Source organism: Thioalkalivibrio sp. ALE20 (assembly GCF_000381405.1).
GTDB lineage: Bacteria > Pseudomonadota > Gammaproteobacteria > Ectothiorhodospirales > Ectothiorhodospiraceae > Thioalkalivibrio.
Window position 1 is genome coordinate 1 of sequence record NZ_KB906472.1, and the last position, 55,635, is coordinate 55,635.

At 67.5% G+C, this 55,635-nt stretch carries 57 protein-coding genes (1 of these 57 only partly in view); 22 read left to right on the forward strand and 35 right to left on the reverse strand.

Annotated elements, in window-relative coordinates; translation table 11 throughout:
* Positions 1–294: 294 nt before the first annotated feature.
* Positions 295–930 carry an orotate phosphoribosyltransferase gene (gene pyrE, locus F790_RS0103345; protein WP_018868959.1) on the reverse strand — a complete coding sequence of 212 codons (636 nt, stop codon included), beginning with the start codon at positions 928–930 and terminating at the stop codon, positions 295–297.
* A gap of 101 nt (positions 931–1,031) precedes the next feature.
* On the opposite strand from pyrE, the gene F790_RS0103350 reads away from it, so the two are divergent.
* From F790_RS0103350 to F790_RS0103360, 3 genes are all read left to right on the forward strand, one after another.
* The gene (locus F790_RS0103350) at positions 1,032–1,805 is read left to right on the forward strand and encodes an exodeoxyribonuclease III (protein WP_255349446.1); all 774 of its coding nucleotides are present in this window, start codon (positions 1,032–1,034) and stop codon (positions 1,803–1,805) included.
* A gap of 39 nt (positions 1,806–1,844) precedes the next feature.
* Positions 1,845–3,251, forward strand: coding sequence for an AmpG family muropeptide MFS transporter (locus tag F790_RS0103355; protein ID WP_019590833.1), 1,407 nt, complete (start codon positions 1,845–1,847; stop codon positions 3,249–3,251).
* 178 nt (positions 3,252–3,429) lie between these two features.
* Positions 3,430–5,379 carry a M48 family metalloprotease gene (locus tag F790_RS0103360; RefSeq protein WP_019590834.1) on the forward strand — a complete coding sequence of 650 codons (1,950 nt, stop codon included), beginning with the start codon at positions 3,430–3,432 and terminating at the stop codon, positions 5,377–5,379.
* Positions 5,380–5,493: 114 nt separating this feature from the next.
* Here the strand turns inward: F790_RS0103360 and F790_RS0103365 are convergent, their stop codons facing one another.
* Positions 5,494–6,531, reverse strand: coding sequence for a porin (locus tag F790_RS0103365; RefSeq protein WP_018947204.1), 1,038 nt, complete (start codon positions 6,529–6,531; stop codon positions 5,494–5,496).
* A 370-nt stretch (positions 6,532–6,901) separates the two neighbouring features.
* On the opposite strand from F790_RS0103365, the gene F790_RS0103370 reads away from it, so the two are divergent.
* The 8 genes from F790_RS0103370 to asnB all read left to right on the forward strand — a co-directional run bounded on the left by F790_RS0103370 (position 6,902) and on the right by asnB (position 14,688).
* On the forward strand, positions 6,902–7,417 hold the full coding sequence (locus F790_RS0103370) for a MarR family winged helix-turn-helix transcriptional regulator (protein WP_026332842.1): 516 nt from the start codon (positions 6,902–6,904) through the stop codon (positions 7,415–7,417).
* 5 nt (positions 7,418–7,422) lie between these two features.
* Complete coding sequence (locus F790_RS0103375) at positions 7,423–7,851, forward strand: hypothetical protein (RefSeq protein WP_019590837.1); 429 nt, start codon at positions 7,423–7,425, stop codon at positions 7,849–7,851.
* A 44-nt stretch (positions 7,852–7,895) separates the two neighbouring features.
* Complete coding sequence (locus F790_RS0103380; RefSeq protein WP_019590838.1) at positions 7,896–9,137, forward strand: Zn-dependent hydrolase; 1,242 nt, start codon at positions 7,896–7,898, stop codon at positions 9,135–9,137.
* 31 nt (positions 9,138–9,168) lie between these two features.
* On the forward strand, positions 9,169–9,909 hold the full coding sequence (locus F790_RS0103385; RefSeq protein WP_018868950.1) for a cysteine hydrolase family protein: 741 nt from the start codon (positions 9,169–9,171) through the stop codon (positions 9,907–9,909).
* A complete protein-coding gene (locus F790_RS0103390; protein WP_019590839.1) occupies positions 9,906–11,390 on the forward strand; it encodes a sodium:solute symporter family protein in 1,485 nt (494 codons plus the stop codon). The genes F790_RS0103385 and F790_RS0103390 overlap by 4 nt, the downstream gene beginning before the upstream one ends.
* Positions 11,387–11,509 carry a hypothetical protein gene (locus F790_RS14935; protein WP_018868948.1) on the forward strand — a complete coding sequence of 41 codons (123 nt, stop codon included), beginning with the start codon at positions 11,387–11,389 and terminating at the stop codon, positions 11,507–11,509. Before F790_RS0103390 ends, F790_RS14935 begins: the two co-directional genes overlap by 4 nt.
* Positions 11,497–12,576 carry an aspartate carbamoyltransferase gene (locus tag F790_RS0103400; protein ID WP_019021497.1) on the forward strand — a complete coding sequence of 360 codons (1,080 nt, stop codon included), beginning with the start codon at positions 11,497–11,499 and terminating at the stop codon, positions 12,574–12,576. Before F790_RS14935 ends, F790_RS0103400 begins: the two co-directional genes overlap by 13 nt.
* A gap of 90 nt (positions 12,577–12,666) precedes the next feature.
* A complete protein-coding gene (gene asnB / locus F790_RS0103405; protein ID WP_019590840.1) occupies positions 12,667–14,688 on the forward strand; it encodes an asparagine synthase (glutamine-hydrolyzing) in 2,022 nt (673 codons plus the stop codon).
* 95 nt (positions 14,689–14,783) lie between these two features.
* Here asnB and F790_RS0103410 read toward each other — a convergent pair whose 3' ends face one another.
* The 8 genes from F790_RS0103410 to F790_RS0103445 all read right to left on the reverse strand — a co-directional run bounded on the left by F790_RS0103410 (position 14,784) and on the right by F790_RS0103445 (position 24,421).
* Positions 14,784–15,662 carry a PfkB family carbohydrate kinase gene (locus F790_RS0103410; RefSeq protein ID WP_019590841.1) on the reverse strand — a complete coding sequence of 293 codons (879 nt, stop codon included), beginning with the start codon at positions 15,660–15,662 and terminating at the stop codon, positions 14,784–14,786.
* Positions 15,663–15,677: 15 nt separating this feature from the next.
* Positions 15,678–16,958 (reverse strand): GGDEF domain-containing protein, encoded by a 1,281-nt coding sequence (locus F790_RS0103415; RefSeq protein WP_019590842.1) that lies wholly within the window; start codon positions 16,956–16,958, stop codon positions 15,678–15,680.
* A gap of 86 nt (positions 16,959–17,044) precedes the next feature.
* Positions 17,045–17,893 (reverse strand): endonuclease/exonuclease/phosphatase family protein, encoded by an 849-nt coding sequence (locus F790_RS0103420; protein ID WP_019022514.1) that lies wholly within the window; start codon positions 17,891–17,893, stop codon positions 17,045–17,047.
* Positions 17,894–17,935: 42 nt separating this feature from the next.
* Positions 17,936–19,582 carry an acetolactate synthase large subunit gene (locus F790_RS0103425; RefSeq protein WP_019590843.1) on the reverse strand — a complete coding sequence of 549 codons (1,647 nt, stop codon included), beginning with the start codon at positions 19,580–19,582 and terminating at the stop codon, positions 17,936–17,938.
* Between the two features lie 29 nt (positions 19,583–19,611).
* Complete coding sequence (locus F790_RS0103430) at positions 19,612–20,241, reverse strand: thiol:disulfide interchange protein DsbA/DsbL (protein WP_019590844.1); 630 nt, start codon at positions 20,239–20,241, stop codon at positions 19,612–19,614.
* A complete protein-coding gene (gene ccsB, locus F790_RS0103435; protein WP_018868934.1) occupies positions 20,242–21,414 on the reverse strand; it encodes a c-type cytochrome biogenesis protein CcsB in 1,173 nt (390 codons plus the stop codon). It lies immediately after the preceding gene.
* A gap of 28 nt (positions 21,415–21,442) precedes the next feature.
* Positions 21,443–23,536, reverse strand: a complete 2,094-nt coding sequence (locus F790_RS0103440; RefSeq protein WP_019590845.1) for a cytochrome c biogenesis protein ResB — start codon at positions 23,534–23,536, stop codon at positions 21,443–21,445.
* A gap of 261 nt (positions 23,537–23,797) precedes the next feature.
* A complete protein-coding gene (locus F790_RS0103445) occupies positions 23,798–24,421 on the reverse strand; it encodes a cytochrome c (RefSeq protein ID WP_019022518.1) in 624 nt (207 codons plus the stop codon).
* Between the two features lie 160 nt (positions 24,422–24,581).
* Between F790_RS0103445 and yihA the strand changes: the two genes are divergently transcribed.
* On the forward strand, positions 24,582–25,223 hold the full coding sequence (gene yihA, locus F790_RS0103450; RefSeq protein WP_018868931.1) for a ribosome biogenesis GTP-binding protein YihA/YsxC: 642 nt from the start codon (positions 24,582–24,584) through the stop codon (positions 25,221–25,223).
* A gap of 212 nt (positions 25,224–25,435) precedes the next feature.
* Here the strand turns inward: yihA and F790_RS0103455 are convergent, their stop codons facing one another.
* From F790_RS0103455 to polA, 3 genes are read right to left on the reverse strand one after another with little or no spacing between them, the layout of a single operon-like run.
* The gene (locus tag F790_RS0103455) at positions 25,436–26,071 is read right to left on the reverse strand and encodes an SCO family protein (protein WP_018868930.1); all 636 of its coding nucleotides are present in this window, start codon (positions 26,069–26,071) and stop codon (positions 25,436–25,438) included.
* Between the two features lie 30 nt (positions 26,072–26,101).
* Complete coding sequence (locus F790_RS0103460; RefSeq protein ID WP_019022521.1) at positions 26,102–26,608, reverse strand: hypothetical protein; 507 nt, start codon at positions 26,606–26,608, stop codon at positions 26,102–26,104.
* A 27-nt stretch (positions 26,609–26,635) separates the two neighbouring features.
* Entirely contained in the window at positions 26,636–29,347 is a 2,712-nt protein-coding gene (gene polA / locus F790_RS0103465) for a DNA polymerase I (RefSeq protein WP_019590846.1), read from the reverse strand.
* Between the two features lie 138 nt (positions 29,348–29,485).
* Here polA and F790_RS0103470 point away from each other — a divergent pair, with 138 nt between their 5' ends.
* From F790_RS0103470 to ntrC, 6 genes are all read left to right on the forward strand, one after another.
* Positions 29,486–30,211, forward strand: a complete 726-nt coding sequence (locus F790_RS0103470; protein ID WP_018868927.1) for a TIGR00730 family Rossman fold protein — start codon at positions 29,486–29,488, stop codon at positions 30,209–30,211.
* Positions 30,211–30,606: a DUF2782 domain-containing protein gene (locus tag F790_RS0103475; protein ID WP_019022523.1), complete on the forward strand. Its 396-nt coding sequence runs from the start codon at positions 30,211–30,213 to the stop codon at positions 30,604–30,606. Before F790_RS0103470 ends, F790_RS0103475 begins: the two co-directional genes overlap by 1 nt.
* Positions 30,600–31,388, forward strand: a complete 789-nt coding sequence (locus tag F790_RS0103480) for a hypothetical protein (RefSeq protein ID WP_019590847.1) — start codon at positions 30,600–30,602, stop codon at positions 31,386–31,388. The genes F790_RS0103475 and F790_RS0103480 overlap by 7 nt, the downstream gene beginning before the upstream one ends.
* Positions 31,367–31,744: a DUF4124 domain-containing protein gene (locus tag F790_RS0103485; RefSeq protein ID WP_026332865.1), complete on the forward strand. Its 378-nt coding sequence runs from the start codon at positions 31,367–31,369 to the stop codon at positions 31,742–31,744. The genes F790_RS0103480 and F790_RS0103485 overlap by 22 nt, the downstream gene beginning before the upstream one ends.
* Before the next feature lie 155 nt (positions 31,745–31,899).
* A complete protein-coding gene (glnL, locus tag F790_RS0103490; RefSeq protein WP_019022526.1) occupies positions 31,900–33,006 on the forward strand; it encodes a nitrogen regulation protein NR(II) in 1,107 nt (368 codons plus the stop codon).
* Positions 33,003–34,463: a nitrogen regulation protein NR(I) gene (gene ntrC, locus F790_RS0103495; RefSeq protein ID WP_019590849.1), complete on the forward strand. Its 1,461-nt coding sequence runs from the start codon at positions 33,003–33,005 to the stop codon at positions 34,461–34,463. The genes glnL and ntrC overlap by 4 nt, the downstream gene beginning before the upstream one ends.
* 27 nt (positions 34,464–34,490) lie before the next feature.
* Here the strand turns inward: ntrC and F790_RS0103500 are convergent, their stop codons facing one another.
* Entirely contained in the window at positions 34,491–35,459 is a 969-nt protein-coding gene (locus F790_RS0103500; protein WP_019590850.1) for a dihydroorotate dehydrogenase, read from the reverse strand.
* Between F790_RS0103500 and F790_RS0103505 the strand changes: the two genes are divergently transcribed.
* The gene (locus tag F790_RS0103505; protein WP_018868920.1) at positions 35,458–35,922 is read left to right on the forward strand and encodes a tRNA (cytidine(34)-2'-O)-methyltransferase; all 465 of its coding nucleotides are present in this window, start codon (positions 35,458–35,460) and stop codon (positions 35,920–35,922) included. The two genes, F790_RS0103500 and F790_RS0103505, sit on opposite strands and share 2 nt — an antisense overlap.
* 9 nt (positions 35,923–35,931) lie before the next feature.
* On the opposite strand, the gene F790_RS0103510 is transcribed toward F790_RS0103505, so the two are convergent.
* Genes F790_RS0103510 through F790_RS0103530 form a run of 5 tightly spaced genes read right to left on the reverse strand, consistent with a single transcriptional unit; the run spans position 35,932 to position 38,519 of the window.
* Positions 35,932–36,924, reverse strand: a complete 993-nt coding sequence (locus tag F790_RS0103510; RefSeq protein WP_019022530.1) for an NAD(P)H-dependent glycerol-3-phosphate dehydrogenase — start codon at positions 36,922–36,924, stop codon at positions 35,932–35,934.
* 13 nt (positions 36,925–36,937) lie between these two features.
* Positions 36,938–37,474, reverse strand: coding sequence for a protein-export chaperone SecB (gene secB / locus F790_RS0103515; RefSeq protein WP_018868918.1), 537 nt, complete (start codon positions 37,472–37,474; stop codon positions 36,938–36,940).
* A 17-nt stretch (positions 37,475–37,491) separates the two neighbouring features.
* A complete protein-coding gene (gene grxC, locus F790_RS0103520; protein ID WP_019590851.1) occupies positions 37,492–37,782 on the reverse strand; it encodes a glutaredoxin 3 in 291 nt (96 codons plus the stop codon).
* A 1-nt stretch (position 37,783) separates the two neighbouring features.
* The gene (locus F790_RS0103525; RefSeq protein WP_018868916.1) at positions 37,784–38,212 is read right to left on the reverse strand and encodes a rhodanese-like domain-containing protein; all 429 of its coding nucleotides are present in this window, start codon (positions 38,210–38,212) and stop codon (positions 37,784–37,786) included.
* A 19-nt stretch (positions 38,213–38,231) separates the two neighbouring features.
* Entirely contained in the window at positions 38,232–38,519 is a 288-nt protein-coding gene (locus F790_RS0103530; protein WP_051073636.1) for a helix-turn-helix transcriptional regulator, read from the reverse strand.
* Between the two features lie 105 nt (positions 38,520–38,624).
* On the opposite strand from F790_RS0103530, the gene F790_RS0103535 reads away from it, so the two are divergent.
* From F790_RS0103535 to F790_RS0103545, 3 genes are read left to right on the forward strand one after another with little or no spacing between them, the layout of a single operon-like run.
* Entirely contained in the window at positions 38,625–39,815 is a 1,191-nt protein-coding gene (locus F790_RS0103535; protein ID WP_019590852.1) for a murein hydrolase activator EnvC, read from the forward strand.
* A gap of 60 nt (positions 39,816–39,875) precedes the next feature.
* Complete coding sequence (locus F790_RS0103540; protein WP_019569318.1) at positions 39,876–41,138, forward strand: S41 family peptidase; 1,263 nt, start codon at positions 39,876–39,878, stop codon at positions 41,136–41,138.
* A 13-nt stretch (positions 41,139–41,151) separates the two neighbouring features.
* Complete coding sequence (locus tag F790_RS0103545) at positions 41,152–41,694, forward strand: DJ-1 family glyoxalase III (protein ID WP_019569319.1); 543 nt, start codon at positions 41,152–41,154, stop codon at positions 41,692–41,694.
* A gap of 313 nt (positions 41,695–42,007) precedes the next feature.
* Here F790_RS0103545 and F790_RS0103550 read toward each other — a convergent pair whose 3' ends face one another.
* The 16 genes from F790_RS0103550 to mnmG form a co-directional block, all read right to left on the reverse strand.
* Entirely contained in the window at positions 42,008–42,304 is a 297-nt protein-coding gene (locus tag F790_RS0103550) for a hypothetical protein (RefSeq protein WP_018868911.1), read from the reverse strand.
* Between the two features lie 74 nt (positions 42,305–42,378).
* The gene (gene glmS, locus F790_RS0103555) at positions 42,379–44,229 is read right to left on the reverse strand and encodes a glutamine--fructose-6-phosphate transaminase (isomerizing) (RefSeq protein WP_019590853.1); all 1,851 of its coding nucleotides are present in this window, start codon (positions 44,227–44,229) and stop codon (positions 42,379–42,381) included.
* 3 nt (positions 44,230–44,232) lie between these two features.
* Entirely contained in the window at positions 44,233–45,642 is a 1,410-nt protein-coding gene (gene glmU, locus F790_RS0103560; RefSeq protein ID WP_019590854.1) for a bifunctional UDP-N-acetylglucosamine diphosphorylase/glucosamine-1-phosphate N-acetyltransferase GlmU, read from the reverse strand.
* 100 nt (positions 45,643–45,742) lie between these two features.
* Positions 45,743–46,165, reverse strand: coding sequence for a F0F1 ATP synthase subunit epsilon (locus F790_RS0103565; RefSeq protein ID WP_024328652.1), 423 nt, complete (start codon positions 46,163–46,165; stop codon positions 45,743–45,745).
* 12 nt (positions 46,166–46,177) lie between these two features.
* Positions 46,178–47,554: a F0F1 ATP synthase subunit beta gene (gene atpD / locus F790_RS0103570; protein ID WP_019022537.1), complete on the reverse strand. Its 1,377-nt coding sequence runs from the start codon at positions 47,552–47,554 to the stop codon at positions 46,178–46,180.
* Positions 47,555–47,610: 56 nt separating this feature from the next.
* Entirely contained in the window at positions 47,611–48,471 is an 861-nt protein-coding gene (atpG, locus tag F790_RS0103575; protein ID WP_018868906.1) for a F0F1 ATP synthase subunit gamma, read from the reverse strand.
* A gap of 12 nt (positions 48,472–48,483) precedes the next feature.
* Positions 48,484–50,025, reverse strand: a complete 1,542-nt coding sequence (gene atpA, locus F790_RS0103580) for a F0F1 ATP synthase subunit alpha (RefSeq protein ID WP_019590855.1) — start codon at positions 50,023–50,025, stop codon at positions 48,484–48,486.
* Between the two features lie 12 nt (positions 50,026–50,037).
* Positions 50,038–50,574, reverse strand: coding sequence for a F0F1 ATP synthase subunit delta (locus F790_RS0103585; protein ID WP_019022539.1), 537 nt, complete (start codon positions 50,572–50,574; stop codon positions 50,038–50,040).
* A 9-nt stretch (positions 50,575–50,583) separates the two neighbouring features.
* Complete coding sequence (locus tag F790_RS0103590) at positions 50,584–51,054, reverse strand: F0F1 ATP synthase subunit B (protein ID WP_019022540.1); 471 nt, start codon at positions 51,052–51,054, stop codon at positions 50,584–50,586.
* A 53-nt stretch (positions 51,055–51,107) separates the two neighbouring features.
* Complete coding sequence (atpE, locus tag F790_RS0103595; protein WP_018868902.1) at positions 51,108–51,344, reverse strand: F0F1 ATP synthase subunit C; 237 nt, start codon at positions 51,342–51,344, stop codon at positions 51,108–51,110.
* Positions 51,345–51,392: 48 nt separating this feature from the next.
* A complete protein-coding gene (gene atpB, locus F790_RS0103600) occupies positions 51,393–52,235 on the reverse strand; it encodes a F0F1 ATP synthase subunit A (protein ID WP_019590856.1) in 843 nt (280 codons plus the stop codon).
* A gap of 16 nt (positions 52,236–52,251) precedes the next feature.
* Entirely contained in the window at positions 52,252–52,653 is a 402-nt protein-coding gene (locus F790_RS0103605; RefSeq protein WP_019590857.1) for an ATP synthase subunit I, read from the reverse strand.
* A gap of 82 nt (positions 52,654–52,735) precedes the next feature.
* A complete protein-coding gene (locus F790_RS0103610) occupies positions 52,736–53,587 on the reverse strand; it encodes a ParB/RepB/Spo0J family partition protein (protein WP_019022542.1) in 852 nt (283 codons plus the stop codon).
* 26 nt (positions 53,588–53,613) lie between these two features.
* Positions 53,614–54,369 carry a ParA family protein gene (locus tag F790_RS0103615; RefSeq protein WP_019022543.1) on the reverse strand — a complete coding sequence of 252 codons (756 nt, stop codon included), beginning with the start codon at positions 54,367–54,369 and terminating at the stop codon, positions 53,614–53,616.
* Positions 54,366–55,025 (reverse strand): 16S rRNA (guanine(527)-N(7))-methyltransferase RsmG, encoded by a 660-nt coding sequence (rsmG, locus tag F790_RS0103620; RefSeq protein WP_019590858.1) that lies wholly within the window; start codon positions 55,023–55,025, stop codon positions 54,366–54,368. Before rsmG ends, F790_RS0103615 begins: the two co-directional genes overlap by 4 nt.
* Positions 55,015–55,635, reverse strand: partial view of a tRNA uridine-5-carboxymethylaminomethyl(34) synthesis enzyme MnmG gene (gene mnmG, locus F790_RS0103625; protein WP_019590859.1) — the 3' portion only. Its footprint extends 1,254 nt past the window's final position; 621 of the gene's 1,875 nt are visible here — the last part of the coding sequence; its start codon lies off the right edge, out of view; the stop codon is at positions 55,015–55,017. The genes rsmG and mnmG overlap by 11 nt, the downstream gene beginning before the upstream one ends.

A 55,635-nucleotide genomic window follows, 5' to 3' on the forward strand; every position in this document is an offset into this window, starting at 1 on the left:
CCACCCCCGCACGCGCGAGGGTGAAGAACAGTCCGTTGCGAGAAGGCATTAACCACTCCGTGGTCAGGGCTTTAATTACCTGCAGACGATCCAGAATACGGGTAACAGGATCAAGGGAAAAGGTTCACAAAACGCAATGCCGTGTCCGTCAGGCACCACCACCGACGGCAATCCACCAGCAGAAAGACCCGGGCCATGTCCGTTGGTCAATGGCTCGGTCGGCGGGTACGCCAGGGTGGCGGTCCAGATCTATCGTGTTTCCGGGAGGTCGATCTGTCGCGACATCACACCCCGTCAGACGCCGTATTCGGCGCGGTAGGCGCGCAGGGCGTCCAGGTGTTCCGGCGCGCGGCCGGTCTGCTCCAGCAGGGTGACCAGGTCGGTCAGCCGCGCCACGCGCACCACCTGCATGCCCAGGTCACTCTCCACTTCCTGGATGGCCGAGCGCTCGCCCGCACCGCGCTCCTCGCGGTCCAGGGCGATGGCCACCCCCACCGGCGAGGCGCCGGCGGCGCGGATGATGTCCACCGATTCGCGGATGGCGGTGCCGGCGGTGATCACGTCGTCCACGATCAGCACACGACCCTCCAGCGGGGCGCCCACGATGTTGCCGCCCTCGCCGTGGTCCTTGGCCTCCTTGCGGTTGAAGGCCCAGGGGCGGTCCATGTCGTGGTCGCGGTACAGGGCTTCGGCCACGGCCGCCGCCAGCGGGATGCCCTTGTAGGCCGGGCCGAAGATCAGGTCGAAGTCGATCCCGGAATCCACGATCGCCTGCGCATAGAACTCGCCCAGACGGGCCAGGTCGGAGCCGCGGTTGAACAGCCCGGCGTTGAAGAAATAGGGGCTGGTACGGCCCGATTTCAGCGTAAACTCGCCGAACCGCAGGACGTCGCGCTGCAGGGCGTATTCGAGGAAGGCGTGGGCGGTCATGACGGCTCCGTGGTCGATTGCGAGGGGAAACGGCCCCTATTCTGACACAGCGTCCGGGCGGGTCTTTTCGCCGGCCGCGCGCGCGGGTATCGTTGCGCGCCATGCGCATAATGTCCATGAACGCCAACGGCATCCGTGCCGCCGCCCGCAAGGGCTTCTTCGACTGGCTGCCCACCACCGAAGCCGACGTGGTCTGCATCCAGGAGACCAAGGCCCAGATCCACCAGATCCAGGGCGAGCCCTTCCATCCGCCCGGTTATCACAGCGCCTACGTGGACGCGGTGAAACCCGGCTACAGCGGTGTGGCCATGTACAGCCGGATGCAGCCGGACGAGGTCATCACCCGGCTGGGCTTCGAGGAGGCGGACAACGAGGGACGCTACGTGGAGATGCGCTTCGGCAACCTGTCGGTGGTGTCGCTCTACCTGCCGTCGGGCTCATCGGGCGACCACCGTCAGGACTCGAAATGGCGCTTCCTCGATTTCTTCCGCCCGTGGCTGGCGGAGCGCATGCAGGACGGGCGCGAATGGGTGATCTGCGGCGACTGGAACATCGCGCACAAGGAGATCGACCTGACCAACTACCGCTCCAACCGCAAGAACTCGGGCTTTCTGCCCGAGGAACGGGCGTGGCTGGACCACCTGTTCGACGAGATCGGCATGGTGGATGTGTTCCGCCGGCTGGACGACCGCCCCGGGCAGTACACCTGGTGGTCGAACCGCGGTCAGGCCTGGGCGAAGAACGTGGGCTGGCGCATCGACTACCAGATCGCCACTCCGGGCATCGCCGCCACCGCGCGCGACCCGTTCATCTATACCGAGCAGCGCTTCTCCGATCACGCGCCGTTCTGGATCGACTATGACTACGCGCCCTGACAGCCGCACCGGGCTCGCCGCCCGGCACATGCCCCGTCGATGAGCGCCGCCGACGACGCGCAGGCCGCACCGCGCCGTGACTGGCGCGCGGCACTGGCGGTGTACCGCCATCCGCGTGTCATCGGCATGCTGTTCCTCGGCTTTGCCGCCGGGCTGCCGCTGCTGCTCACCGGCGGCACGTTCACCGCCTGGCTGCGCGACCTCGGGGTGGAGCTGTCGTCCATCGGCTTTCTCAGCTGGGTGGGCATGGCCTACAGCATCAAGGTGCTGTGGGCGCCGATCGTGGACCGCCTTGCGCTGCCGGTGCTGACGCGGCTGTTCGGCCGGCGCCGGGCGTGGATGCTGCTGGCGCAGGCCCTGATCATCATCTCGCTCACGGGCATCGCGCTCACCGACCCCACCGAGCAGCTGTGGCTGGTCGCGGTGTGGGCGGTGATCACGGCGTTCGCGGCGGCAACCCAGGACATCGCCATCGATGCCTACCGCATCGAGGCGGTGACCAAGGAACGCCAGGGGGCGATGGCCGCGGCCTACGTGACCGGCTACCGCGTGGCCCTGCTGACCGCCGGGGCCGGGGCACTGCACATCGCCGCGGTGGGGACCTGGGGCCTGGCCTACGGCACCATGGCCGCGCTCATGCTGGTGGGCGTGATCTGCACCCTGATCGTGCGCGAGCCCGAGGTGGCCGAGCGCGACCGCAGGACCGCGCAGATCGAGCAGCGCGTGCTCGACTACATCAACAACACCTCGGACACCGGCTACTGGCGCGCCTTCAAGGCCTGGTTCATCGGCGCCTTCATCTGTCCGTTCGTGGAATTCTGGAAGCGCTTCGGCAGGATCGCCCTGCTGCTCATCGCGTTCATCGCGATCTTCCGCATCAGCGACATCTTCATGGGGGTGATGGCCAACCCGTTCTACCTGGACCTGGGCTTCAGCAAGGACCAGATCGCCAATATCGCCGCGGCCTTCGGCCTGGCGATGACCCTGGGCGGGGCCGCTGTCGGCGGGCTGCTGGTCGCACGCTTCGGCATCATGCGCATGCTGATCGCCACCGCGCTGCTGGCGCCGATCACCAACCTGACCTTCTCCTGGCTGGCCCTGCTGGGTCCGGAGCTCTACGGGCTAGTATTCGCCATCATGGCCGACAACGTGACCGGCGGCATGGCGATCTCGGTGTTCATCGCCTACCTCTCCAGTCTCACCAACAGCGCCTACACCGCCACCCAGTACGCCCTGTTCAGCTCCCTGATGACCCTGCCCGGGCAGTTCCTCGCCGGTTTCACCGGGGTGATGGCCGAGTTCATGGGCTGGTTCTGGTTCTTCGTCAGTTCGGCCGCGATCGGCATCCCCGCGGTCCTGCTGGCGCTGTGGATCGCACGCGTCGCCAACCCCGACCGCATGCCTCAGCCCGGGCGCGAAGAGGCCCCCGCCGAACGGGCCGACTGACCGTGGGAGCCTGCTTGCAGGCGAACAGGGCCGGTGCAAGCAGGCTCCCACCGTTCCGTGCGCATCCTCCCATCCATGGAAGCGTGCTGGCACGCGATGCCGGCAGCGGCCTTGCCCCCGCGCACCAAACCCGGTTGTATACGGGGGAGCGGGGAACACAACCGGGGACGGCGAAGGAATGCGCTTCTTTGAATACCAGGACCGGGCACGCCGGCGGCTGACGCTGCTGCTGGGCCTGTTCGTGCTGGTGGTGGTGCTGATGGTGGCACTGCTCAATATCCTGCTGCTGTATACCCTGGTCGAGCCCTGGCAGGAACTCCGGCAGCTCATGCCCACCGCCGAGATGCTCACGGAGCACCGTGGCTTTCTGCTGTGGACCACCGGACTGGCGATCGCGGTCATCGCCGGGGCCAGCCTGTGGCGCCTGTACCAGCTGCGGCGTGCCGGCGGCGGGCGCGGCATCGCGCGCGAGATGGGCGGCGATCCGGTGGATGCCGAGCCCGAGGACCCGAAGAACCGGCGGCTGCGCAACATCGTCGAGGAGATGGCGATCGCCGCCGGGCTGCCGGTGCCGGCGATCTTCGTGCTGGAACGCGAGCTGGGCATCAACGCCTTCGCCGACGGCTTCACCCCGCATGACGCGGCCATCGCGGTAACGCGCGGGGCGATCGAGAGCCTCAACCGCCAGGAACTGAAGGCGGTGGTCGCCCACGAGTTCGGCCATATCCGTGCCGGCGACATGCGCCTGAACACGCAGCTGGTCGGCATCCTGTTCGGCATCGAGATGATCGCGCTGCTGGGCCTGGGCATGCTGCCCGGACGGCGCGCGCGCAGCGACCCGGGAGAGATGCGGGGGCCGGTGTGGTTCAACTTCGCGCTGGTGGCTGCCGGTGGGATCGGTCTGATCGGCGGGCGCCTGATCCGCGCAGCCATCGCGCGCGAACAGGAGTACCGCGCGGATGCCCACGCGGTGCAGTTCACCCGCAACGGGGACGGCATGGCCGGCGCCCTGCGCAAGGTAGCCGCGCGCTACGCCGGTCTCAACGCCAGCCCGGCAATGGTCGGACACATGCTGTTCGCCAACGGCGCCATTGACCAGCTGCTCGATACCCATCCGCCGCTGGAGAAACGCCTGGAGCGGCTGGGCCAGCCACTGGACGAGGAGGGCCTGGAACGCCTGGGCCGCGAGGCCACCGACCGGGTACGCCGTGCGGTGACCGAACGCGAGCGCCGACGCCGCGAGCAGGAGGCTGCCGCCGAGCAGCAGCGGGAAGAGGAGGAGAACGGGCCGCTGGGCGAGGCCTTCGGGGCCGCCCCCGGCTCGCTAGCCGCCGCCCTGCTGGCCGCGCTGCCGGGCGAACTGGCCCGCTCCGCCCGCAATCCGCACTGGGTCGCGGATCTGGTGCTCTACCTGATCCTGCATCCGGATCCGGAGATCCGCGAACAGCAGCTCCATATGATCCTGGAGACCCGCGGCCCGGAGAGCGAGGAACGCGTGCGCCAGCTCCGCGCGATGGTCCCCGAACCCGCGGCCGAACACCGCCTTCCACTGACCGAGATGGCTTTCCCTGCGCTGGCTCGGCTGAGCCGCGACGAACAACGGACCCTGGCCGGACTCGTGGAACGCCTGATCCATGCCGACGGCCGCATGTTGATCGAACACCTCGACCGGCGTCACGGGCACGGGGGCGAAAGGACGCACGGGCGCAAGGATCCCGCCGGGAAGAACGCCCGGCACCGCGAAAACGCCGCACGCTACCTGCTGGCGACCCTCGCGCTGCATGGCCACCCGGATGACCCCGAGGCGGCCGAGGCCGCGCTGATCGCCGGTCTGGGCCGCTTCACCGGCAGCCTGCCATTCAGTGCCCCCATCCCCGAGGAGCTGCGTCAGGCCAGCCAGTCCGCGGCCTGGGCGCGCATCCTCGACCGCGCGCTGGAGCGCCTGGCGCGCCTGGCGCGCATGCCGCGCAACGACCGCCAGCGGCTGCTGCAGGCCATGGACGACACCGTGCAGCAGCGCGGCGACCCCACCGCGGAACTGCGCGAGCTGGTACGCATGATGGCCGCCTCGCTGCACCTGAACGTACCGCTGCCGGATGCCGGCGAACTGTTCGACGCCGGCCACTGAAGGGGCTTCGGAGCGCACTGCGCCCCCGGCCCTGCCCGCAACGAAAGAAGGCCCGCATCTCGCGATGCGGGCCTTCCCGTTACAGCCGCTTGCTGAAACTCGCGCGGTGCGCGATCAGAAGCTGTAGTGCATGCCGACCATGAAGACCTTGTTGGAGCCGTCTTCGGGGAACGGGATCGGATCCGTGCCGGTATCACGCGCACGCTCGGCCGGAATCGCACCGGTCGGCTCTTCCTCGTAATAGTACTCGGCGAAGAACTTCAGGGCATCGTTGACGTTGAAGTCGTAACCCAGATGGACGACGTCCTCGCCGTAGTTATCGACGTTGGCAAGCATGCCCTTGAAGGTATGCTGACCCCAGTCGTAGGCGGCGTACACATTGGCGGCGATGTCTCCGTCATCACCGAACACGTCCTCATCCTGATCGCTGTCGATGTATTCGACCTTGGCGGACAGGGACAGGTCACCCATGCTGTGCATCGCGGAAAAGCCCCAGATACGGGTGTTCTGGGCGCCATCCACGTCGTCAACGCCCAGCGAGAGCGTGGTGTCCTGGAACGAGTAGGAACCGGTCAGCTGGTAACGGTCGTCCGGAGAACCGGAGCTGTCGGCATATCCCGAGTTGGCACTGTACGCCGCACCGAAGGAGAAGCCGTTGAAGTCGGGGGAGTAGTACATCACGCTGTCGCTTTCGCGGAACGTGGTATAGGTCGCGAAGCCCGACTGGAAGGAACTGAACATGTCGACCGGGAACGCGATCGCGTTGTAGTACGGCATCCAGTCACGGCCGTAGGCAAACGTGCCGGCCACATCGGACTCGAGGCCGATCTTGCCGATGCGGATGTCTTCATCGGCCGTGTTGAACGGGTCCTGCACCTTGCCATTGGCCAGATCCAGCGGCATCTCCAGCTGGGCGAAGGCGTTCAGGCCTTCGTTGAGCGGCAGGCTGCCGGTGAAGCCCACACGCGAGTAGGCATCGCGGAAACCGTCGTAGCTATCCTCTTCAGCCGGATCGGCGGCTTCGTACTGGAGCCGCAGGGAGCCGTAGAAATCCCAGTCGATCGGGCCGGCGCCTTCTTCCTGAGCCATGGCCATGCCGGGGGCGGCCAGGGTCGCGGCCACCGCCGCGGCAAGCATCTTCCTGTTCATCATCTTCCTGTCCTCGCGCTCAATTGAATTTTTTCGGGATGTCCGGAACCGGCTCCGCCGTCCGGTCAGTGTGCGGCTTTTGCAACAGCTGCGCGCGGAACATCGCGGACGATCCATTCCACTGCACACCAGCACGGGTATATAAACGAAGTCTAATTCGTTGTAAAGGGCCGACACGCATGTATCCGGTGTGTCTGTTGTGCGCCACAAGCGGAAGGACCGCCTGCGGGTCCCGAAGTTCCGCCGAACGCACGGCGGCATGGCGCGGTCGCACGGGGTGAAGGCCACCGGGCCGTGTTTTCGTGACACGGTTTGCGCCGGAGGTATTTTTGCGCAAAAATAATGTTCGTTGACCATCACTGCCGAGAACCGCATGTCATCCGCCAGCGCCGCCACGCAAACGTCCGCCGCCCCGTCCGGGGGCGAGGACCCCGCACGCTCGGTCATCCGCCAGCTGCGGGTGATCATCCGGGCGCTGCAGGGGCATTCGCGCGCGGTGGAGCGGGCCTGCGGGATCAGTGCCTCGCAGCTGTGGGCGCTGTGGGAACTCCAGCGCACGCCGGGCCTGAACGTGAGCGACCTGTCGCGGCGGCTGTCGGTGCATGCCTCCACCACCTCCAACCTGCTGGACAAGCTGGAGCAGCAGGGCCTGGTCGAACGTCGCCGCCCGGAGCGCGACCAGCGCATCGTTCGCCTGTACGTCACCGAGACCGGGGAGGAACTGCTGGACCGCGCCCCGGCGGCCCCCCAGGGCGAGCTCAACCGGGCGCTGGAGGCGATGCCCCCCGAGGAACTGGCCGATCTGGACCAGAACCTGGCGATACTGGTGGAAACCATGCAGTCCACCGAGCAGCGCGCCGGGCTCAAGCCGTTCGAGGGCGGGGCCTGAACGGGATGCTCCGCCTCGCCGCCAGCTTCGGCCGCCTCGCGGTGCTGGCGCTGGCGCTCGTCCTGCTGGCCGGCCCGGCCCTGGCCGAACCCCGCTTCGACGATCCGCCCGAACATTCCGCCGATGGCGGCTTCACCCTGCACTGGGAATCCGATGCCGCAGTGGTGCTGGAACGCGCCAGCGGCCCCGATTTCGACGATGCCCGCGTGATCTACGAAGGCGGCGACGCCAGCAGCGTGATCAGCGGCCTGCCGGACGGTGAATACCGGTTCCGGCTGCGCGCGGCCGACGCCGACGAGGATGCCTGGAGCGACCGCGTCACGGTCGAGGTCGAGCATCACAGTCTCGCCCGCGCGTTTGGTTTCTTCGCCGTCGGCGGAGCGGTGTTCCTGGTGCTGATCGTCGTGCTGCTGCGGGGCCGCCCGCGCGGCTGACCCCCCATGCCCCGGGCCATTGGCCCGGCCAACCGGAGACCTTCATGCCCGATTTCGCCATCAACATGCAGCGCCTGCAGCAGGACATCAACGACCTCGCGCAGATCGGTCGCGATGCCGACCGCGGCCTGCACCGCCGCGCATTCTCCGACGGCGACCGCGCCGGGCGCGAGTGGTTCCGCCACCGCCTGGAGGCGGCCGGTCTGGATGTCTGGCAGGACGGGGCCGCCAATCTGCACGGTCGCCTGCAGTACGACGGCCGGCGGCCGGTGGTGGCGATGGGCTCGCATCTCGACACGGTGCCCGGCGGCGGTCCGCTGGACGGCGCGCTGGGCGTGCTGATCGGGCTGGAGGTGCTGCGCACCACGCAGGAGCAGGGGATCGAGCTGCAGTACCCGCTGGAGGTGATCGACTTCACCGACGAGGAGGGCCGCTTCGGCGGGATGTTCGGCTCCCAGGCGATGGCCGGCAAACTGACCCCGGAGAGCATCAGCCATGCGCGCGACCTGGAGGGCGTGACGCTGGTGGACGCGATGGCGGCCTGGGGCCTGAACGCCGACGACGCGCTGGCCGCGCGGCGCGACCCGAACACCCTGCACGCCTTCATCGAGACCCACATCGAACAGGGGCCGGTGCTGGACCGGCGCGGCCTGAGCGTGGGAGTGGTGGAGGCCATCACCGGGCTGTTCAAGTGGGAGGTGCGCCTGAAGGGCCAGCCCAACCACGCGGGCACCACGCCCATGGACATGCGCGCGGATGCCTTCCAGGGACTGGCCGAGTTCGGCGGCGAGATCGACCGTCTGCTGGAGGAACACGGCAGCCCCAACTCGCGCGCAACCATCGGCCGCGTGGAGCTGTCGCCGGGGGCGCCGAACACCGTGCCCGGCATGGCGACCTTTTCGTTCGAGGTGCGCGACACCGACGAGAAGGTCCTGACCGCACTGGCGCACGCGGCGCGGCGCACGCTCTCCAGCCTGGCCCGGCGGCGCGACCTGATGTTCGAGTTCGACGTGCTCTCGGAGATCGACCCGGTGCGCTGCGACACCGGGATCGTGCAGACCATCGAGGGCCAGGCCGAACGCATGGGACTGGAATACATCACCATGCCCAGCGGCGCGGCGCACGACACCCAGAGCATGAGTGCGATCACCCGCACCGGGATGATCTTCGTGCCCAGCCTGCAGGGGCGTTCCCATTCGGCCGCGGAATGGACAAACTGGGAGGACATCGAGACCGGCGCCAACCTGGCCCTGCACAGTGCGCTGGCACTGGCGGCCCCGCAGTAGCGCCACCCCAACCGACCAAGGAGCCCGCGGCATGGCCGACGACAACGTTTCCCGCCTGACCGACTACGACTCCCTGGATCCGCTGCGCGAGCAGTACCAGGAGAGCCTGATCAGCAAGCCGGTACTGCGGCGCGAGCTGCGCGAGCACCATGTCGCCCTGCTGTGCATCGACCTGCAGTACCTGGACGCCGCGCGCGGCCACGGGGTGTTCGCGGATTCGGCCGAATCCGGCATCCCGCTGGAGGCCCAGGAGTACTATTTCCATCGCCTGGAGGAGACCGTCCTGCCCAACGTGCGCCGCCTGCAGGATGCCTTCCGCGCCGAGGAGATGGAGGTCATCCACACCCGCATCCGTTCGCTGACCCGCGACGGGCGCGACCGCAGCCCGGGCCACAAGCGTCTCGGACTGCATGCGGCCCCCGACAGCAAGGATGCCGAATTCGTCCACGAGGTCGCGCCGCAGGGCGATGAGATCGTCCTCGACAAGACCGCGAGCGGCGTGTTCAACTCGACCAATCTGCACTACATCCTGCGGAACCTGGAGATCTCCTCCCTGTTCATCGTTGGCGTGTACAGCAACGAATGCGTCTCCACCGCGGTGCGCGACGCCTGTGACCTGGGCTTCTACGTGACGCTCATCGAGGACTGCTGTGCGACGGTGACCCCCGAGATGCAACGCGCCACCATCACCACCATCAAGGACCGCTACGCCCGCGTGATGACCACGGACGAGGCGATCCGCGAGATCACGAGGGTGCAGGAGGCGTCGTGACCGCCCTCGAGGAGCCCATCCTCCCGACTTCCGTCGCCTGGGGACTGCTGGCGGCCTTCAGCGTCCTGTGGGTCGCGCTGGGCGCCTGGCTGGGACGCCGCAACTACACCGCCGCCGACCACATGCTGGCCGGGCGCAACGTGGGGCTGGCTCTGGCCAGCGCCACCGCGATGGCCACCTGGGTCACCGCCAACACCACCATGACCGCCCCGCAGCTCGCACTGGAGCTGGGCGTGTGGGGCATGCTGGGCTACTCGCTGGGGGCGCTGGGTCTGATCCTGTTCGCCCCGCTGGCCCGGCGCATCCGCGAACTGATGCCGCACGGTTTTACCTCCGGGGACTTCATCCGTCTGCGCTACGGGACCTTCACCTGGCGGGTGTTCCTCGGCGTATCCCTGATCTACGCCTTCGGCTGGCTGATCTCCATGGCGATGGCCGGCGGGGTGCTGATCAACGCCCTGGCCGGGATCGACTACCGCGTGGGCATGACCGTGATCCTGACGGTGTGCGTGATCTACACCCTGCTGGGCGGGCTGCGCGCGGTGATCGGCACCGACTTCATCCAGACCGTGATCATCATCGCCGGCGCCGCCTTCCTCGCCTGGATGACCATCGACCGGGTGGGTTTCGAGGCGATCCATTTCGACCTGATGGAAGAACGCCCGGAACTGCTGAGCCTGCTGTTCCCGGCGGCGATCATGTTCCTGTTCAACAACCTGCTGTTCGGCGTGGGCGAGATCTTCCACTCCAACGTGTGGTGGTCGCGCGCCTTCGCCTTCGGCCGCAACGTGGGCTTCCGCGCCTACCTGCTGGGCGGACTGCTGTGGCTGCCGATCCCGATTGTGGCCGGCTTCGTGGCGCTGGCCACCCCGGCGCTGGGGATCAACGTGCCGGCGGCGGACATGGTCGGCCCGCTGGTGGCCGCCGAGGTGCTCGGCCTGACCGGGGCGATCGTGGTGTTCATCGTGGTGTTCGCCGCGCTGGCCTCCAGCCTCGACTCGCTGCTGGCGGCCACCTCCGACCTGGTCACCCGTGACATCTACCGCGGGCACATCCATCCGCGCGCCTCGCAACAGACTCAGCTGCGGGCGACGAAGGTGATCGTGGTGCTGCTGGGGCTGCTGACCTGGCTGGCCGCCAGCTACCGCGGCGAGGTTCCGGTGGTCGGCTCGCTCGCGGCCCTGCTGTATTTCACCGGGGCCTTCGTGGCCAGCGCGATCTGGCCCATCGTGGCCGGGCTGTACTGGCGCCGCGCCAACCCGCAGGCGGCCGCCTGGGCGATGCTGCTGGGCTCCGGGCTGGGCCTGGCCAGCTACTTCATGATCGGCTGGTACGTGGCCGCACTGGTGGGCGCGGCGGTCTCGCTGGTGGTGATGGTCGCCGGCACCTGGCTGTTCCCGCGGCCTTTCGACTGGGGCCGGCTGGCGCAGGATGACCACGACGCGCCCGCCGGCCGCGACACCCCGGAGGTGACGACATGACGATCCCGGTAACCGCACTGGCGACCATCGTGATCATCGCGACCACGGTCGCGACCCTGACCCCGATCCTGCTGATCGCCCTGTTCATCCGTGACTGGAAGAGAGGATGCCTCTGGTGAATCCCGATGACCCGCTGAACACCCTCAAGCCGCGGGACGGTGCCGCCGGCACCGATCGCCCGCGCGCGCTGCTGGAGGCGGTGGAGGAAAACCCCGACCCGCTGCTCAAACTGGCCGCCTCGCACGTGGTCTCCAGCCGGCAGTTCACGCGCGAAGAGCTGCTGCAGCTGTTCCGCCTGGCCGCGCAGTACGAGACCACGCCGGCGCTGGTCCATCTGCCGCTGGCCGGCAAGATCCTGATCAGCGCGTTCTACGAGCCGTCCACCCGCACGCGGCTGTCGTTCGAGAGCGCCTGGCACCGGCTCGGGGGATCGGTGATGTCGATCACCGACCCGAAGAGCACCGGCATCGCCAAGGGCGAGTCGCTGGCCGACATCGCCGAGATGTTCAACAACTACGGCGACGTGCTGGTGCTGCGTTCCTCGGACGGCGAGGCCGTGCACAACATGCTCGAGAACCTGCGCATCCCGCTGGTCAACGCCGGCAACGGGATCGACGAGCACCCGACCCAGGCGCTGGCGGACGTGTACACCCTGGCCAAGTGGCGCCCGGAAGTGTTCCTGCCCGACTGCCCGCCGGAAAAGCACATCAAGGTGGGGATCGTGGGCGTGCCCTCGCGCATGCGCACGGTGCGCAGCCTGCTGAGCATGCTGAGCCTGTTCCCCGAGGCGATCGACGAGATCGTGGTGATTTCGCGCGAGGAGGAGAACTTCGACCCCGAGCAGCGCGAGCTGCTCGAGGGCGCGGGCCTGAAGCTGCGCGTGGTGAACGACCTGGACCCGGTGCTCCCGGAACTGGACGTCGTCTACATCAACGCCATCGCCTGGGTCGGCGACACCTTCGAGTCCATGGGCGAAGGCCTGAACCTGAACCGCGAGTCGCCGCTGAAGGAAGGTGCCATCATCATGCATCCGCTGGCGCGCGGCGCGGAGCTGTCGACCGATCTCGACGACACCCCGCACAACTGGTACTTCGCCCAGGCGCGCGGGGCGGTGTTCGTGCGCATGGCCCTGCTGACCACGGTGGTGCGCCGGATCAGCGCGGTGATGGACACCCCGGAGGGCTGACCCCCGGTTGTATGATTGCCTGACTGACGGCGAGCGGCGCGGCGACCCGGCCCCGCTCGCCCCCGATGGATAACTCAAGGAGACACCCCCATGTGCGGCATTGGCGGCATCTTTCACGCCGACCCGGAACGTCCGGTCGATGCACAGACCCTGGTCAACATGGCCGCGATCCAGTACCACCGCGGCCCCGACGGCTTCGGCTACAAGACGCAGGATGATCGCGGCGTGGGCTTCAGCCACGCACGGCTGTCGATCATCGACCTCGACGAGCACCGCGGGCGCCAGCCGTTCACCATGAGCAACGGCGAGATCATGACCGCGGTCAACGGCGAGCTGTACGACTACAAGCGCATCCGTACCGATCTGACCTCGCGCGGGGTGAAGTTCCGCACCAAGAGCGACTCCGAGATGGTGATGCACCTGTACCAGCGCGAGGGGCTGGAGGATGCGCTGAAATACTTCCGCGGCGAGTTCGCGATCTCGCTGTATGACCGCAAGCACGACCGCCTGGTGCTGGCACGCGACCGCTTCGGCATCAAGCCGCTGTACTTCACCGAAACTGCCGGCGGCAGCTTCGTATTCGGCTCCGAACTGAAGGTCCTGTTCGCCAACCCGGACGTGCAGCGGCGCTTCTCCGACGACGGCCTGTACCACCAGCTGATGCAGACCATGGTGCCGGGCACCACCGCCTTCGAGGGCATCCACCAGGTCAAGCCCGGCCACGTGGTCATCGTCGAGCGCGCCCACGGCAAGCTGAAGATCCGCCAGGAGAAATACTGGGACATGGACTTCCCGCTGGCCTCGGAGCGCCCGCCGGAAAGCGAGACCGACGAGGAGTACTGGATCGAGGGGGTGCGCGACAAGCTGATGGAGGCCACCCAGCTGCGCCTGGAGGCCGACGTGCCGGTCGCCTGCTACCTCTCCGGGGGGATCGACTCCTGCATCACCCTGGGCCTGGCCTCGGCCAGCCAGCAGGCGCCGGTGAAGGCCTTCACCATCGGCTTCGACAACGACGACTACGACGAGACCGCCATCGCCCGCGAGATGGCCGAGAGCGTGGGCGCCGACCAGGACATCATGTCGCTGGACGCCGACCACCTGTATGACAACTTCGAGGAGGCGCTCTGGCACGCCGAGCGCACCATCTACAACACCCTGGCGGTGGCCAAGCTGCTGATGAGCCGGCACGTGAACCACGCCGGCTACAAGGTGGTGGTGACCGGGGAGGGCTCGGACGAGCTGTTCGGCGGCTACCCGGCGTTTCGCCGCGACATGTTCCTGCACGGGCTGGACACCCTGCCGGAGGGCGACCGTCAGGCCTGGCAGCAGATGCTCAACGAGTCCAACGAACTGGTCTCCGGGGCGATGCTGGCCGAGGACGAGGTCTCCGACCCCGACTTCAACCGCATGATGGGCTTTACCCCGTCCTGCCTGCAGCCCTGGCTGGCGGCCGCCGAGCACGTGCCCGGTCTGCTGCATCCGAAGCGGCGCAAGCGCATGAAGGACTACAAGCCGGGCAAGGCCATCGCCGACGCCCTGGACGACGACATGCTGGAAGGCCGCCACCCGCTGGACAAGGCCCAGTACGTGTGGATCAAGACCATGCTGGAGGGCCAGATCCTCACCTGGGGCGGCGACCGCATGGACATGGCCAACTCCATGGAGGCGCGCCCGCCGTTCCTCGACCACCACCTGGCCGAGTTCGCCGCGCAGCTGCCGCCGACCATGCGCATCAAGGGCCGCAACGAAAAATACGTGCTGCGCGAGTCGATGAAGGGCCTGCTGCCCAAGGTGCTGTACGAGCGCGAGAAATTCCCGTTCATGGCACCGCCGGCCCACACCGACCCGACCAAATGGGCGGCGATGAAGGCGCTGGCGGATCGCTACCTGTCGGAGGACAAGATCGCCGAGGCCGGGCTGCTGGACCCCGAAGGCGTGCGCCAGGTGTTCGAGATCCACGAGTCGGAGGAAACCCCGGCGGCGACCCAGGTGCAGCTGGATGCGGTGATCAACCACATGATCGGCGTGCAGGTACTGCACGAGCAGTTCGTGGCCACCGACATCCCCGCGCTGGCGGCACAGAAGGCCCGCGAATTCGGCTGGAGCGCCTGACTTCGGGCCTTCGGGCCCGGAAAACAGCGGAAACGGTCCGTGTCAGGCGGAACCGTTTCCCGGACGGCGCACGAGCTGACGCAGGCGGCAATGGACTAAGTCCAGGCCGCCACCGCGCTGCGGTAGAACCCGGGGTCGCTGGTGGTGGCACCCTGCAGGGTGCACACGCGAGCGGCGAATTCGAGGGCACGGTGCAGGGTGCCTTCCCAGCCCCAGCCGCGGCGCAGGCCCAGGATGGCGACGCTGGCGAAGGCGTCGCCGGCGCCTACCGCGTCCTGCATGCCTTCCACCACCGGGGCGCGGGCGCGCACGGGCTGACCGGCGCGCGGATGGATCTCGGCGCCGTCGGCGCCCAGGGTGACGATCAGCGCGGACTGGATGTCGCAGGCCTGCAGGCAGTGATCGGCGCGCTCCGCCGCCGGGGTGTCCGGGAACAGCGTGGCCAGCTCGTCGGCGTTCAGCTTGACCACATCGGCACCCCGGAGCAGGTCGCGCACGTCCTGCGGGTCGTACCAGGGCTCGCGCAGGTTGGCGTCGACGAAGCGGCGTTCGCAGCGCCGGCGCAAAGCCGCCAGCAGCTCGCGGTTGCCGCTGCGCAGGGCGAGCGTGCCGTGATATAGCAGCGGGATGCGGGCTGGCACCGCGGGATCGACCGTCGCGGGCAGGTCGTCATAGGCCTGGTCGGGCAGGATGTGATAGGCGGGTTCGCCGTCCTCCACCGTCACCTGCACCGCGCCGGTGGGGGCCTGTGGGTGCGTATACAGTGCGTCTTCCGCCAGGCCGACCTCGCGCATGGCCTCGCGCACGCGTCCCCCGGCGGCGTCGTTTCCCACACCACCGACGAACAGCACGGGTTCCCCCAGCTGGTGCAGGTTCCAGGCGACGTTGAACGGGGCTCCGCCCAGGACTTCACGGCCGTCCGGAAAACGGTCGAACAGGACTTCACCAACGATCACGTCGGATACTTCCGGCATTCTCGAACCCTCCGGTCAGTCCGGCGCAACGGCGACGATACGGTCACGGCCCTGGCGTTTCGCGGCCAGCAGCGCCTTGTCGGCCAGCTCGAAGGCGGTGCCCTCGGGCGCGTCGGCACGCAGCTCCGTAAGGCCCCCGGAGATGGTGACCTTGAGGCGCTTGCTGCCGGCCCTGACCACGATGGCGGCCACTTCGCGACGCAGCTGGTCGGCCTGTTCGCGGGCGGCCTCCAGCGGCTGATGCATCACCATCACGAACTCCTCGCCGCCGTAACGGGCGACGAAGTCGGGCTCACTGACGCGTTCGGCCAGCACCTCGGCGACGGCCTTGAGGATGCGGTCGCCCGAGGTATGGCCGTATTCGTCGTTGATAAGCTTGAAATGATCGATGTCCCAGACGATCAGAGAGGCCGGCCCGGCATCGGCCGGGAAGGCGGCCATCCGCTGGTCGAAGGCGTGCCGGTTGAGGAGCCCCGTCAGCTTGTCGCGGGTGGCCTCGTCCCGCGCCCGGGACAGTCGGTCATGCAGCCCGGCGACCTGGTTCTCCAGCTCCTGGCTGCGCGCACGCAGGGCCCGGTTGCGCTCCAGGGCTGCCAGCAGTTCGGCCTCGCGGGTATCGCGGAAATCGCGGACCCGGTCGGCGACCCGGTCGAGGCCCTCAACGACCTCGCGGCGCATGGTGTCGATGTCGGTGATGTCGACCACGCGGCCCTTGATGCTGCTGACATCCCCGGAGATGTTCTCGTGCAGCTCGCGGATGGACGTCCGCGTGCGTTCCGAGTGGTCGTGGTCGGCCGACAGGGCCGAATCCACGTCATTCAGGCGCGAACGGATCTCGCCCATCACCTCCGAGAGCTGCTCGCGCTCGGCCAGCGCCTGGCCGCAGTTCTCCTGCAACGCGGAGAACACCCGCGCGAGACTTCGGCGCGTCAGGTCCGCGTCTCCGCGTTCGGCGGCCTGATGGACCTTTGCGAGGTCTTCGGCCAGAAACGTGAAGCCCTGCAACCCGCTCTCCAGCGCGGCCAGCAAACCGGCTTCCAGGTCCTCGCGCTGGTCCTGCTGGCGGATGGTGTCCGCCAGCCGGGCACTCATGCGATCAAGGGCCCGGGTATCCTCGGGGTTGTCTTCGATGGTGCGCGTCAGGTCATGCACCGCGCCCTCGAGATCAGGCTCGCGGGCCGACAGGACGGCCAGGGCGCGCAGGGCCACGCGCCGGAGCGAACGCATGCGCTCGCGCTCGGCATTGAGCGCCGACTCCAGTTCGATGACGTTCTTGCGCAGGTCGTTGTCGGCCATGGCTCTCCCCTGTACGGGCGCCCATTACAGCTGATGGGCGACCTGAATGCCACCGCCGAACCCCGGAAATGCGGCGCGCGGACCGGTCAGGCGGGAGCGGTCCCGGCGGCCAGACGTTCGCTCGCGGGGAGCTGGATCTCGACACCCACGGGCAGATGATCGGACAGCGCAACGTTGTAGACCCGCATGTCGGACACGTGCAGGTCCGGGGTCAGCAGGATGTGATCGAACACCCGCTGCGGGTCCCAGGCGGGATAGGTGGCGGGGCAGGCCATGGGTTCCATCAGCCCGGTACGCGCGACGAGGCGGCGGATCTCGGGGCTGTCCTGCTGGCAGTTGAGATCGCCCATCACCACCGCGTGCGGCTGATCCTCGATGCGTTCGGCCACATAGTCCAGCTGCTGGCGACGCGCGCGCCGACTCAGCGCGAGGTGCAGCAGGAACAGCACCAGCTCCTCGCCATTCCCCATTGCATACCGCGCCTCCACCGCCCCGCGTCCTGGCAGCGGCCCGGGCAGGCTGTGCATCTGCACATGCACCGGCTCGATCCGTGAGAACAGCGCCAGTGAATGCTTGGCGATCTGGCCCAGATCACGGTTGATGCGGGTATACGTGTGGGGGAAGTCGGCACGGTCGGACAGCCAGCTGGACAGATCGACGAAGCGCGAGCGCAGACTGCCGCCGTCCAGCTCCTGCACGCCGACAATGTCGAAGTCGCGGATGAAGCGGGCGACGCGCTCCAGGTTGGTCATGCGTCCGCCGTACGGCAGCACGTGCTTCCAGCTGTTGGTGACGTAATGATGCAGACGCGATGAATGGATGCCCACCTGGGCATTGAAACTCAGCAGACGCAGTCGCTGGCCCGCAGCCTCCGGCTGCCAGACCAGACCACGGGCGGGTTCGCCAGGCTCCGCGGACGCGCCGTTTTCCGTCATGGTGTCATCCTTCCTGCCCGTCATCCCTCACGGGACTCCTGTTCAGAAGGGACAGACGAGATCCCCCAGGCGTTCCGTGAGCTTGAGATTTTCAGAATAGTCGACCGGACAGTCGATGACGGTGACTCCGGGGCGCGCCAGGGCGGAACGCAGGGCCTGTTCCAGACTGTCGCCGGGCTCGATGCGCACCCCTTCGGCCCCGAACGACCGGGCTAGGGCGACGAAATCGGGGTTGCCGAAGTCCACCGAGGCCTTGCGGCCATATTCGCGCACCTGCTTCCACTCGATCAGGCCATAGGCGCTGTCGTTCCACACCAGCACCACGAAATTCTGGCCCAGGCGCACGGCGGTCTCCAGTTCCTGCACGTTCATCAGGAAGCCGGCGTCTCCGGTGACCGCCACGACCTGGCGGCCGGGGTCCAGCGCGGCCGCGGCCACTGCCCCCGGCACGGCGATGCCCATGCTCGCGAACCCGTTGGAGATCAGACAGGTGTTGGGCTGCTCGCAGCGGAACATGCGGGCCATCCACAGCTTGTGGGCACCCACGTCGGTGATCACGACGGCACCCAGTGCGGCGGCGGTGCGCAGATCCCAGATGATCTTCTGCGGCTTCATCGGGACACCGGTGTCCTCCCGATGCTCGTTCATGTCGTCGATCAGCAACTGGCGCAGGGGCCGCAGCACGGTCTCCTCGCGCGGGCTGACCCGCTCCGCGAGATCCCGCAGACAGGTATCCAGATCGCCGATTACCTCGGCCTGGATGTCATAGTGGCCGTCGATCTCCGCCGGGGAGGCATCCACGTGGATCAGGGTGCAGTCACCCTCCGGGTGCCACAGTGACGGCGGGTATTCGACCAGGTCGTAGCCGATACACAGGACCACGTCCGCCTTGTCGAAGCCGAAGTGCACGTAGTCGCGGCTCTGCAGGCCCACGCTTCCCAGCGCCAGCGGGTGGCGGAACGGCAACACGCCCTTGGCCATGAAGGTGTTGGCCACCGGGATATTGAGGGTCCCGGCGAAATGCGCCAGGGCCTCGCTGGCGCCCGAGCGGATCACACCGTTACCGGCCAGGACCAGGGGATGCCGGGCTTGCTCCAGCAACCGTGCAGCGGCCGCCAGGGACGCCTCCGCGGGCACCGCCGGCGCCCCCGAGTGGACCGGCAGCGGCGCCACCGGGCAGGGCTGGGATGCCACGTTTTCCGGCAGCTCGATGAAACTGGCCCCCGGCTTGCCGCCCTCGGCCCACTTGAAGGCCTTGCGCAGGACCTCGGGCAGGATCTCGGGCTCCACCACACTGGAGGCGTATTTGGTGACCGGACCGAACAGCCCCTTGAGGTCCAGGACCTGGTGGGATTCCTTGTGCAGCCGATGGGTGCTGGCCTGGCCGGCGATGGCCACCAGCGGCGCGTGGTCCATGTTGGCATCCGCCACACCGGTGATCAGGTTGGTCGCACCGGGCCCCAGGGTCGCCATGCAGACCCCGGCCCGGCCGGACAGGCGGCCGTGGACATCGGCCATGAAGGCCGCGCCCTGCTCGTGGCGGGTCGTGACGAACTCGATCGGCGAGTCCTCGAGGGCATCGAGGACCGCCATGTTCTCCTCGCCGGGCAGGCCGAAGACCCGTTCGACCCCTTCCTGCTCCAGACACTGTACCAGGCGCCGTGCGGTAGTCGGCGACGGATCGGACATGCGGTCCCTCGAGGGTCGGGCCGGGGCGCTCAGCCCCGGGCCTCGGCGATCAGGTGATCGACGATCTCCAGCATCTGCTCGTGACTGGTGGTCATGCTGGCCGAAACCACGGATTCGCCGTTGACCACCATCGACGGGACGCCTTCCAGACGGTACTCGCGGACGCGCTCGGCGGAACGGCCGACCTTGCGCGCCACTTCGTCGGAACGCATGGCCTCGCGGAAGGCGTCGGCATCCTGATCCATCTGGTTGACGAACCGCAGGATCGCGCTCTCCGAGCGCATCTCGCGCCCCTGCTCGTGAATGGCGTCGTAGAAGGGCTGATGGATGGCATCCACGATGCCCAGTTGCTCCGCCGCGTAGTAGACCCGCGCGTGCAGGGCCCAGACATCGTTCAGCGGGGCCGGCATGTACTCGAATTCGATGTCATCGGACAGTTCGGCTTTCCACTCCTGTACCAGCGGCTCGAACGAGTAGCAGTGCGGGCAGCCGTACCAGAAGGCCTCGACGACCTTGATCCGTCCTTCGTCCAGACCGTAATCGACGGGCGAGTCCAGGCGCATGAAGTTGCGCCCCTCGGCGAAGTCGGCCAGCAGGCGGCCGGACGCCAGCAGGGCGCCCGTACCGGCCAGAGTTCCAAGAAACTGACGACGCTTCATTTACAGTTCTCCGTAGGAATGCAGACCGGACAGGAACATGTTCACGCCCAGGAAGGTAAAGGTGGTGACGAACAGACCGATGACCGCCCACCAGGCCATGCCCGGACCGCGCCAGCCCTTGGTGAAGCGCATGTGCAGCCAGGCCGCGTAGGTCAGCCACAGGATCAGGCTCCACGTTTCCTTCGGGTCCCAGGTCCAGTAGCCGCCCCAGGCCTCGGCCGCCCACATGGCGCCCAGCACGGTGGCGATGGTGAAGAACGCGAAGCCGATGGCGATCGCCTTGTACATCACCCCGTCCAGCGCATCCTTGCTCGGGATGCGGGCCAGCACACGGGAGTCGGGACGGGTGCGTTCCATGCGGTGGCGCACCAGATAGGCCACGCCCAGCATCGCCGCGATCGCGAATCCGCCGTAGCCGACGAAGTTGGTGGGCACGTGGATCTTCATCCACCAGCTGTTGAGCGCCGGCACCAGCGGTTCGACCATGTGGGCATCACGATCGAACATGTACCACAGCAGGAAGGTGGTGGAGGCCGCAACCACCAGCATCACGAAGGCACCCATGCCCCGCTGGCCGGTACGCTGTTCGTAGTACAGGTACATCAGCGCGATCATGGCCACCATCAGCACGAACACCTCGTAAAGGTTGGCGACCGGGATGTAGCCCCAGCTCGGGTCGTGCAGATAGATCTCGCGCCAGCGCACCATCAGGGCCATCAGCCCCGCACCCGCCGCGATCCAGGCGAAGGCCCCGCCAACGCGATAGGGGAAGTCGGAACGCGAGAACAGACCCACGGCATAGGCAACCGTGGAGAGGTAGACCATCACGCTCATCCACATCACCCCGGCCTGGCCGGAACCGATGTAGTTGAGCCAGAACACGCTCTCGCCGCGCGCCAGATCATCCCCGTACAGCCAGACCCCGAACAGCGAAAGCGCCGCCACGATGACGGAGAACAGCTGCCAGGGCCGCCAGAACCAGCCCAGCCAGGCGCTCATGCCGGCCGCGAGGATCAGGCCGCCGGTGTCGTAGCGGTCCATCATGTGGCCGTACATGGCATAGGCCGTGACCGCCACCGCCAGGACCAGGGCCATGTAGGCCCAGTCCCGCAGAAGCAGCTGCCGGAAGAATCCGGGCCGTTCGAAATCCAGGGCCTCGTGGGGTACAGACATGGGGCGCTCTCCTCCGACTGCGTGCGACTTAGTCGTTCTTGTTGGTTGCAGAATCCGGCGATTCATCGTCGCCAACGTTCTTCTGCTCGATGATCCACCGTTTAAGATGCGCGAAGCGCTTCTCGAATTCCACCCGGTGACGGTTGCTCGTGCCCGCCATCACCACGTGGGTGCCGCTGCCGTCCTCGTTCGGACGTGCCACGATCCACAGACGCTGGTAGGACACGTAGAACATCAGGAAGATCCCGATGATCAGCATCAGGCTGCCGGTGTACACCGTGCTTTCGCCCGGTGCCTTCGCGATCTGCAGGCCCGAGGCCTCGCGATGGTCGAAGTCGTCCAGGCGGAAGAAATACGGCGAGCCGTAGAAGTTGAGGGCATTGATGGCCGAAACGGCATCTTCCAGCCAGCGCTGTTCCGCCTCGGTGATCGCCACCACGCCTTCTTCCTCCAGGACTTCCATGTACAGGCCCTGGAGCCCGGAGTTCAGGACCTGGAACAGCAGGCCGCCGAGCTGCTCGCGCTGGCCTTCGGGGATGCGCTGCTCGATCTCGGCGTCCACCGCAGGGTAACCGCCTTCGGCGAAGGTCTGCATGAGCATGCTGACGGTGCGCGCGATCGCCTGGCGCCCTTCTTCTCCGCCCATCATGTCCTCCGAACCCCGCGCGGCCTGCTGCGCGACGGCCATGCGGACCTCGTCATCGTGAAGCATGGTCAGATAGGTGCGGAAGCGATCCAGGGAGTCATCCGCGTCCGCCGGGATGAACAGGTAGGAAAATTCCTCGGCCGGACTCTCGCGGACACCGCTGAGGAAATATTTCGCCCCTTCCTGCGGGATCGGATTCTGATAATTGCGGTAATAGAGTCCCGCGCCGGTGCGGTCCACCAGGCGGAAATCCACGCGCGGGCCGAGGAACACGTTTTCTTCCTCGCCCTCCTCGTTGAGCAGCGCCTGGGTGTTCACCACGGAAAAGTCGATGAACTCGATCGTCAGCTCCTCGCCGCCGGGGGCCGGGATATCCATCTCGTCAAAGATCCGGCCCGGAAAATCCACGCCGCGCAGGGCGCCTGCGCCGAGCGGGATGGCCTCCATTTCGAGACGCGTACCGCCGTCGGCGAAGCTGGACTGGTAGATCGCATAGCCATCGTAGATCAGCGGGTCGTTCACGCTGATGGTGGCGCGCAACGGTTCGTCGCGCTCCGGATCATGGATGACCAGATCGCTCTCGTAGGACTGCTCGGCGCCGGTCGAGAAGCGCTGGATCCGGAATTCCTCCAGCTCCACGCGGAACGGCAAATCCTGCACCAGATACCCCTCGCGCACCGGCAGGAAGACCACGTTGGCCGAGGCCCCTTCGGGGATCTCCACGCTGCCGCGGAACGACGGGTTGCTGACCGGGACGCGCGAGATCTCGGGCACCTGCGACTCGGGGATGGAACGGGTCTCGATCTCCACGTTGCCCATCCACTCGTTGACCTTGAGCAGGAACTGGCCGTCGAGCAGCGCGCCCACGCAGATCACCACGATCCCCACGTGCGTCAGCATGTAGCCGAGGCGGTTCCAGCGCCCCTTCATCGCGGCGACGACCGTCTCGCCGTCTCGCGTCTTTTCCCGCGCCCGGAAACCCTGGGCCTTCAGAACCCGGCGGGCATGGGCGAGGAAATCCTCCTGCGACTGCCCCAGATCCCCGGTAGAACTGGCCGGGAAGGAACGCAGGGACTTTTCCTTCACCTGCAGGTTGTAGCGGCGCAGGTCCTTGAGGATACCCGGCGTCTGGCGGTAGACACAGAAGGCGGTGGAAACCACCAGGAAGGTCACCACCAGCAGGAACCAGGTCGCCGAATAGACCTGGTAGAGCCCCATCCCGGCGAAGATCTCGTGCCAGAAGGGCCCGAACTGGATCAGGTATTCGGTGTACGGCTCGTTCTGCACCAGCACGGTGCCGATCACCGAGGCGATGGCCAGGGCCACCAGCAGGGTGATCGCGAGGTTCATCGACCCCAGGAATTCGACGATGATCCGGCTGCGGCGCGGGGTCCGGGCCTGACGGCCGGACGAGGACTCGGAGCCCGTCCGGTTGCTGCGTTCGGAGGCCCCTGCGGGCTGATGGGATTCTGCCATGTTCAAACCTGCGTTAATCGCCCCGAATGTGTCGGGACGCGGTCGGAAATTCAATTTCCACGACATTCCGCACGGACGCTGGGTTCCGGCGCTGCGTGAAGGGCGCGGGACCAGACGTCCCGTCTTCCGACTTCATTCCAGTGTCCGGGTTCCCCCGGCATTCTCCGGGCCCCGAAACGACAAGGGGGCGGCCAAAGCCGCCCCCTCGTAAACCGGACGAACCCGGAGCACCGCTGCGCACCCGGGCCGTACGTACCGTGCTCAGTTCGGCTGCAGGCCGGCTATGTACTGGGCCACGGCTTCCATGTCTTCATCCGACATGTTGCCGACGATGCCGCGCATCATCTGGCCGTTGTCGTTGCGACGTTCGCCGTCACGGAACTGCTGCAGCTGGTCCAGGCTGTAGGTCGCGTGCTGACCGGCGACCTTGGGGAACATGGCCTCCGGATTGCCCTGGCCCTGGGCGCCGTGGCAGGCGATGCAGGCGGCCACGCCTTCCGACGGGATGCCGCCGCGATAGATCTGCTCGCCGCGGGCGACCACGCTCTCGTCCGCGGTCTCGGTCGTGATGCTCTGCTCGGCGTAATAGGCCGCCAGGTCCTTCATGTCCTGCTCGCTGAGGTCGGCGACCTCTCCGGCCATCAGGTTATTGTAGCGGAGCTCGCCATCCTGGAAGTCGCGCAGCTGCTTGGCCGTGTACTTCGGGTGCTGCCCGGCCAGCTTGGGCCACTCGGGATTGGTGCTGTTGCCGTCGGCCTGGTGGCAGGCGGCGCAGGACTGCGAGAGTTCCTGACCGCGCTGGGGATCGCCCGCCTGGGCCGCCGAGAGCGGGAGCATCAGGGAGACGGACAGGGCAGCAAAGAGAGCGGAAAGCTTGTGGTTCATGGTGGAGAATCTCCTGCTTGTATATGCGTGCCGGGCCTCGACCCGTTCCTTGTGCCCCGTGTAGAAGGGCGATCAAAATCTGGGGCGCAGTTTATAGCACAACGCCAGGGAACCCACAAAAGTTTCCCACTGTCCCGCTCAGCTCAGGATGATTTCGATCATGCAACCTCGTTTTCGTGAAACCGCCTTTTCCCGGGGTGTCTCCCGCCTCGACCAGCTCCCCGCGGACCAGGGGGTCGAGATCGCTTTCGCCGGGCGTTCCAACGCCGGCAAGTCCAGCGCCCTCAACGGTCTGTGCGGGCGCAAGGCCCTCGCACGGGTGGGACGCACTCCGGGTCGCACCCAGGAAATCAACATCTTTACGCTGCCGCCGGCGGAGGACTGGCGCCTGATCGACCTGCCGGGCTACGGCTACGCGAAGGTCTCCGCGAAACAGCGCGAACACTGGGACCGGCTGCTGGGCGGGTATCTGCGCCGACGCCAGTGCCTGGCGGGGCTGGTGCTGATCATGGACATCCGCCGCCCGCTGACCGACCTGGACTGGCAGATGCTCGAATGGACCGGCGCGAACCGGCGGCTGCACTGCGTACTGACCAAGGCCGACAAGATCTCGCGACAGGAAGCCGAGCGCCAGCTGCACGCCACCCACGCACGTCTGGAAGAGGCCGGAATCGAGGCTTCGCTGCAGACCTTCTCCGCGCTCAAGAACCAGGGCGTCGACGACCTGCGCGGGCTGCTGGCGGAATGGCTGGAGGAGGAAACGGCAGAGGACGGGGACAGCGGGGCCGAAGAAAGACCGTGAACAAAAAAGTGCCCCGATCCCGGGGAGGAGGATCGGGGCAACAGCGACCTCGACAGGGGGAGGCGAGGTCTTCCCGCTCAGGGAGAGAAGCGGGGAACGCCGGGCCACGGCGCTCACCCCTTATGACGCTTGACCGGCCGTGAAGTTCCCGGTCCTTCTACTGTCGGACGGGAATGCGTCACAACCCGGGAAAGCGCGCGCAACCGCGGCCCTCACTCGCGTTCCGCATGGGCCTGCAGGGTCGCCACCAGTTCATCCGCCGAAGTCCCGTGCGAATGGATCTCCAGCAGGTCGCCCTCCGGCCCCACCAGGTAGGTGGACGAGCTGTGATCGATCACGTAGCCCATCGCGGACTGGCTGTCGGTCTTCTCGTAGAACACCCCGTACTGCTCCACCACCGGCTCCAGCGCATCGTGCGGGCCGGTGGCCGCCTGGATCCGGGGATGGAAATGGTCGGTGTATTCCGCCAGGTGCTCGCGGTCGTCACGCTCGGGATCCACGCTAACGAACACCGCGCTGACGCGGTCCTCCAGCGACTCGGGGAGCTGCTCCAGCGCCATCCGGATCCATCCGAGGCTGACCGGGCAGGCATCCGGACAGGAGGTATAGCCGAAATAGAGCCACACATACTGTCCTTCCAGATCGCGCAGATCGAAGGCCTCCCCCTCGGTGGAGACCGGCAGCTGGAACGGGCCGCCGGTCACCCGGTCGGCCACCGGGATGTCTTCGTGAGTGGCGGCCTCGCCCGCGGGGGGCTGCCCGGGCACCAGCCATACATACAGCAGCAGCGCGGCCGCGGCGACGGCGGCCAGGGCCCACAGGAGGGTGGTCAGGGGAAGTCGGGACATCGTGCGCAATCCTCGGTGGAAGCCCGTACGTCAGTGGTCGCGGGCGGTCACGAAGCGATACTGTACCCGCGCGGCGTCGCCGTCGCCTTCCGGCAGCACGGTCGCCGCCCAGGTCATCGCCTCGGTGGTGCAGATCGGCAGGGTGGTGGTGCCGGCGTATTCACCCGGGCCCACGCGTTCCAGGCGCGGGCGCTGGAAGCCCATGTACATCTCCACCCCGGCAAAATCCAGCTCGATCCATTCGGGGTCGCGCCCGTCGTGCCCGACATGCCGCAGATGCAGCTCCAGCTCCCGCAGCATGGGGACCGGCCGCGGGGTAATCTCGAGGGTCATCTCGCCTCCCTCGGGGTGCTGAGCGGTACAGGCCCCTTCATTGAGATCGCAGATCTCCGGGGTCACCACCACGACATCGTCGCCGCCGCCCCCGCCGGCCAGGTAGCGGTCCGCCGCCACCCAGCCGGCCGCCAGCAGCAGGCCCGCGACCAGCCACGGGGCCACGCGGTTGAACCCGCGGGCCAGTGATTCGAGATCCGCCATGCTCAGCCTCCGGCTCCGACAGGAGCCTCAGTGGGCATCATCCCAGTTATCTCCGACGCCGATGTCCACCAGCAGCTCGACATCCAGCTCGGCCGCCCCGCCCATCGCGGCGCGGGCCCGTTCGCCCAGGGCCTCCACTGCATCGTCGGCAACCTCGAACACCAGTTCGTCATGCACCTGCATGATCATGCGGGCATCGAGCCCGTTGCCGTCCAGGTCCCGCGCCATGCGCACCATCGCACGCTTGATGATGTCGGCCGCGGTACCCTGCATCGGGGCGTTGATCGCCACGCGTTCGGCCTGCTGCCGGCGGGCCCCGTTGCGGCTGTTGATCTCGGGCAGGTAGAGCCGGCGCCCGAACAGGGTTTCCACGTAGCCCTGCTCGCGCCCGCGCTCACGCGCCCGCTCCATGTAGTCGTGCACGCCGGGATAGCGGTGGAAATAGCGGTCGATGTACCCCCGCGCCTCGGCCTGCTCGATCCCCAGGTTGCGCGCCAGGCCCCAGGCCGACATGCCGTAGATCAGGCCGAAGTTGATCGCCTTGGCCGCGCGGCGCTGCTCGCTGCTGACTGCCTCCGGATCAGCGCCAAAGACCTCGGCCGCGGTAGCGCGATGGATGTCCAGCCCGTCGGCGAAGGCCTGCAGCAACCCGGCGTCCTGCGACAGGTGGGCCATGATCCGCAGCTCGATCTGCGAATAGTCGGCCGCCAGCAGGCGGTACCCCGGCTCGGCAATGAACGCCCGGCGGATGCGCCGGCCGGCCTCGGTGCGCACCGGAATGTTCTGCAGGTTGGGCTCGGAGGACGACAGGCGCCCGGTCGCGGCGCCGGCCTGGTGATAGGAGGTATGCACCCGCCCGGTCTCCGGGTGGATACGCCGCGGCAGGGTCTCGGTATAGGTACTGCGCAGCTTGGACAGGCCGCGGTGCTCCAGGATCAGCCGCGGCAGGGCGTAGTCGTCCGCCATCTGCTCCAGCACGTCCTCGGCGGTGGAGGGCTGGCCCTTGGGCGTGCGCCGCAGCACCGGCAGGCCCAGGCGCTCGAACAGGATCTCCTGAATCTGCTTGGGCGAGCCGAGATTGAACTCGGTACCGGCCTCGTCGAAGGCCTCGCGCTCGATGCGCTCCATCTCGCTCAGCAGCTCCTGGCTCTGCTCGCCGAGCAGGTCCGGGTCCACCTTCACGCCGGCGCGCTCGATGTCCGCGAGCACCGGCACCAGCGGCATCTCGATCTCGCGGTAGACGAAGGCCGGGCCCTCGGCCTCGTTCAGGCGCGGCCGGAACAGGGCGTCCAGACGCAGGCAGATGTCCGCGTCCTCGCCGGCATAATCGGTGGCGATGCCGACGTCCACCTCGGCGAACGGGATCTGTTTCGCCCCCTTGCCGGCCACGTCTTCGTATTTCGTGGTGCGGTGATCCAGATGGCGCTCGGCCAGGGAATCCAGGTCGTGCCGGTTGGCGCCGGCGTCGAGGCAGAACGACTGCAGCATGGTGTCATCGACAATGCCGCGCAGCACGATGCCATGGTTGCCCAGCACGTTGCGGTCGTACTTGAGGTTGTGGCCGAGCTTGCCGTGTTCGGCCGATTCCAGCCACGGCCGCAGGCGCTCCAGGGTCGCCTCGCGCGGGAGCTGCGGATCGGCATCCGGACCGCTGTGGGCCAGCGGCAGGTAGTACGCGGTACCCGCCTCGAACGCGAAGGACATACCGATCAGCTCGGCCCGCATTGCCTCCAGGCTGCTGGTCTCGGTGTCAAACGCGACCCGCGCGGCGCCCTGCAGGCGTTCCAGCAACTCCGTGAATGCCGCCTCGTCCCGCACGGTGTGGTATTCGGCCGCCTGCCCCGGATCGGCATTCCCGCCGCCACCGGAGGCATCGCCCCCGGCGTCGCCGCCTTCCAGCTCCGCCCGCCAGCGGGAGAACCCGTGGTGGCGCACCCGCTCCAGCAGCTGCTGCGAATCGGGCTCGCGCAGCTCGAGGTCGTCGGGGCCCAGCGGGAGATCGACATCCCGGCGCACGGTGATCAGCTCGCGCGAGGTCGGCAGGCGATCGGCCGCGGCGCGCAGATTCTCGCCGATCTTGCCGCCGATCTCGTCGGCCCGCTCGAGGATGGTGTCGAGGTCGCCGTACTTCGCGATCCATTTGGCTGCAGTCTTGGGCCCGACCTTCTCGACCCCCGGGATGTTGTCCACGCTGTCGCCCATCAGCGCGAGGTAGTCGACGATCTGCTCCGGCTCCACGCCGAACTTTTCGCGCACGCCGGCGGGATCCAGCACCGTCCCGCTCATGGTGTTGACCAGGGTCACGTGGCCGTCCACCAGCTGGGCCAGGTCCTTGTCCCCGGTGGAGATCACCACATCCTGCCCGGCAGCCGCGGCGCGATCGGCCAGGGTGGCGATCACGTCATCCGCCTCCACCCCTTCCACGCACAGCAGCGGGAAGCCCATCAGCTGCACCAGCTCGTGCAGCGGCTCGATCTGCGCCGCCAGCTCCTCCGGCATCGGCGGCCGGGTGGCCTTGTATTCGGGGTAGATCTCGTCGCGGAAGGTGGGCCCCTTCGCGTCGAACACCACCCCCATGCGCTCGGGGGCATAGTCCGCGCGCAGCTTGCGCAGCATGTTGGCCACGCCGTAGAGCGCCCCGGTGGGGTGGCCGTCGGGGGCGGTCAGCGGGGGCAGGGCGTGGTAGGCCCGGAACAGGTAGGAGGAACCGTCGACCAGGACGAGCGGGGCTTGCGACATCATGCGGATCCGGCTGGGCTTGCGAGGGAAGCATTCTAGCAGGCTGCGGGCCCCGGCCCGAGCAGCGCCGGCGCGATTTGTGCGGCCGTCGGGCCACGGTTAGTCTAGGCGCCCCAGAGTGCAAAGAACGCGCCCCCCATGAACGATCACGATCGAGCCGAACACCCCGGGCTGCGGCCCATCGACGATTCCTCGCTGACCCGCGAGAGCTGGAAGATCTTCCAGATCATGGCGGAGTTCGTGGAGGGCTTCGAGCGCCTGGCGCACATCAAGCCCTCGGTCAGCGTGTTCGGCTCGGCGCGCATCCCGTCCGATCACCCGGACTACCTGCTTGCGGAACAGATCTCGCGCCAGCTGTCGGACGCGGGCTTCGCGGTGGTCAGCGGCGGCGGGCCGGGCATCATGGAGGCCGCCAACAAGGGCGCGTTCGCCGGCCATTCCCCCAGCATCGGGCTCAACATCCAGCTGCCGCACGAACAGCACGCCAACCCCTACCAGGACATTGGCCTGGGGTTCCGGCACTTCTTCTCGCGCAAGGTGATGTTCGTCAAGTACGCCTCCGCCTACGTGGTGCTGCCGGGCGGCTTCGGCACACTGGACGAGCTGGCCGAGATCCTGACCCTGGTGCAGACCGGCAAGACCCGCCGCATCCCGGTGGTGCTGGTGGGCAGCAAGTTCTGGGAAGGCCTGCTGCAGTGGTTCGAGGACGCGCTGGTCACCCATGGGACCATCGATGCCGAGGACCTCAATCTATACTCGGTGGTGGACACCCCCGAGGAGGTCGTGGACGTGATCTTCGAGTACTACGAGGCCCGCAGCTTCGAGCCCTCGGCGGAAGAGAAACAACGACTGATGGAGCTCTGATGATGACGAGCACCCGCGCCACGGCGCTGGCCGCTGCCCTGCTGGGCCTTGTTCTCGCCGCCGGGCCGCTGGCGGCGCAGGACTTCGAAGACGCCCCGCCACCGCCCGACATGCCCGACGAGGCCGCCGGCGACGAGCCCGCGCCGCCGCCGGTGCTGGACGAGCGCGCCCGCCAGCTGCAGGAACTGGAAGAGGCGGACGTCATCATCATGGAGCGCGATGGCGAGCGGCGACGCGAATATCGCGTGGACGGTGATCTGGTGATCGTCGAGGTCACCCCGGCCGCCGGCCCGACCTATTATCTGGTGGACGTCACCGGGGAAGGCGATCTTGAACGCCGCGACGACCTGGCCCCCGGTTTCACCCCGCCCCGCTGGAGGATCCTGGAATGGTAAGCACGCAGTCGACCGTGGAACTGCCGGTCGCGGGTGCCGCGGCGCTGGAAGCAGCCTTTGCCGCCGCCCGGGCGGCCGGCGCGCCCGTGGGGCTGCCCGCCGCCGGCGATGCCCCGCAGCTCGACGGGGATCGCGCGCGCTGGGTCCTGGAGCGCGGCAACGCTGCGGAGCCCGGGGCGATCGCCAGCGGTCCCGGCACGCCGGAGGCGCTGGGCCGCCTCGCGGCCCGCTGGCAGGCCTGGCATCCGGCGGAGGCCCTGCCGCAGGACGGCGTCTGGCGCCGCGGGGTACTGCAGCAGCAGCTGCGCGAACGCACCGAAGACCTGAGCGCCACCCTGGACGAACAGGCGCGCGAACAACTGAACCGCGAGCTGCATCATCAGGGGCTGTACCGGTTCGAGGACCTGCCGGTGGCCGGCAGCTTCTGGCGCTCGGTCCGCCGGCACGGCGAGCACACCGGACTGGCGGATCTGACGGTCCCGCCGGCCCCCGTGCCGGCGTTCTGGCAGCTGGCGCGCATCGCGCTGGCGGTGGCCGTCAGCGAGACGGGCGAGCTCGATCGCGAACGCTACCGCGCCCTGCTGGATGGCTATCACCGCGAGCGCCCGCTGAGCGCGATCGAACGCGGCGCCGCCCCGACGCTCCTGCGCATGGCCGCGCTGGATGACTGGCTGGAATGCATCGAGGCCGGCCACGCGCCCGCGGGCCCCGATCCGCGCCTGGCCGGCCTGCAGGACGCCGGCACCCGGGTGCAGTCGGTATGGGTAAGGCCCGCCGCCTGATGACCCCGCGGGCCTCCCTCGCGGGGCTTGTGGCCCTGGCCATCGCCGGGGCGCCGGGCGTCGGCGTTCTGGCCTCCACCGAGGTCCACCGCTGGGTGGATGAAGACGGTGTGGTGCATTTCTCCGACGAGGCACCCGGCGACGGGCGCAGCGAACGCATCGAAGTTCAGGAGCCGATGGGCGCCGTCCCCCTGGAGAATGCCCGCGAGATCCTCGAACGCCCGATACGGCGGCCGGGAGAAGACCCGACGGACGACGCCCCGGAGGAAGACGCGGCCGCGGACGAAGAGAGCGACGATGAAGACGAAACTTCGATCGAGGACGTCCCGGTGCCCGTGGAACTGGTGGATTTCTGAGCCAGCCACGGGCATCGCACCACTTTGATGCACAGAATGCCCTACAATAGGGCAATGACTGCACCTCATCAGAGCGCCACCGCACAACGCCCCCGGACGAAGCGCTGCGACGCCCTCGTGGCCATTCTGGCGCACTTCATGCTTGAAACCGGGTGATGAGCCCGCATACGCCCCCTTCGCCCGCCTCGCTGCCCACCCCCCCGTGGTGGGACGACCTGTCCACGGCCGTGATGGTCACCGACGGGGATCTGCGGCTGCAGGCGATGAACGGCGCGGCCGAGGTCCTGCTGGGCCTCAGCCGCGAGCGCATCCTCGGTCACCCGCTCGGCCAGTGGCTGCATCTGGACCGCAACCTGACCACCCGTCTGCGCAACGCCCTGACCCGGGACCAGCCGATCACCCTGCGTGCGCGGCGCCTGGAACCGCTGCGCGCGGAAAGCTTCCTGGCCGACGTGGTGATCACGCCGCTGCACGGCGAGGGTGACGAACCCGGACGGCTGCTGTTCGAACTCAGCGCGATCGACCGGCACGAGCGCATCTCGCGCGAGGAACAGCTGCAGAAGCAGCAGGCCATCTCGCGCGCGGTCACGCGCGGGCTGGCGCACGAGATCAAGAACCCGCTCGGCGGGCTGCGCGGCGCCGCGCAGCTGCTGGCCGGAGAACTGGACGATCCCGACCTGCGCGAATACACGCGCATCATCATCCATGAGGCCGACCGCCTGCGCTCGCTGGTGGACCGCATGCTCGGCCCCAACAACATGCCGCAGCGCGCCCCTCTTAACCTGCACGAGGTCCTCGAGCACGTGCGCGGCCTGATCAGCGTCCAGCTGCCGCTGGGCGTGAAGATCCGCGGCGACTACGACCCTTCGATCCCGGAGATCGAAGCGGATCGCGACATGCTGGTGCAGGCGCTCCTCAACCTGGTGCAGAACGCCCTGCAGGCGCTGGGCGACGAGGGCGAGATCGTGCTCAGCTCGCGCATCCTTCGCCAGTACACCGTTTCCGGCAAACGCCACCGGCTGGTCGCGCGCCTGAGCGTGCGCGACAACGGGCCGGGAATCCCCGAGGAGGTCCGCGAGCGGATCTTCTTCCCCATGGTCACCGGCCGCGACAGCGGCACCGGCCTCGGCCTGCCGATCGCGCAGAGCCTGGTCCAGCTGCATGACGGCCTGATCGAATGCCATTCACGGCCCGGCTCCACGCGCTTCGACATCCTCCTGCCCGTGGCCGGACCGCCCGCCAGCGAGAGCCCCGACGCATGAATCCGACGGTCTGGATCATCGACGACGACGATTCCATCCGCTGGGTGCTGGAACGCGCCCTGAGCCGATCCGATATCGCGGTGCGCGGGTTCGAGTCCGCCGACGCGGCATGGGCGGCCCTGGAGACGGAAGACACCCCGGACACCATCGTCGCCGACATTCGCATGCCGGGGCTCAACGGGCTCGATTTCCTGGCGCGCATGCAGAGCCGGGGTGACGCGCCACCGGTGATCATCATGACCGCATTCTCCGATCTGGAGAGCGCGGTGGGCGCCTACCAGACCGGAGCGTTCGAATACCTGCCCAAGCCGTTCGACGTGGACGAGGCGGTGGCCCTGGTGCAGCGTGCCCTGGAGGCCCGCCGTGACAGCCTGGCGGCCGCAACGCCCGACGAGGGCAGCGCCGAGGAAACCCCCATCATCGGCGAGGCGCCGGCGATGCAGGAGATGTTCCGCGCCATCGGCCGCCTGTCACGCTCCAACATCACGGTGCTGATCAACGGCGAATCGGGCACCGGCAAGGAGCTGGTCGCGCGCGCGCTGCATCAGCACAGCCCGCGGGCGGGTCAGCCGCTGATCGCCCTGAACACCGCGGCCATCCCCAAGGACCTGCTGGAGAGCGAGCTGTTCGGGCATGAACGCGGGGCCTTTACCGGCGCCAGCCAGACGCGCAAGGGGCGCTTCGAGCAGGCCGACGGGGGCACCCTGTTCCTCGACGAGATCGGCGACATGCCGTTCGACCTGCAGACCCGCCTGCTGCGGGTGCTGGCCGACGGCACCTTCTACCGGGTGGGCGGGCATACCCCCATCCATACCGACGTGCGCATCATCGCCGCGACCCACCAGGATCTGGAAGAGCGAGTGCGCGCGGGTCAGTTCCGCGAGGACCTGTTCCACCGCCTCAACGTGATCCGCATTCATGTGCCGTCGCTGCGCGAGCGGCCGGAAGACATCCCGCTGCTGGTGAATCATTTCATGAGCGAGGTGGCCACCGAACTGGGCGTGGAGCCCAAGGTGATGCGCCCCGAGGTGGTCGCGGAGATGCAGCGCCTGCCATGGCCGGGCAATGTGCGCCAGCTGGAAAACACCTGCCGCTGGCTTACGGTGATGGCCTCCGGACGCGAAGTGCACCTGGAGGACCTTCCGGCGGAACTGCGCCGCGATGACACGCCCCGGTCCACGGGCACGCCGCAACCGGGACCGGGACCGGCACAGGCCGTGCCGATCGAACCCCGGGAGTGGACCGATGAACTGGCGCGCGTGGCCCGCGAGCACTGGGAACGCGGTGACCGGGACGTGCTGGGGAGCCTGCAGCCGGCGATGGAACGCACGCTGATCCGGGAGGCGCTGCGGGCCTCGGGCGGACACCGCCAGCAGGCCGCGGCCCTGCTGGGCTGGGGCCGCAACACGCTGACGCGCAAGATCCAGGAACTGGGAATGAACGAGGAACGGCCGTAACCGGCAGGCGCGAGTGCTGCCGGCACGTCAGGCGCCGCAGCCGGAGAAGCCCTCGTTCAGCTGCAGCCGTCCGGTCAGCTCGCTCACGTGGCCGATCCCGTGGCGGTCCATGTAGTCGTTGATGCCCGCGAGGATCTTCGGCAGGCAGAGGGGATCGTAGAACAGACCGGTACCCACGCCCACGGTAGCAGCCCCCGCCAGCAGGAACTCCAGGGCATCCTCGGCACGGGTGACCCCGCCCTGGCCGATGATCGGGATGCCGTGGGCCTTCGCTACCTGATGGACCTGGTGGACCTTCAGCAGCGCCACCGGCTTGATCGCCGGGCCCGAAAGTCCGCCCTGGTTGTTGCCGATCACCGCGCGGCCGCTCTCGGCGTCCACCGCCATGCCCATCAGGGTGTTGATCACGGCAAAGCCGTCGGTGCCCGCCTCGATGCAGCGCCGGGCGTTCTCGGCGATGTCGGTCTGGTTGGGCGAGAGCTTGGTAATCAGGGGCTTCTGCGTGACCGAACGGCAGGCCTCGACCACCCGCGCGGACATGTCCGGGTCATTGCCGAAGGCGACCCCGCCTTCCTTCACGTTGGGGCAGGAGATGTTGATCTCGATCGCGTCCACCGGGGAATCGTCGAAGGCCCGCGCGACCGCGATGTATTCCTCAATGGTGGAGCCGGAGACGTTGGCGATGAAGCACGTCTCGTCGTAATCCAGCCCCGGCAGGATCCCGCCGACCACCTGTTCGACCCCGGGATTCTGCAGGCCGATGGCGTTGAGCATGCCCTCCGGGGTCTCGTACACCCGGTGCGGGGGGTTGCCGGGCCGGGCGGCCCCGGTAGTGCCCTTGAGGCACACCGCACCGGCATCCCGGTTGGAAAAGCCGGCCACCCGGGTATATTCCTCGCCGAAGCCGACACAGCCGGACAGCAGCACCAGAGGCGTGTTGAAATGCAGCCCGCAGAATTCCAGGGAGAGCCGCGAATCGTCGCGCGCTTCGCTCATGTTTCACATCGTCCTGTATCAGCCCGAGATCCCGCCGAACACCGGGAACGTCATTCGTCTGGCCGCCAACACCGGGGCGGCCCTGCATCTGATCCACCCGCTGGGCTTCAGCCTGGACGAGAGCCGGCTGCGCCGCGCGGGGCTGGATTACCGGGAATGGGCCCGGGTCCGCGAGTATGACAGCCTGGCCGCCTGGCGGGAATCCGTGGCCCCGCGGCGGGTGTTCGCGATCACCACGCGCGGGAGCAGCCGCTTCGATACCCCGGCGTTCGCCGCGGGCGATGCCTTCCTGTTCGGCCCCGAGAGCCGCGGCCTGCCGCAGCAGGAACTGGACGCGATCCCGGAGGAGCGGCGCCTGCGGCTGCCGATGCAGCCCGGCAGCCGCAGCCTCAATCTCGGCAATTCGGTCGCGGCGGTGATCTACGAGGCCTGGCGCCAGCTGGACTTCGCCGGCGGCGAATGAGCCGATGGGTCAGATATTCTCGGCGACCGGGTCGCGCTCCAGCAGGCGCCGCACCGCGTCGTGCACCCGCCGGCCACGGTAGAGCACCGCGTGCACCTCCTCGCAGATCGGCATCTCCACGCCGGCGGCATGCGCGCGTTCCACTGCCACGCGCGCGGTCTCGACCCCTTCCACCGACTGGCCCACCCGCTCACGCGCGGTCGCCAGGTCGTAACCCTGGCCCAGCAAAAGACCGACGCGGCGGTTGCGCGACTGGTCGTCGGTGCAGGTGAGCAGCAGATCGCCGAGGCCGGACAGCCCGGTCAGGGTCTGCGGCCGCGCCCCCAGGGCCTCGCCCAGGCGCTGTAACTCGGCCAGCCCGCGGGTCAGCAGCGCGGCGCGGGCGTTGGCGCCGAACCCGGCCCCGTCGGCGATACCGGAGGCCACCGCGAGGACGTTCTTGAACGCCCCGCCCAGCTCCACGCCGATCACGTCGGGGTTGCCGTAGATGCGCATGGAACCGCCGTGGAAGGCATCCGCCAGACGTCGCCGGCGCTCCGGGTCGGCCGAGGCGGCGGTGAGGGCAGTGGGCTGACCGCGCGCGACCTCGGCGGCGAACGAAGGCCCGGAGATCAGGGCCGCCGGCTGTCCGGGGCCGAGTTCCGCCTCGGCCACCTCGTGCAGCCAGGCACCGGTCCCGGTTTCCAGCCCCTTGGTGGCCCAGGCCACGACCTGCCCCGGTTCCAGCCGGGGCCGCAGCCAGCGCAGGGTCTCGCGGAAGGCGCCCGAAGGCACGACCACCAGCACCAGGTCGACGCCGTCGACGACCTCCGACGCGGCGGTCACCCGCAGGTTGCGCGGGAAGGTCAGGCCCGGGAGATAGCGGGGATTCTCGCGTTCGCGCTGGAGGCGCTCGGCGGTCTCGGCCGAACGCCCCCACAGCCGCACGTCGTCGTGCAGGCGTGCGGCATGCACCGCCAGGGCGGTCCCCCAGGAACCGGCCCCCAGTACCGCGATGCGCATGCGCCGGGCCGGCTCAGGGGTTTTCGCTGGCCGTGACGGCGGCGCCGTTGCCTCCCTGGCCCTGACCCGAACCTTCCTGCTGTTCCTTCAGGTGCTTGGCATACAGCGCGTCGAAGTTGACCGGCTGCAGCAGCAGCTGCGGGAATCCGCCCTTCAGGACCAGGTCGGCAACCGTCTCGCGGGCGAAGGGGAACAGCGCATTGGGGCAGTAGGCACCCAGCAGCTGATTGCGTTGCTCCTCGGAGAAACCGCGCACGATGAACACCCCGGCCTGCTTGATCTCGACCAGGTAGCCGGTCTCGCCGTTGGATTCGGTGGTGACCGTCAGGCCCAGCTCGACCTCGTAGACCCCTTCCTGCTCGCCCACCGGGCGCGCCTGGGTGTTGAGCTGGATGCCGGTCTCGCCCTTCCATTCCTTGAGGAAGATCTCCGGGGCGCCGGGGGCCTCGAAGGACAGGTCCTTGATGAAGACCTTCTGCATGGAGAATTCGGGGCCATCGGAGCCCTGGCCGCCCTGTGCGGCCGCGTCGGTCTGGTTTTCTTCAGCCATGGTGCGTTCGGATCCTTTCAGGTGTTCGTGGAATCGCCGGCGTCCACGCCCCCGCAGGCCTCGATCAGGCGGTCCAGCTCGCCGGACCGTTCCATGGCCTGGAGTTCATCGTAGCCGCCGATATGGGTGTCCCCCAGGAAGATCTGCGGGACGCTGGTGCGTCCGTCCGCCCGCTGTTCCATCTCGTGGCGCAGCCCGGAGTCCCGGTCGATGCGGTATTCGTCGAAGCCGAGGTCGCGCTGGTTCAGCAGGCGGCGGGCGAGGATGCAGAACGGGCAGTGCCCGGTAGAGTAGACCTCCAAGCGCATGTCACTTCTTCTTCAGCGGCATGCCCGCATTTTCCCATGCCTGGATGCCACCGGAAAGATTGACCACGTCCTCGAAGCCGGCCGCCGTCAGCTGATTCGCAGCCATGGAGGACCGGTTACCGCTACGGCAATAGACCACCACGGGGCTGGACTTCCACGCCTCGATGTCCTGCATGCGCTTTTTCAGTTCGCCGAGGGGGATATGCTTCGCGCCACCGATGCGGCCGCCGGAGACCTCGTTGTGCTCGCGCACATCCAGCACCAGGGCATCATCCTGGTTCATTACGCGCACCGCTTCGGTGGGCGCCAGCTCGCGGTACTTGCGCGTCAGGCGCCGGAACTCGGCGTAGATGATCAGGGCAAGCACCGCGATCAGGGCGCCTGTCAGAATCGGGTTGTTGGCAAGGAATTCGGGCAGTCGTTCAAGCATGCGGGAGACCGGTCGGGATTCAGGAACGGCAGAAGACGTCCTGCATCATACCGATCAGGCGCAGGGTGCGGGAGTCCCCCACGCGGTAATAGACCCGATTGGCGTCCTTGCGCGTGGCCAGGATGCCCTTGTCACGCAGGATTCCGAGGTGCTGGGAAATATTGCTCTGCGAGGTCCCGACCTGATCCACGATTTCCTGTACGCTGACCTCCCGGTCGCCCAGAATGCACAGGATCTTGAGTCGCAGCGGATGGGACATGGCCTTGAGCGAGCGCGAGGCCCTCTCGATATCCTCGTCCTGCGACATCAGTTCGTCTTCGATGCACGGTTCGTCGCTCACGGCAGCCTCTCGTTCGGAGGGGCAAGACCCCTGCCACTGGGTGAGAATATTAGAACGCAAACGTACCCCGATATGCGGATTCACGCAATCTTGTCCCTGTCGCTTTCATGGGTTGGCCTGCTGCTGGCGGGGCTGCTGGTTGCCGTGCCGGCCACGGCGCTGGAACCCGAGGCGGAGCTGGAAAAGACCCTGGAGGCCATCCGGGACGTCGAACGTTCGCTGGAGGAACGCCGCGAGGCAGTCGCCAATCTGGAAGACCGGATCGCCGCGTCCGCCCGGGGCGCGGGCGAACAACGCGAACGACTGGATGAGCTGGAACGCCGCCGTGAGGCCCAGGAGGAGGTGATTGCCGAGCACGAGGCTCGCGTGGCCCGGCGCGAGGAACGGCTGCACGAGCAGCGACACGACGCGGCGCGACTGGTGCATGACCAGTGGCTGCAGGCGCGCCATGGGCAGGGTGACCGGCCGACGGAAGGCGGACAGCGGCACCACCCCGTTTATGCGGCCGCCATTCAGCAGGCGCGGGAACGGACCCTGGCAGGCCTGCACCAACGGATCGAGGAGCTGCAGGCGGCCCGTGCCGGGCTGACCGAGGAACGCGAACGGCTGGCTCGCCGCGAGACCGAGACCCGCGAAGCGATGGCCGAACTGGAGCGTCAGGAGGCAGCCCGCCGGGCGGCACTGGAGGAACTCGAGGCGGCCATGGAAGACGAGGCACTCGAGCTGGAACGCCTCGAACGCAACGCCGAGACCCTGGATCGCGTGATCACGGAGATCGAAGAGCAACGCCATGCCACCACCGCCGAAGAGCAAACGGGCGAGGAGGCGCCCCCTCGGTCCCGCGCGGTCAATCCGGACGTCCCGTTCGCGGATCTGGAAGGGGAGTTGCCGCGACCGGTGGATGCACCGGTCATCCGCGATTTCGGCAGCGAACGCCGCGGCAGCCTGCGCAGCCAGTGGAACGGCGTGGTGCTGGAGGCGCCCTCGGGCGCGCCGGTGCGGGCAGTGCATCAGGGTCGTGTGGTCTATGCGGACTGGATGCAGGGCTACGGGTTCCTGGTGATCCTAGATCACGGGGACGGTTATCTGACGCTGTACGGCAACCTCGAAGACATCCTCGCCGGGCCGGGGGAATCGGCCGATGCAGGCGAGCCGGTGGGACGCGCCGGGGAAGGCAGTCCCGCCATCGCGCCGGGACTGTACTTCGAAGTACGGCGGGAGGGGCAGACATTGAACCCGCAGGCATGGTGGCCGTCACAGTAAGGGCGGAATGCTAGAATTCGGAGCATAACCGCAGAAAGACCTCGGACAAGGGATACTCTGATGAACAAGCTTTTCCATTCCGGCTACGGCCTGCTCACCGGCCTCGTTCTGGGCATCATGCTGAGCGTGTCCGTGGGCGTGTACGCCGGGCGCGACGATGCCGCCGGTCTGTCGGCACTGCCGGTCGAGGACCTGCAGCGCTTCACCGACGTCTACATGCGCATCAAGCGCAATTACGTCGAGGAAGTCGACGACAGCGAGCTGCTGGACAACGCCATTCAGGGCATGCTGACGGGGCTCGACGAGCACTCTTCCTACCTCGACGAGGACGACTTCCGTGACATGGAAGCGGGAACCTCGGGCGAGTTCGGCGGCCTCGGGATCGAGGTCGGGATGGAAGACGGCTTCGTGAAGGTCATCGCTCCGATCGACGACACGCCGGCGGATCGTGCGGGCATCCAGGCGGGTGACCTCATCGTGCGTCTGGACGGTGACTCGGTGCGCGGCATGACCCTGTCGGATGCCGTCAGCCGGATGCGCGGCGAACAGGGTTCCGACATCACCCTGACGGTGGTGCGCGACGGCGAGGATCAGCCGCTGGAGATCACCATCACGCGCGACATCATCCAGGTGGAATCGGTCCGCTCCGAGATGCTGGAAGACGGCTACGGCTACGTACGCGTCAGCAACTTCCAGACACGCACGGCGCGGGATCTGGTCAGCGCGATCGAGGAGCTCAAGGAGGCCAACGGCCTGAAGGGCCTGGTCCTGGACCTGCGCAACAACCCGGGCGGGATCCTCAACGGCGCCGTGGGCGTATCCGACGCCTTCCTGGACGGAGGACGGATCGTCTACACCGAGGGCCGGCTGGACGAGGCGCAGATCGAATATGACGCCTCGCCGGGAGACGTCCTCGATGGCGTGCCGATGGTGGTACTGGTCAACCGCGGCTCGGCGTCGGCTTCGGAGATCGTCGCGGGTGCCCTGCAGGACCACGGTCGCGCGATCATCATGGGGCAGAACAGCTTCGGCAAGGGATCGGTGCAGACCATCCTGCCGCTGTCGGAGCAGACCGGGATCAAGCTGACCACCGCACGCTACTTCACCCCGGACGGCCGGTCCATCCAGGACGAAGGGATCACCCCGGACATCGCGCTGGACGAGACCCTGCGGGTGTCGCGCTCGGAAGACGACTCGCCCGCGCGGCCCGACCTGCCGGACGATGTCGATGACGAGGAAGAAGAAAGCCTGGCCGAGCGCGACTTTGGCCTGAACGAGGCCCTCAATCTCCTCAAGGGCCTGAACTTCTACAACGGACGCTAGCGGGAGGAGCTCGATGACGCGAGTGCTCGTACCTCTGGCCTCCGGCTCGGAAGAGCTGGAGGCCGTGACCATGATCGACCTGTTCCGGCGGGCCGGCTTCGAGGTCACGGTGGCCGGTCAGGAGGCCGGGCCGGTCACCTGCTCGCGCGCTACGGTGATCCAGCCGGACAGTGAGCTCGAAACGGCCGTCGGCGGAGATTTCGATCTGATTGCCATTCCCGGGGGACTGCCGGGCGCGAATCACCTGCGCGATGACCCGCGGCTGATCGCACGGCTGCAGAAACAGGCGGAAGCCGGCCGGCATCTGGCGGCCATCTGTGCGGCCCCCAAGGTGCTGGCGCAGGCCGGGTTGCTGCAGGATCGCCGGGCGACCTGCTTTACCGGCGCCCTCGACGGCACCGGAGTGGAGTCGAGCGGTGCGGCCGTGGAAATCGACGGTAACGTGATCACCGGGCGCGGGCCCGGCGTGGCGATGGATTTCACCCTGGCGGTCATCGAGGAACTGGCGGGCCGCGAGGCCCGTGAGGCGGTTGAGGGTCCGCTCCTGCGGGCCTGAGGCGGGCCGCCGGAACGGACGGGATATCGGATCGGCGAGAGGGCCGAATCGGTGGCCGAATCGGCGAGGGGGCTCGCCTCCTACGGGCAGGTCGAACCCTGGCCCCGGCAGGAGGCCGGCCCTCCGGCCGAGTTTGCGTCCGGCCAATCGCCTGCGCCGGGTCGGCGAGGGGGCTCGCCTCCTACAGGGAGGAGGTCGAACCCTGGCCCCGGCAGGAGGCCGGCCCTCCGGCCGATTTTGCGTTCGGCCAATCGCCTGCGCCGGAACGGCGCGGGGACTCGCCTCCTACGCGGAGGCCGAACACGAAATCGCGTCAGTCGGCGCGGCGCAGGAACGGGCGCTGGCCGGACTGCACGGCGCGGCGGATAAAGTCCGCACGGCCGCTTTCGCGCTGGTTGACCTCGTCCGCGCACTGCGACGGCTCGTAGGCCGCGGCCGAGAGCATCACTTCCAGTTCGGCGACGTCTACCTTCGGATCGGTCAGCTGGTCGGAGGTGACGTTCAGGTGGCGCCCCACCTCCCAGAACATGCGTGGATTCCACATCTTGGTCTGCACCCGCGGCGAGTTGAACAGTTCGACGCAGCGCTGATTGATCTGTTGCTGATCCATGGGGTACTCCGGTCACGGTTTTCAGGACGCCGGGGAATCTAGCGAAGCCGGCGTGGCAATACAAGCCATGCGGACTATTCCACGGTCACGGATTTGGCCAGATTGCGCGGCTGGTCCACGTCGGTCCCCTTGAGCACGGCGGTGTGATACGCGAGCAGCTGCAACGGGATCGCGAAGAGAACCGGAGCGATCCACGAGTTCAACGGGCCGTCGTGGGGCATGCCGACCCAGGTGTCATCCGGGCCCAGGGCGCGTGCCGCCGCCTCCTCGCCGATCACGATCAGCTCGCCGCCGCGGGCCCGTACCTCCTGCAGGTTGCTCGCGAGTTTCTCCAGCTGGGCGTCATCCGGTGCCACCGCAATGACCGGCATTTCGGCGTCCACCAGCGCCAGGGGCCCGTGCTTGAGCTCACCCGACGGGTAGGCCTCCGCATGGATGTAGGAGATCTCCTTCAGCTTCAGGGCGCCCTCCAGCGCAATCGGGTAATGCACCCCCCGCCCCAGGAACAGCGCGTGGTGGCGCTCCACCAGATGCTCCGCCACCTGCGCGAGGCGCCCGTCCAGCTGCAGTGCGGCGTCGGCCATTGCCGGCAGGGACTGGAGCGCCCGGATACCGTCCTGGCGGTCGGCGGCCCCGAGCCGCGCGGTGCGCGCCGTATCACCGAGCAGGAGCACCAGGACGGCCAGCGCGGCGAGCTGGGTGGTGAAGGCCTTGGTGGAGGCAACGCCGATCTCGGGGCCGGCCTGGGTCATCAATACCAGATCCGCGAGCCGGGCCATGGTGCTCTCGGGTACGTTGCAGATGGCCAGCCGCGCGGCGAAGGGCTCTTCGCGCGCCTGGCGCAGCACCGCCAGGGTGTCAGCGGTTTCCCCGGACTGCGACAGCACCAGCAGGAGGGTCCCGGGAGCGACCACATGCCGGCGATAGCGGTACTCGCTCGCCACCTCGACCTGTGCCGGCATGCCGAGATAATCCTCGATCCAGTACCGCGCCACCATGCCCGCGTGATAGCTGGTGCCGCAGGCGACGATCTGCACCGAGGTGACGTCGCACAACAGACGGTCGGTGTCCGGGCCGAGCAGATTCGGCAGCACGCCGTCATGACCGAACCGTCCGGCCAGGGTTTCGGCCAGCGCGCGCGGCTGCTCGTGGATCTCCTTGAGCATGAAATGGCGGTAGTCGCCGCGATCGGCGATGGTCACCTCGCAGCGGGTCTCGCGCGCCTCACGGGTGACCGTGTTGCCACGCGCATCCTCGATCTCGACGCGATCGCGTCGCAGGACCGCGATGTCGCCTTCTTCCAGATCGATGAACCGCTGGGTGACCGGCAGCAGTGCCTGCATGTCGGACGCCGCAAAGTTCTCGCCGATCCCCAGACCGATCAGCAGGGGCGACCCGTGACGGGCGACGATGACCCGGTCCGGTGCATCGGCCACGGTGACGGCCAGCGCCCACGCCCCCTGGAGTCGGGCGCAGACGCCGCGCACGGCCGCTACCGGTTCTTCCCCGGCAGCCAGCGCCTGTTCGATCAGGTGGGCGATGACCTCGCTGTCGGTGTCGGATGCACAGTTCCAGCCATCGGCCGCCAGGGCGTCCCGCAGGGCCGCATGGTTTTCGATGATGCCGTTGTGCGCAATGGCGACGCGCCGGTCGCGCGACAGGTGCGGATGCGCATTCGCCTCGGAGGGCCGCCCGTGGGTGGCCCAGCGGGTGTGGGCGAGACCGGCATGGCCCTGGAGCCCGGCCTGCGCGACCCGCTCCTCCAGCGCGGCGACCTTGCCCTCGGTGCGAACGACGTCAATGCCGGCCGGGCGGGCGACCGCGACCCCGGCGGAGTCATAGCCCCGGTACTCCAGGCGGTGCAGGCCCTCGATCAGGAGCGGAACGATGTTGCGCTCGGCAATGCCGGTAACCAGTCCGCACATGGTTCAGTCCCCGTCTTCCGTTGCCTCGGTGCCGGCTTCGCCCGATTTCGGTCTCTTCGCCGGACGCTGCCAGCCTTCCACGGTCCGTGCCGGCGCCCGCGTCAGGGCCAGCGCGCCGTCCGGCACGTCGCGGCTGATGGTCGAGCCCGCGCCCACGGTCGCGCCCGCACCGATGGAAATCGGCGCGACCAGCGCGGTGTTGGAGCCGATAAACGCGTCCGCGCCAATCTCGGTGTGATGCTTGTTGGCCCCGTCGTAATTACAGGTGATGGTGCCCGCCCCCAGGTTGGCTCCGGCACCGACCCGCGCATCGCCGACGTAGGCAAGATGGTTGGCCTTGGCACCGGACTCCAGGCGCGCGTTTTTCACCTCGACGAAATTGCCGACCCGGGCGCCCTCGCCAAGATCGGCCCCCGGACGCAGGCGCGCGAACGGGCCGGCCTCGGCCCGCTCGCCGAGCCGGGCGCCCTCGACCACCGTATACGGCTGCAGCCGCGCGCCGGAAGCGATACGACAGTCACGCAGCACGCACCCGGCACCGATTTCTACATCATCGCCGAGGATCACCGTTCCCTCCACCACGACATTCACGTCCAGCCGGCAGTCGCGGCCGAACTCCAGCGTACCGCGGCAATCGAACCGGGCCGGGTCTGCCAGTGCCAGACCCTCACGCATGGATTCATCGGCGATCTCCCGCTGGAGCAGGCGTTCCTGTACCGCAAGCTGCGCCCGGTCGTTCACGCCCAGGACCGCGTCGGGGTCCTGGCTGTCGATCAGGGCCACCGACTGGCCCTCGCCCCGGGCCACCGCGACCACATCCGTCAGGTACCACTCGCGCTCGGCATCGGCCGGGGGCTCGCACGCACCCAGCCAGCGTCTCAGCGCCACCGCATCGCCCGCCAGGACCCCGGTATTGATGCGGTTCACGGCGGCCTCCGCAGCGTCCGTCTCCTTGTCCTCCACGATCCGCTCCAGATTGCCCCGCGCGTCTTCGATCAGGCGCCCGTAGCCACGGGGATCGGCCACCCGGGTACCAAGCACCGTGAGCGTCTCCCGCGTACGCGCACAGCCTTCCAGGTCTGCCAACGGGATCCGGGGCACGTCGCCATACAGCACCAGAACCCGCGCACCGTCGGGGATCCCCTCCAGGGCGCGGGCCACCGCGTGTCCGGTGCCCCCGGGATGGCCCTGGTCCACCCAGCGCAGGTCCTCTCGCTGCGCGAAGGCCGCCTGCACCGCCTCCCGGCCGTGGCTGACCACGACATGGACGGCGCTGGCCTCCAGCCGGTCCGCGCGCTCGAGCACGTGCGCCAGCATGGGTCGGCCGCCCAGCGGCTGCAGCACCTTGGGCAGGGCCGAGCGCATCCGCGTGCCCTTGCCGGCGGCGAGTATGATCAGATGCAGTCGTTCCACAATCACCCTTCCATACCGAGATCCCGGCCGGGACCACAAACAACAAGGCCGCCCGAGAGAGGCGGCCTTGTGATCCTTCCCTGCCGTGTCTGCCGCCGGTTCAGCGGCGGCGACGCAGCTTTTCGATCATCTGCAGCCGGGCCGCGGCTTCCGCAAGCTCGGCCTGCGCCTTGGCATAATCGAAGTCGGCCTGCTTGTCGGCCAGGGCTTCCTCCGCCCGCTTCTTGGCCTCGAGCGCCTCGGCCTCGTCCAGGTCCTTCGCGCGGACCGCGGTATCCGCGAGCACCGTGACGTGGCGCGGCTGCACCTCCATCACGCCCCCGGAGACGAACACCGGCTGGGGCTCCGCCCCTTCCTTCTCCTGTATGCGCAGTTCGCCCGGATTCAGACGAACCAGCATCTGCAGGTGACCGGCATACACGCCGACCTCGCCTTCCTCGGCCGGGGCCGCGATCATCTCGGCCGTGCCGGAGTAGATCGACTCCTCGGCACTGACCACGTCCACATGCATTGTCATTGGCATGACAGGTGCTCCTTAGCCGAGTTTGTCGGCCTTCTCGACGGCTTCCTCGATGGTACCCACCATGTAGAACGCCTGCTCGGGCAGGTGATCGTACTCACCGTCCACGATGGCCTGGAAGGCACGAATGGTGTCCTTGAGCGACACGTACTTGCCGGGGGCGCCGGTGAACACTTCCGCAACGAAGAACGGCTGCGACAGGAAGCGCTGGATCTTGCGCGCCCGGGCCACGACCAGCTTGTCGTCTTCCGACAGCTCGTCCATGCCGAGGATCGCGATGATGTCCTTCAGCTCCTTGTAGCGCTGCAACGTACCCTGCACCGCACGCGCGGTATCGTAGTGCTGCTGGCCGATGATCTGCGGATCCAGCTGACGCGAGGTCGAATCCAGCGGATCCACTGCCGGGTAGATGCCCAGCTCCGCGATCTGGCGCGACAGCACGACGGTCGCGTCAAGGTGCGCAAACGTCGTGGCCGGGGACGGGTCGGTAAGGTCGTCCGCCGGGACGTAGACCGCCTGGATCGAGGTGATCGAGCCCTTCTTGGTGGAGGTGATGCGCTCCTGCAGCACACCCATTTCTTCCGCCAGCGTGGGCTGGTAACCCACCGCGGAGGGCATGCGGCCCAGCAGCGCCGATACCTCGGTGCCGGCCAGGGTGTAACGGTAGATGTTGTCGATGAACATCAGCACGTCACGGCCTTCGTCGCGGAAGTACTCCGCCATCGTCAGACCGGTCAGCGCCACGCGCAGACGGTTGCCCGGCGGCTCGTTCATCTGGCCGTAGACCAGCGCCACCTTGTCGAGCACGTTGGAGTCGTTCATCTCGTGATAGAAGTCGTTCCCTTCACGAGTACGCTCCCCGACGCCGGCAAACACCGAGTAGCCGCTGTGCTCGATGGCGATGTTGCGGATGAGCTCCATCATGTTGACGGTCTTGCCCACGCCGGCGCCGCCGAACAGGCCCACCTTGCCGCCCTTGGCGAAGGGGCAGAGCAGGTCGATGACCTTGATCCCGGTTTCCAGCAGGTCGGTGGAGCCCGCCTGTTCGTCAAAACTCGGGGCCTTGCGATGGATCGACCATTTTTCTTCGGTTTCCACGTCGCCGGCCTCGTCCACCGGGCGGCCCAGCACGTCCATCACGCGGCCCAGGGTGCCCTGGCCCACCGGCACGGAGATCGGGCCCCCGGTGTTGCTCACGGCGGTCTGGCGCTTGAGGCCGTCGGTGCTGCCCATGGCGATGGTCCGGACGATCCCGTCGCCCAGCTGCTGCTGGACCTCGAGGGTCAGGCCGTTTTCCAGCGTCAGGGCGTCGTAGACCCTGGGCACCTCGCCGTGGGGGAACTCCACGTCCACGACGGCGCCGATGATTTCGACAATCTTTCCAGAGCTCATGCGTTCAATCCTCTAAGTCGTAATTCTTGCCGCGTCGGGCCTGCCGGAGGCGGTCGCTAGACCGCCGCGGCGCCGCTGACGATCTCGGAAATCTCCTGCGTGATCGCGGCCTGGCGTGCCTTGTTGTAGACCAGCTGGAGGTCCTTGATCATCGTGCCGGCGTTGTCGGATGCCGCCTTCATCGCCACCATCCGCGCGGCCATCTCGCAGGCCACGTTCTCGACCACGGCCTGATAGATCAGGGATTCCACGTAGCGCTCGACGAGGGTATCCAGAACCTCGTAGGGCTCCGGCTCGTAGATGTAGTCCCAGTGGTATTCCAGTTCTTCGTCCGCGCTTGGCGCGGTCGGCAGCAGCTGCGTGACCTGCGGCTTCTGCGTCATGGTATTGACGAACTTGTTCTCAACCAGAACGACGCGATCGATCTTTTCCTCGCGGAAATCGTCCAGCAGCACCTTCGCGGTTCCGATGAGATCGGAGAGGTGCGGGCGGTCACCGAGATCCGTGGCCTGCGCCACGATGTTGCCCCCCAGCCGCCGGAAGAACTGCAGTGCCTTGTTGCCGAACACGCAGAGATCCACCTCGACCCCTTCGTCGCGGTAGCGCCGCATTTCCGCGACCGCCTGCTTGAACAGGTTGGTGTTCAGGCCGCCACACAGCCCGCGGTCGGTGGACACCACGATCATGGCGACGCGCTTGACGTCGCGCTCCACCATGAACGGGTGACGGTACTGGGCGTTCGCCATCGCGACGTGACCAATCACGTCGCGGATCTTTTCGGCGTACGGCCGGGACTCCTGCATGCGGTCCTGGGCCTTGCGCATCTTGGACGCGGCCACCATTTCCATGGCCTTGGTGATCTTCTGAGTATTCTGGATACTCTTGATCTGCGTCCGGATCTCCTTCGTGCCCGCCATTGCGCGCTCCCGTTACCAGGTGTTCTTGGACTTGAACTCGTCCAGGGCGGCGGTCATGCGTTCCTGGATGGAGTCGTTGTAGTCGCCGGTGCTGTTGATCTCGTCGAGCAGCGCCTTCTGGTTCGAGCGCAGCCAGGCCTGGAGTTCGCGTTCGAAATCCACGACCTTGTCTTCCTCGACGTCGTCGAGGTAGCCCTGATTGGCCGCGTACAGCGAGAACGCCATCTCGCCGATGGACATCGGCTGGTACTGGCCCTGCTTCATCAGCTCGGTAACGCGCTTCCCGCGATCCAGCTGCTTGCGCGTGGTTTCGTCCAGATCGGAGGCGAACTGCGAAAACGCGGCCAGTTCGCGGTACTGGGCGAGGTCGAGACGCACGCTGCCGCCCAGCTTCTTGATGATCTTGGTCTGGGCCGAGCCACCGACACGGGAAACCGAAAGGCCGGCATTGATCGCCGGGCGGATACCCGAGTTGAACAGGTCGGTCTCGAGGAAGATCTGACCGTCGGTGATCGAGATCACGTTGGTCGGCACGAACGCGGACACGTCGCCGGCCTGGGTCTCGATGATGGGCAGGGCGGTCAGCGAGCCCGTCTGACCCTTGACCTCGCCATTGGTCGCACGCTCGACGTATTCCTCGTTGACGCGGGAGGCACGCTCCAGCAGACGCGAATGCAGGTAGAACACGTCACCCGGATAGGCTTCGCGGCCCGGCGGACGACGCAGCAGCAGGGACACCTGACGATACGCCCAGGCCTGCTTGGTGAGGTCATCGTAGACGATCAGGGCATCTTCGCCCTTGTCACGGAAGTATTCGCCCATCGCGCAGCCGGCATAGGGGGCGATGAACTGCATCGCGGCGGATTCGGACGCGTTGGCCGCGACAACGATGGTGTTCTCCATCGCGCCGGCCTGTTCCAGCTTGTGCACCACCGACGCCACCGAGGAGGCCTTCTGGCCAACGGCGACGTAGATGCACTTCACGCCGGAATCCTTCTGGTTGATGATCGCATCCACGGCCACGGCGGTCTTGCCGGTCTGGCGGTCGCCGATGATCAGCTCGCGCTGACCGCGGCCGACGGGGACCATGGCGTCGATGGCCTTGATGCCGCTCTGCAGCGGCTGGTCCACGCCCTGACGTTCGATGACGCCGGGTGCCATGCGCTCGATCGGGCTGGTCTGACCGGTCTCGATCGCGCCCTTGCCGTCCAGCGGCTGCCCGAGCGAATCGACCACGCGGCCGAGCAGCTCGTCGCCCACCGGGACCTCGAGGATGCGGCCGGTGCACTTGACGGTGTCGCCTTCGCGCAGGTGGTTGTAATCACCGAGGATCACCACACCCACGGAGTCGCGCTCGAGGTTGAGCGCCATGCCGTAGGTTTCGCCGGGGAAGGCGAGCATTTCGCCCTGCATGACGTCGCCCAGGCCGTGAACGCGGGCGATGCCGTCCTGCAGGCTGACCACGGTGCCCTCGTTCGAGGCCTCGGAGCCCGCATCGAACTTGTCGATGCGCTGTTTGATCAGATCACTGATCTCGGAGGGATTCAGTTGCATGATAATTTCCTCTTAGCGACTCAAATTGGCAGCCAGGCGGTCCAGCTGGCCTCGCACGGAGCCGTCGATGACCAGGTCGCCGGCGCGGATGATGGCCCCTCCAAGAAGGGAGCTGTCGACCGAGGAGGTCAGATCCACTTCGCGGCCGAGACGTTCGGACAGCGCCTTGTGGATCTCTTTCTCCTGCGCCTGGGTGAGTTTGCGGAACGCAATGACCTCGGCCTCCACGCGGCTTTCGGCTTCGGCCTTCAGCGCGTTGAAGGCCTCGCTCACGGCCGGCAGTGCCGGCAGGCGACCGTTCTCGCCCAGCAGGCGGACCAGGTTGGCCGCACCGTCGTTGAGCTTGCCCTCGGCGATGTCCAGCACGAGCTGGGCACGCTTGTCCCGCGGCACCCGGGGATTCGAGAGGAGATCGTGCATCCGGGAATCGCCGGCGATCGCCGCCAGCAATTCCAGCTGCTCGGCCCAGCCGGCGAGGTCCTGGTCCTCGCGTGCCCGCTCGAAAGCGGCGCGGGCGTAGGGTCGGGCTACCGAAATCAGGTCTGACATAGCCTCTCCTTACAGCTTGGCAGCGAGCTTCTTGAGAAGGTCACCGTGGGCCTTGGCGTCAATCTCCTTGGCCAGGATCTGCTCGGCACCCTGCACCGCCAGGTCGGAGACCTGCTTGCGCAGTTCGTCCTTCGCGCGGTTGAGCTCCTGCTCGGCTTCGGCCTGCGCCGATTCCTTGATTCGCTCCCCTTCCTCGCGGGCGTTGGTGCGGGCTTCCTCGACGAGCTCGTTGGCACGCTTCTGAGCGGAGGCGACGATGTCGTTGGCCTGCTGCTTGGCCTCCTTGATGACCTCGGTCGCACGCTCCTGGGCCAGCTCCTGTTCCTTCTCGCCGCGTTCGGCGGCCGCGAGGCCGTCGGCGATCTTCTTGCGCCGTGCCTCCAGGGCCTGGGTCAGCGGCGGCCAGACGAATCGCATGGTGAACCATACGAAAACGCTGAAGGCCAGCAGCTGCCCGATGATGGTGAGATTGATATTCATCCTGCTACCTCAGGTTGACGAGTGGTGAGGGATCCTCGTGACTCGATCAGCCCTTAGCCGAGAACGAACAGGACGTACAGGCCGATACCCACCGAGATCATCGGCACGGCGTCGGTCAGACCCACAACGATGAAGAAGTTGGTGCGCAGCATCGGGATCAGTTCCGGCTGACGGGCAGCGCCTTCGAGGAAGCGACCCCCGAGGGTGGCGACACCAATCGCGGCGCCGATAGCGGCCATGCCCATCATCAGAGCGGCGGCGATAATAACCAGAGCGTTAGCCATTTCCATCGTAATATCTCCAGTGAAGTTGAGACGGTCGGTTGAAGTTAAGGGTTATCAGTGGTCTTCCGAGTGAGCCATGTCCAGATAGACGATGGTCAGCACCATGAAGATGAAGGCCTGCAGCGGCACCACGAGGATGTGGAAGATCGCCCAGCCGACGTGCAGCACGCCCCCGGCGAGCCCGAACATCAGTCCGGCGGAGTACATCAGGCCGATGAGGATAAAGATCATCTCGGCGGCGTACAGGTTGCCGAACAGTCGCAGGGCGAGAGAAGCCGGCTTGGCCAGGAGGTCGACGACTTCCAGCACGAAGTTGGCCACCCAGGTCAGGGGCTTCAGCGGGGTGATGGAGGTCTGGAACGGCGCACCGGTCAGCTCCTTGACGAAACCCACCGGACCCTTGATCTTCAGCGAGTAATAGATGATGAGAATGAACACGCCCAGCGCCAGACCGATCGTCACGTTGATGTCGGTCGTGGGCACGATCTTGAAGTACGGGATGCCCAGCAGATAGGCGAGGTGCGGGATCAGATCCACCGGCACCAGGTCCATCAGGTTGAGCAGGAAGATCCAGATAAAGATAGTCAGTGCCAGCGGCGCGATGAGGTCGTTCTTGTGCTTGAACGAACCGCGCACGTTGGTGTCGACGAAGTCCATGATCCATTCGACGAAGTTCTGCCAGCCACCGGGGACACCGGCGGTGACCCGCTTTGCCGCGTAACGGAAGCTGAGGATGAACAGCAGGCCGAGGCCGATGGACCAGATCATCGAATCAACGTGGATGGCCCAGAAACCCATCTCGGAAGCCTCCGATGCGCTCATCGCGAAGCCGAGCCCGTTCTCCGGGTGATACCCGAAGGTCAGGTTCGTGAGATGGTGATTGATATGGTCGTCCATTTCTGAAGCCATGTCGCTATCTCTTCATTGCTTGGGCGGATGCCCGGTGGACCCACCACACGGGCAGAAGATGCACCGCGAGAAAGCCACCGAACAGGGCGGGCAGGTCGGGGTTCTCGTGACCCGCGAACACCGCCGCAAATGCGGCTGCGATGAGCAGCAGCCGGAATACCTGAGCCAGCATCATGCGCCCGGCCAGGTTCCGGGCAGCCGACGCACGATACGCCCCGAAGACCGCAAATACCATCACGGCGTTTCCGAGGGCGGCAATCCCGCCGCCGAGCGCCATCGAGATGGCGGCCGACGGTAACGACAGCACCAGCAAGAGCACCGTCAGGAGAAGGGTGACTGCGAACTGCAGACCGAGCGACTGAACGGCAGGGCTGAAGCTTCGCGGTGTCATCTGGTGGATGGGCACAACCCACCCCTCTCCGGAAAATTGCGCGCAGTATAAGTGGGCCCTTAAGGGAGGTCAACGCGACCCGCGGGGGCCGGCCGGGTTACTGAATATGTGACAGGATTCCGTCGAGCTCGTCGAGGGAGTTGTATTCGATCACCAGCCGGCCCTTGCCCTGACGGTTGTAACGCACCTGGACGGGAGCACCCAGGGTGTCGGCAAGGCGGCTCTCCAGTTGCCGGATCTCGGGCGGTGGCTCGGTGGAGACCGGCTCGGCATCCTTTTGCTCGAGGGTGCGGCGAACCAGCTGTTCGGTGGCGCGTACCGAGAGGCCGCGCTTGACGACGCGCTCGGCGACTTCGGGCTGATCGTCAACCGGCAGGGCAAGGATGCAGCGGGCATGGCCCATCTCGAGGCGGCCCTCGTCGACGTGAACCTTGACCGCATCGTGGAGCTCCAGCAGCCGCAGGAGATTGGTCACCGCGGTGCGCGAGCGGCCGACGGCGGTGGCCGCGTCCTGGTGGGTCAGTTCGAATTCGCCGATCAGCCGGTGGATGGCACTGGCTTCCTCCAGCGGGTTGAGGTTCTCCCGCTGGATGTTCTCGATCAGGGCCATCGCGGCGGCCGCCTGGTCGGGGATCTCGCGGATCACTGCGGGGACCGTTTCGAGGCCTGCCTGCTGGGCGGCGCGCCAGCGTCGCTCGCCGGCGATCAGCTCGTAGCCTTCGTCCACCGGCCGCAGGACCACCGGCTGGACGATGCCCTGCGAGCGGATGGATTCGGTCAGTTCGGCCAGCGCTTCTTCGGATATCCGGCCCCGCGGCTGGTAACGGCCGCGGCGGATGCGTTCGACCGGCACGGACTCCAGGCGATCCTCTTCACCGGGCTCCTCGGAGGCCCCGCTGAGCAGCGCGTCGATACCACGTCCGAGTCGTCCACTGTTTCTTCTGGCCATGTTTCGAATCCTGCCGAAAGGAGCAATCAGCGGCGCAGCAGTTCGCCTGCCAGGGCGAGATAGGCGACCGCGCCGCGCGATGATGCATCATACAACAGAGCAGGCTGACCGAAGCTGGGGGCTTCGGCCAGGCGGATGTTGCGCGGGATCACGGTATTGTAGACCCGGTCGCCGAAATACCCGGTCAGCTGCTCGGAGACGTCGCCGGCGAGACGGTTGCGGGCATCGAACATGGTGCGCAGCAGTCCGGCGATGCGCAGGCGGGGATTGGGCCCGCGCTGGATGCTCTCGATGGTGCGCATCAGCGCGGTTAGGCCCTCGAGGGCGTAGTACTCGCACTGCATGGGGATGACGACGCCATCGGCGGCGACCAGACCGTTGACCGTCAGCAGATTGAGCGACGGGGGGCAGTCGACCAGCACGTAGTCCCAGCGGCCACGGGCATCCGCCAGGGCCTGTTGCAGGCGATATTCGCGGCCCTCTTCCTCCATCAGGCGCACCTCGGCCACGGTCAGGTCACCGTTGGCCGGCAGCAGATCGAAGCCGGCCTCGACGCGTTGCACGACATCATCCAGGGGCGCATCACCCAGCAGGACGTCGCAGGTGGTGCGTACGTCGGCATGCTTGTCTTCGCCGGATCCCGTGGTCGCGTTGCCCTGCGGGTCCATGTCGACCACCAGCACCGAACGACCCAGACGGGCGAGCGATGCGGCCAGGTTGACGCAGGTGGTCGTCTTGCCGACGCCGCCCTTCTGGTTGGTGATCGCAAGGGTCTCGGTCACGGCGCAGTTCTCTCGATGATGGCGATGTGACGGGGGGCGTGCTCGCCGGGAATGGTAACCGGCTCGACCGCTTGATACGACCACGGTGCCGGCAACGCTTCGCGGGCACGGTCGGCGGGGCCCAGCATCGCCAGTACCCGCCCCTGCGGGGCGACCAGATGGCCGGCGCGCTGCAGGGTCTCGGCGGGGGCCTTGAAGGCGCGCGAGACCAGGGTATCGAACGGGGCCTGCGGCGCGAACTGCTCGATCCGCAGATGCCGGGCCTCGACGTTTTCCGTCCGCAGCAGGCCGATAACGTGACGCAGGAAGCGAACGCGCTTGGCGGCACTGTCCAGCAGACAGTACCGCCGATTCGCGGCCGCCTCGCCGTCGGGGGCGTACGCGTCGGCCAGGGCCAGGATCAGCCCCGGCAGTCCGGCGCCGGTTCCCACATCCAGGATACGCTCCCCCTGCAGCCACGGGCGCAGGCTGAGACTGTCGAAGACATGCCGCGACACCATCTGCTGCGGGTCGCGCACCGCGCTCAGGTTGTGCACCCGGTTCCAGCGTTCGAGCTGACTCAGCCAGGTCACCAGCGCGTCGATCGCGGGTTCCGTCAGGCCCGCGGCAGGGGCGTGGCGCGCTAGCTCCGCACGCCAGGTGTCCTCATTCGCCACTGGCCCGCTGCTTCAGATGCACGGCCAGGGCGGACAGCGCGGCCGGGGTCACGCCGGGAATGCGCCCCGCCTGGGCCAGGGTGTGGGGACGAAACTCGGCGAGCTTCTGCCGCAGTTCGGCGGACAGCCCATGGACGCGGTCGTAGTCCAGGTTTTCCGGCAGCGGCGTGTTTTCCGCGAGCGCCTGGCGGCGGACCTCGGTCTGCTGACGTTCGATGTAGCCGGCATATTTCGTCTGGATCTCGACCTGCTCGCAGACGTCGGCGGGCAGGGTCGCAGCCAGCTCGGGCAGGCAGGCCATCAGGCCGGGATAATCCACGTTCGGGCGGCGCAGGAGGTCTTCCAGGGTCGCTTCGGGATCGGGTGTCTGGCCGAGGTAGGCGACCAGGGCCTCGTTGCGGCGCTGTTCGCGCGACAGTCGGGTCGCACCCAGGCGCGCGCGTTCGGCCTCGACCTGTTCGGCACGGCGACCGAACACGGTCCAGCGTTCATCATCGACCAGGCCCATTTCGCGGCCCGCCGGCGTGAGGCGCAGGTCGGCGTTGTCCTCGCGCAGCAGCAGGCGATGTTCGGCGCGCGAGGTGAACATCCGGTAGGGCTCGCGGGTACC

Coding starts and splice junctions, on each gene's coding strand:
- pyrE (WP_018868959.1), bottom strand. CDS start 930: ATGACCGCCCACGCCTTCCTCGAATACGCCCTGCAGCGCGACGTCCTG.
- F790_RS0103350 (WP_255349446.1), top strand. CDS start 1,032: ATGCGCATAATGTCCATGAACGCCAACGGCATCCGTGCCGCCGCCCGC.
- F790_RS0103355 (WP_019590833.1), top strand. CDS start 1,845: ATGAGCGCCGCCGACGACGCGCAGGCCGCACCGCGCCGTGACTGGCGC.
- F790_RS0103360 (WP_019590834.1), top strand. CDS start 3,430: ATGCGCTTCTTTGAATACCAGGACCGGGCACGCCGGCGGCTGACGCTG.
- F790_RS0103365 (WP_018947204.1), bottom strand. CDS start 6,531: ATGATGAACAGGAAGATGCTTGCCGCGGCGGTGGCCGCGACCCTGGCC.
- F790_RS0103370 (WP_026332842.1), top strand. CDS start 6,902: ATGTCATCCGCCAGCGCCGCCACGCAAACGTCCGCCGCCCCGTCCGGG.
- F790_RS0103375 (WP_019590837.1), top strand. CDS start 7,423: ATGCTCCGCCTCGCCGCCAGCTTCGGCCGCCTCGCGGTGCTGGCGCTG.
- F790_RS0103380 (WP_019590838.1), top strand. CDS start 7,896: ATGCCCGATTTCGCCATCAACATGCAGCGCCTGCAGCAGGACATCAAC.
- F790_RS0103385 (WP_018868950.1), top strand. CDS start 9,169: ATGGCCGACGACAACGTTTCCCGCCTGACCGACTACGACTCCCTGGAT.
- F790_RS14935 (WP_018868948.1), top strand. CDS start 11,387: ATGACGATCCCGGTAACCGCACTGGCGACCATCGTGATCATCGCGACC.
- F790_RS0103400 (WP_019021497.1), top strand. CDS start 11,497: ATGCCTCTGGTGAATCCCGATGACCCGCTGAACACCCTCAAGCCGCGG.
- asnB (WP_019590840.1), top strand. CDS start 12,667: ATGTGCGGCATTGGCGGCATCTTTCACGCCGACCCGGAACGTCCGGTC.
- F790_RS0103410 (WP_019590841.1), bottom strand. CDS start 15,662: ATGCCGGAAGTATCCGACGTGATCGTTGGTGAAGTCCTGTTCGACCGT.
- F790_RS0103415 (WP_019590842.1), bottom strand. CDS start 16,958: ATGGCCGACAACGACCTGCGCAAGAACGTCATCGAACTGGAGTCGGCG.
- F790_RS0103420 (WP_019022514.1), bottom strand. CDS start 17,893: ATGACGGAAAACGGCGCGTCCGCGGAGCCTGGCGAACCCGCCCGTGGT.
- F790_RS0103425 (WP_019590843.1), bottom strand. CDS start 19,582: ATGTCCGATCCGTCGCCGACTACCGCACGGCGCCTGGTACAGTGTCTG.
- F790_RS0103430 (WP_019590844.1), bottom strand. CDS start 20,241: ATGAAGCGTCGTCAGTTTCTTGGAACTCTGGCCGGTACGGGCGCCCTG.
- ccsB (WP_018868934.1), bottom strand. CDS start 21,414: ATGTCTGTACCCCACGAGGCCCTGGATTTCGAACGGCCCGGATTCTTC.
- F790_RS0103440 (WP_019590845.1), bottom strand. CDS start 23,536: ATGGCAGAATCCCATCAGCCCGCAGGGGCCTCCGAACGCAGCAACCGG.
- F790_RS0103445 (WP_019022518.1), bottom strand. CDS start 24,421: ATGAACCACAAGCTTTCCGCTCTCTTTGCTGCCCTGTCCGTCTCCCTG.
- yihA (WP_018868931.1), top strand. CDS start 24,582: ATGCAACCTCGTTTTCGTGAAACCGCCTTTTCCCGGGGTGTCTCCCGC.
- F790_RS0103455 (WP_018868930.1), bottom strand. CDS start 26,071: ATGTCCCGACTTCCCCTGACCACCCTCCTGTGGGCCCTGGCCGCCGTC.
- F790_RS0103460 (WP_019022521.1), bottom strand. CDS start 26,608: ATGGCGGATCTCGAATCACTGGCCCGCGGGTTCAACCGCGTGGCCCCG.
- polA (WP_019590846.1), bottom strand. CDS start 29,347: ATGTCGCAAGCCCCGCTCGTCCTGGTCGACGGTTCCTCCTACCTGTTC.
- F790_RS0103470 (WP_018868927.1), top strand. CDS start 29,486: ATGAACGATCACGATCGAGCCGAACACCCCGGGCTGCGGCCCATCGAC.
- F790_RS0103475 (WP_019022523.1), top strand. CDS start 30,211: ATGATGACGAGCACCCGCGCCACGGCGCTGGCCGCTGCCCTGCTGGGC.
- F790_RS0103480 (WP_019590847.1), top strand. CDS start 30,600: ATGGTAAGCACGCAGTCGACCGTGGAACTGCCGGTCGCGGGTGCCGCG.
- F790_RS0103485 (WP_026332865.1), top strand. CDS start 31,367: ATGGGTAAGGCCCGCCGCCTGATGACCCCGCGGGCCTCCCTCGCGGGG.
- glnL (WP_019022526.1), top strand. CDS start 31,900: ATGAGCCCGCATACGCCCCCTTCGCCCGCCTCGCTGCCCACCCCCCCG.
- ntrC (WP_019590849.1), top strand. CDS start 33,003: ATGAATCCGACGGTCTGGATCATCGACGACGACGATTCCATCCGCTGG.
- F790_RS0103505 (WP_018868920.1), top strand. CDS start 35,458: ATGTTTCACATCGTCCTGTATCAGCCCGAGATCCCGCCGAACACCGGG.
- F790_RS0103500 (WP_019590850.1), bottom strand. CDS start 35,459: ATGAGCGAAGCGCGCGACGATTCGCGGCTCTCCCTGGAATTCTGCGGG.
- F790_RS0103510 (WP_019022530.1), bottom strand. CDS start 36,924: ATGCGCATCGCGGTACTGGGGGCCGGTTCCTGGGGGACCGCCCTGGCG.
- secB (WP_018868918.1), bottom strand. CDS start 37,474: ATGGCTGAAGAAAACCAGACCGACGCGGCCGCACAGGGCGGCCAGGGC.
- grxC (WP_019590851.1), bottom strand. CDS start 37,782: ATGCGCTTGGAGGTCTACTCTACCGGGCACTGCCCGTTCTGCATCCTC.
- F790_RS0103525 (WP_018868916.1), bottom strand. CDS start 38,212: ATGCTTGAACGACTGCCCGAATTCCTTGCCAACAACCCGATTCTGACA.
- F790_RS0103530 (WP_051073636.1), bottom strand. CDS start 38,519: ATGTCGCAGGACGAGGATATCGAGAGGGCCTCGCGCTCGCTCAAGGCC.
- F790_RS0103535 (WP_019590852.1), top strand. CDS start 38,625: ATGCGGATTCACGCAATCTTGTCCCTGTCGCTTTCATGGGTTGGCCTG.
- F790_RS0103540 (WP_019569318.1), top strand. CDS start 39,876: ATGAACAAGCTTTTCCATTCCGGCTACGGCCTGCTCACCGGCCTCGTT.
- F790_RS0103545 (WP_019569319.1), top strand. CDS start 41,152: ATGACGCGAGTGCTCGTACCTCTGGCCTCCGGCTCGGAAGAGCTGGAG.
- F790_RS0103550 (WP_018868911.1), bottom strand. CDS start 42,304: ATGGATCAGCAACAGATCAATCAGCGCTGCGTCGAACTGTTCAACTCG.
- glmS (WP_019590853.1), bottom strand. CDS start 44,229: ATGTGCGGACTGGTTACCGGCATTGCCGAGCGCAACATCGTTCCGCTC.
- F790_RS0103565 (WP_024328652.1), bottom strand. CDS start 46,165: ATGCCAATGACAATGCATGTGGACGTGGTCAGTGCCGAGGAGTCGATC.
- atpD (WP_019022537.1), bottom strand. CDS start 47,554: ATGAGCTCTGGAAAGATTGTCGAAATCATCGGCGCCGTCGTGGACGTG.
- atpG (WP_018868906.1), bottom strand. CDS start 48,471: ATGGCGGGCACGAAGGAGATCCGGACGCAGATCAAGAGTATCCAGAAT.
- atpA (WP_019590855.1), bottom strand. CDS start 50,025: ATGCAACTGAATCCCTCCGAGATCAGTGATCTGATCAAACAGCGCATC.
- F790_RS0103585 (WP_019022539.1), bottom strand. CDS start 50,574: ATGTCAGACCTGATTTCGGTAGCCCGACCCTACGCCCGCGCCGCTTTC.
- F790_RS0103590 (WP_019022540.1), bottom strand. CDS start 51,054: ATGAATATCAATCTCACCATCATCGGGCAGCTGCTGGCCTTCAGCGTT.
- atpE (WP_018868902.1), bottom strand. CDS start 51,344: ATGGAAATGGCTAACGCTCTGGTTATTATCGCCGCCGCTCTGATGATG.
- atpB (WP_019590856.1), bottom strand. CDS start 52,235: ATGGACGACCATATCAATCACCATCTCACGAACCTGACCTTCGGGTAT.
- F790_RS0103610 (WP_019022542.1), bottom strand. CDS start 53,587: ATGGCCAGAAGAAACAGTGGACGACTCGGACGTGGTATCGACGCGCTG.